This window comes from Leclercia sp. Colony189, assembly GCF_009740165.1.
Classification (GTDB): Bacteria; Pseudomonadota; Gammaproteobacteria; order Enterobacterales; family Enterobacteriaceae; genus Enterobacter.
This window is the reverse complement of the sequence record NZ_CP046557.1, coordinates 1,321,107-1,378,777: the sequence shown is the minus strand read 5'-3', so window position 1 is coordinate 1,378,777 and position 57,671 is coordinate 1,321,107. Positions and strand designations below refer to the sequence as shown.

Below are 57,671 nucleotides of genomic sequence, written 5' to 3'. Positions count from 1 at the left end.
GGGTGGGGTACGAGCAGTTCATTCCGATGATGGCGGACTGCTCTCCGCTGCTGCTGGAACTGAACGAGAACGACCCTGGGATCCTGGTTACCCAGTCGGTGCATAAGCAGCAGGCAGGCTTCTCGCAGACCTCGCAGATCCACAAGAAAGACCGGCATATCAAAGGCCAGCCGCGCTATGTTCCGCATAAACGGCTTAACAACGCTTTTATGATGCACGCTTCCACCAGCCCCTTCTATCCGCTGTTTGCCGCGCTGGATATCAACGCCCGTATGCATGAGGGCCAGAGCGGTCGCAATATGTGGATGGATTGCGTGGTGAACGGCATCGAGGCGCGCAAGCTGATCCTGCAAAACTGTCAGTTTATCCGTCCGTTCGTACCGGAAACGGTGGATGGGCGTCCGTGGGAAAGCGCCAGCACCGCCCACATCGCCACCAACCTGCGCTTCTTCCACTTTGTTCCGGGTGAGCAATGGCACGCTTTTGAAGGCTACGCCGAGCACCAGTACTTTATCGATCCGTGCAAGCTGCTGCTAACCACCCCGGGCATCAATGCGCGCACCGGGGAGTATGAGGATTTCGGCGTGCCAGCCACCATTCTGGCTAACTTCCTGCGTGAAAATGGCATCGTCCCGGAAAAATGCGATCTCAACTCAATTCTCTTCCTGCTTACGCCAGCAGAGGACATGGGCAAACTGCAGCAGCTTGTCGCCCAGCTTGTGCGCTTCGAGAGACTGCTCCAGACCGATGCCCCGCTGAAAGAGGTTCTGCCATCCATCTGCAAACAGTACCCGGAACGCTATGCCGGTTACACCCTGCGCCAGATTTGCCTGGAGATGCATGAACTTTATGCCCGCCATAACGTGAAGCAACTGCAGAAAGAGATGTTCCGTAAGGCGTATTTCCCGCGGGTGATGATGAACCCACAAGAGGCGAACATTGCCTATCTGCGTGGCGAAGTCGAACTGGTCTCGCTGCACGACGCGGAAGGCCGGATTGCCGCCGAAGGGGCGCTCCCCTATCCACCGGGGGTGCTGTGCGTGGTCCCGGGCGAAGTATGGGGCGGTTCCGTGCTGCGCTACTTTGCCGCGCTTGAAGAGGGGATCAACCTGCTGCCGGGCTTTGCACCGGAGTTACAGGGGGTGTACGTCGAGGAGTGTGACGGTCGCAAACAGGTGCGCTGCTACGTCATCAAACAACCTGCCGCTCAGCCTGTGCTGCTGAAAGGAGAAAAATTATGAGTAAATCCAACAAAATGGGCGTCGTGCAGCTCACCATTCTCACTATGGTCAACATGATGGGATCGGGCATTATCATGCTGCCGACCAAACTCGCGGAAGTGGGAACGATCTCAATTATCTCCTGGCTGGTGACGGCGGTGGGATCGATGGCGCTGGCGTGGGCTTTTGCCAAGTGCGGGATGTTCAGCCGCAAGTCAGGCGGGATGGGCGGTTACGCCGAGTATGCCTTCGGTAAGTCAGGCAACTTTATGGCCAACTATACCTACGGCGTGTCGCTGCTGATCGCCAACGTCGCGATTGCGATTTCAGCGGTGGGCTACGGCACCGAGCTGTTTGGTGCCACGCTCAGTCCGGTGCAAATTGGGCTGGCGACCATCGGCGTACTGTGGATCTGCACCGTGGCCAACTTTGGCGGGGCGCGCATCACGGGTCAGTTAAGTAGTATCACCGTCTGGGGTGTCATTATCCCGGTTGTCGGGCTGTGCATCATTGGCTGGTTCTGGTTTAGCCCAACGCTGTACGCCAACTCCTGGAATCCCCATCATGTGCCGTTCTTCACCGCGGTGGGCTCCTCCATCGCCATGACGTTATGGGCCTTTCTCGGGTTGGAATCCGCGTGTGCTAACGCTGAAGTGGTGGATAATCCTGAAAAGAACGTCCCCATTGCGGTACTGGGCGGCACCCTGGGTGCGGCGGTGATCTACATTGTCTCCACTAACGTAATTGCCGGAATCGTACCGAACATGGATCTGGCGACCTCCACCGCACCGTTCGGGTTGGCCTTCGCCCAGATGTTCACGCCGGAAGTCGGGAAAGTGATCATGGGTCTGATGGTTATGTCCTGCTGTGGCTCGCTCCTCGGCTGGCAGTTCACCATCGCGCAGGTGTTCAAAACATCAGCGGATGCTGGTTACTTCCCGAAAATCTTCTCCCGCGTAACCAAAGCGGATGCGCCGGTACAGGGCATGCTGGCGATTGTGATTTTCCAGAGCGGTCTGTCGTTGATGACCATTAGTCCATCGCTGAACAGCCAGTTTAACGTGCTGGTCAATCTGGCCGTTGTGACCAACATCATCCCCTACATTCTGTCGATGGCGGCACTGGTGATCATTCAGAAGGTGGCAAAAGTTGACCCGGGCAAGGCGAAAATCGCCAATATCGTGGCGCTGGTGGGAGCGATTTACAGCTTCTATGCGCTTTACTCTTCTGGCGAAGAAGCGATGCTGTACGGTGCTATGGTGACCTTTATGGGCTGGACGCTCTACGGGCTGGTTTCACCGCGCTTTGAACTGAAGAACAAAATGAGCTGACAAAAAAGCCCGGTGGCGCTCGCGCTTACCGGGCCTACAAAATCGAAGCAGTTGTAGGCCGGGCAAACGCAGTGCCGCCCGGCGCACAAACCGCAGTTATGCGTTTTTCAGCACTTCGCTGACAATCTCTACCGCTTCTTTCTCAATCTGCTGGCGGTGTTCCGCACCGAGGAAGCTTTCGCAGTAAATCTTGTAAGCATCTTCCGTACCGGATGGACGCGCCGCGAACCAGCCGTTCTCGGTCATCACCTTCAGACCGCCGATAGAGGCACCATTGCCCGGTGCCGCCGTCAGACGGGCGGTGATCGGGTCGCCTGCCAGGGTGCTGGCACTGACCATGTCAGGTGAGAGCTTAGAGAGCGCCGCTTTCTGAGCGGAGGAGGCAGAGGCCTGGAGACGGTTGTAGCTCGGCGCACCGAAACGGGCGGCCAGCTCATCGTAGTGCTCCTGCGGGTTCTTACCGGTGACGGCAGTGATCTCCGCCGCCAGCAGGCACATGATGATACCGTCTTTGTCGGTAGACCACGGCGTACCGTCGAAGCGCAGGAAGGAGGCACCCGCGCTCTCTTCGCCGCCAAAGCCGAAGCTGCCGTCGAACAGACCGTCTACAAACCACTTAAAGCCCACCGGCACTTCCACCAGCTTACGGCCCAGGTCGTTAACCACACGGTCGATCATTGCGGAGGAGACGAGGGTTTTACCGACGGCAACCTCTGCCCCCCACTGAGGACGATGCTGGAACAGGTAGTTGATCGCCACCGCCAGATAGTGGTTTGGATTCATCAGGCCCGCAGGCGTGACGATACCATGACGGTCGTAATCGGGGTCGTTGGCAAAGGCGAGGTCGAACTTGTCGCGCAGCGCCAGCAGGCCAGCCATCGCACACTCGGAGGAGCAGTCCATACGGATTGCACCATCTTTATCCAGGTGCATAAAGCGGAAGGTCTGATCGACATGATCGTTAACGATGGTCAGATCCAGCTTGTAGTGCTCCGCAATACGCTTCCAGTATTCAATACCGGAACCGCCCAGCGGGTCGACGCCCAGCTTAAGACCCGCTTTCTGGATCGCCGCCATGTCGACGATATCTGCCAGTCCTTCAACGAAAGGCTGCACCAGATCCTGCTCTTTCACGTGGCCGGAGGCCATCGCCTCGTCCAGAGAGATGCGCTTCACGCCTTTCAGGTCATCAGCCAGCAGCGCGTTGGCGCGATCTTCCACCACTTTCGTGACGTTAGTGTCAGCCGGGCCGCCGTTGGGTGGGTTGTATTTGATGCCGCCATCTTCTGGCGGGTTGTGGGACGGCGTGATCACAATGCCGTCAGCCTGCGCGCCGCCCTTCTGGTTATGCACCAGGATGGCGTTAGAAACGGCAGGGGTCGGCGTATAGCCGTTGTTTTCCTGAATGATGACATCCACGCCGTTGGCCGCCAGCACCTCCAGTACGGAGATAAACGCTGGCTCTGACAGGGCGTGTGTATCCTTACCCACGTAACACGGACCGGTGACGCCGTTTTTGGCACGCTCTTCCGCGATGGCCTGAGCAATGGCCAGAATATGCGGCTCGTTAAAGCTATGGCGTACCGCACTGCCGCGGTGCCCGGATGTACCAAACTTAACTGCGTGTTCTGCGTTGCCCACTTCCGGCTTCAGCACGTAATACTGTGCGGTAAGCTGGGCGACGTTAATCAAATCGCTCTGTTGTGCAGGTTGACCCGCACGATTGTGATTTGCCATTGCCTGGTCCTTCTGATGCAAGGGTTAGATAGTTCCGCAAACCTTATCAATCAATTCCACCGGGAACTGCATCGACTGCATGATGTGTTCGATCATGCTGCGTTTACGTCCGGTATTGGTATTGGTGATCACCCAGTACGGTGTACCAGGGAGGTGCTTGGGTTTAGTTTGATTGCCATTCTGTAACAGCGTTTGCTCGTCACCCGCGAAGTAGACACGCGTGCGACCATGCAGTGACTCCGTCGCATCGGCAAACGCGTTGTGATCCAGTGAATAGAGTGTAGTCAGCACCAGCATAAAGCGGTTAACTGCTTTCTTCTGCTCAGCGTATTCGTCAGAAAGCAGCAGTTCGCGCATCGCACGCACTTTGTCTTTTACCTGCGTCAGCGGCTTTTCCTGGGCGACGGCAACGGGCTGGCGCGTCTCTTTGGGGGCTGGAGCGGCAGACTGCGAGGCGGCGGCCATTTTGAGCATGCGCCGTAAAATGTCGGACGCGCTCTCACCGATATGCCGCGTCTGGCTGGCAATATACTGATAGAGTTCGTCATCAACTTCGATTGTTTTCATCTTAATCCAGTGCGATATCTTATCTGAATACAAGTCGTTGGGAGTATAAGGTCAAAACCCAACAGCGGATAGCGTCAAGCCAGGATAGCGGCAAAAGTCAGAATTAACTGTCTCCTTGCAGCCGGACGGCAGAATGGTCAACATGATACCCTAACCTGACATACGTAAAAAAAGAACTTTGCCATGAAATTGAATACCCGAGCGCAATCTGCACAATCGCCGCACAATAATTCTCCCATCGTCCTGGTGCATGGTCTGTTTGGTAGTCTGGATAATCTTGGCGTACTGGCACGGGATCTGGTGCAGGATCACGCGCTGCTGCAGGTAGATATGCGCAACCACGGCCTGTCGCCGCGCTCGCCGCAGATGACCTACGCCGATATGGCCCAGGATCTGCTGGATACGCTGAATGAGCATAATATTGAAAAAGCGACCCTGATTGGTCACTCCATGGGTGGCAAAGCGGTGATGGCGCTGACGGCGCTTGCGCCGGAGCGCATTGCGGGCCTGGTGGTGATCGACGTGGCGCCGGTGGATTACGATGTGCGCCGCCATGATGAGATCTTCGCCGCTATCAACGCCGTCACGGACGCTGGCGTTAGCACCCGCCAGCAGGCTGCCGCGCTGATGCGTGAGCATCTGAACGAAGAAGGCGTGGTGCAGTTTCTGCTGAAATCCTTCGTCGACGGCGAATGGCGCTTTAACGTGCCGGTGCTCTGGGATCAATATGACCAGATCGTCGGCTGGCAGCCGGTGCCGGCGTGGCCGCATCCGACGCTGTTTATTACCGGCGGCAACTCCCCGTATGTAACCGAAGCGTATCGCGATGCGCTACTGACGCAATTCCCTCAGGCGCGTGCGCATGTCATTGCCGGCGCCGGACACTGGGTTCATGCCGAAAAACCGGACGCGGTGCTGCGCGCTATCCGTCGTTACCTCGCTGACACGGCAAATTGATTAAAAAGAGAGCGACTGGTCGCCAGCGGGCCTCCAGTCGTTGGCGTGCCGTTTTCGGTGATGTATGATGGCGCGCTTATCGCCCGGGCATTAGCAGGGTGTCTTGTTTCCCCCGAAGTCTCAAAATCATGGCCAAAGAACACACGGACCGCACGACATTAGATCTGTTCGCGAATGAGCGTCGCCCGGGACGACCGAAAACCAATCCGCTTTCGCGTGATGAACAGCTGCGCATCAATAAGCGCAATCAGCTTAAACGCGATAAAAGCCGCGGGCTTAAACGCGTCGAGCTGAAACTGAACGCTGAAGCCGTCGATGCGCTAAACGAGCTGGCGAATGCCCGTGATATCAGCCGCAGTGAGCTGATTGAAGAGATGCTGATTGCGCAGCTCGAGATATGGCACGGCAAAGCGTAAGTCAGAAAACTCCCCTTCTTATTGCTTTCATGTAGCACAGAGTGCAGTCCTGGGTGATTGCAGTTTCCGCAGGCTTCTCTGTTCTGCTATGATTGCCCTTATCCGTGGCTAAATTGCGCCACCATACCATTAAGTTTCAAGAGGTTATTTTACTCATGGCAATCATCGGCATTTTTTTTGGCAGCGACACGGGTAATACCGAAAATATCGCAAAAAACATTCAAAAACAGCTAGGTAAAGACGTTGCCGATGTGCATGACATTGCGAAAAGCAGCAAAGAAGATATCGAAGGCTACGATATCCTGCTGCTGGGCATCCCTACCTGGTACTACGGTGAAGCGCAGTGTGACTGGGACGATTTCTTCCCGTCTCTGGAAGAGATCGATTTCAACGGCAAACTGGTTGCCCTGTTCGGCTGTGGCGATCAGGAAGATTACGCAGAGTACTTCTGCGACGCTCTCGGCACCATCCGCGATATCATTGAGCCGCGCGGCGCCGTAATCGTTGGCCACTGGCCAACTGCTGGCTACCACTTCGAAGCCTCTAAAGGTCTGGCCGATGATAACCACTTCGTGGGTCTTGCCATCGATGAAGATCGCCAGCCTGAACTGACCGCTGAGCGCGTAGAGAAATGGGTTAAGCAGGTTCGCGAAGAACTGCACCTCGACGATATTCTCAACGCCTGATCATACTGCGGCGCAACGCCATAGTTGCGCCGCATTGATAGGTAATATCAATCAAAATAATTGCTACAAATTTTTAACTTTTCCTGCCATACCTGTACAATGATCCAGGTTCAAACGGGTCACCCTGTAACAAGTTTGTTGGCGGTACCACGTTTTTATAAGCATACTTTACTTGAGACTTGCAGTTTTCATTAGGTCATGGCAGTTCTATAATGAGACGCATTTCCCAGGTGCATTTTCTGTCACTTCTTCTTTAGAAGTGAATCGTTTAGCAACAGGACAGATTCCGCATGACTGACAATAACACCGCATTAAAGAAGGCCGGACTGAAAGTCACGCTTCCACGGTTAAAAATCCTGGAAGTGCTTCAGGGTCCGGATAACCATCATGTCAGTGCGGAAGACTTATACAAGCGTCTGATCGACATGGGCGAAGAGATTGGTCTGGCGACCGTTTACCGTGTACTGAACCAGTTCGACGATGCAGGCATCGTGACGCGTCACAACTTTGAAGGCGGGAAATCCGTATTTGAACTGACGCAGCAGCATCACCACGATCACCTGATTTGCCTGGATTGCGGCAAAGTGATCGAATTCAGCGACGACTCTATCGAATCACGTCAGCGTGAAATTGCCGCCCGTCATGGCATTCGTCTGACCAACCACAGTCTCTACCTCTATGGCCACTGTGCCGAAGGCGACTGCCGCGAAGATGATCACGCGCACGACGCGAAATAATTCATCCGCCTGCTCCGAGCCAACCTGACGGTTGGCTTTTTTATGCCTGTCATAATGTAAAAAGCCCGGTGGCGCTGCGCTTACACGGGCCTACGGGTGATTTCACCCGGTAGACCCGGTGAGCATCGCGCCACCGGGCGTTAAAAACAGCGAATTACTTGCTGTTATTACTGCGAATTTCCTGCCAGATTTTGTCGCAATTTTTGGTCACGTCCTGATTGTTACCCGTTTTGCGCGCCATAATACAGGCCTGGTAATCCGCCACTCGCACGCTTTCCTGGGTGGCAAACTGTTCGTGCTTCTTCTCCTGGCGCAGCACGTTCAGCACGCTCTGGCAGGCTTCGATTTTTTCTGGCGAACCTTCAGCGGTATTGATACAGGCGCTGTAGGCCTCTTTCAGACGGGTGTCTTCTCTCTGGGTCTGGGGTTGTGCGCAGGCGGCCAGTCCTGATGCCAGCAGCGCAACCAGTACGAATTTTTTCAGCATAGCAGTCTCCAGTCGGCGGGGTTATCCCCCGCCGGGTGAGTCATCAGAAGATGGTGAACGGGGCGATAACCATAAACTTCACGTCACGCTCATCCTGGAAGATGTTGCCGTAGCCGCCGCCGTAGCTTGGGATGTCGGAATGGTTGTCATACTGCGTGAAGTGCAGTTTGAACATGGTGCCTTTCGCGCGACCGTCCTGCAGGGTGTAGATCGCATCCAGACTATAGGCAGACTCTTTGATCTTGTTAGAGGCGATATCTTCACGCTGGCCCGCGCTGTTGATCAGCCAGTCTGCTGGTTTTGCATCCCAGGCGTAAACATAAGAAGCACCGACGCTCCAGCCTGCGAGGTTCCAGTTGCTCAGGTCATACATCGCGCCGAAGAAGACCGCTTTTTCGCCATTGGCGTTGAAGTCGGAGCGGTTATCCCACCACACGTCCAGACGACCGTTGGACGAAGCATAGGTTGGGGTCATGCGCTGCAGGAAATAGCCCTGCTGCCCTTCCGCCTTAACGTAAGTCCCTTCCAGACGTAAGTCGACCTGACCGACCTTATAACCCAGGGTCAGCGCCTGCAGCCATGCCGTGCCGTCGTAGATATCGTTCACGGTGCCGCTGTCGGCTTTATCACGCGTGCCGTAGAACTGGTAGCTGGTAGAGAGGGGGCCGCCCACGATATCCAGTTTGTAGCTCGCTTTGGCAAAGTACTGATCGATGAAGCCTTCCGCCTGGCCAAACGCGGCTTCCAGAATCAGGTTATTTTTGAAATCGTACTTCGCGCCAAAGGAGTGGAGATAATCAACGCGGGTTTTTCTGTCATTCTGATAGAACTTGTCCATCTCAAGATGCCACGGCGCTTTGTACTCGTTGGTCCACATATACGAGAAACTCAGCGCCCCGCTGTCGCCGTAGTCAAAGTTTGCCCCGGCTTCGGCACCCTGGTAGGTACCTGGCATAAAGCTCCAGTGTGGCGCTAACAGGGTCTGGCCGGTTGGTTGCAGCCAGCCGCCGCGCGCCCAGACCGGGCCGTATTTAAATTTTGCTGCCGCTTTATACAGGCTGATTCCGCTCTTATCGCCGGACCAGTCCTCTTTGTAGGCTTTGTTGCTGGAGGAGAACGCAATTTCGTTCGGGTGGCCGCTGTCGCCATTTTCCGCCATTTCAATGGCCGTGAACGCAGCAAGATCAAGACCGAACATATCGGCGGCATAGCCGGACTGGAAATCGAGGTTGGCGTTCCAGGTGGAGTGAGCCAGGTTAGTTTTATATTTATCTGCTTCGACATCTTTACGGTCACGTTCACGCTGCCAGTAATAAATACCGCCCGTGAGCGTGGAATCATCAATAAAACCTTCGGCCTGGGCTTTCGGAGAAACCATCCAGCCTGACATTGCTGTTACACCGGCAATAGCCAGCGCTAGCGCACTACGTTTGCCACTGAACGTACGCATAATTAATCCTCTTTGACGTATTTAAAGCGCCTAAAACGGCGAAAAACAAAAAGTAAAAAGTGGAGGTAACCAGAAATACCCGCTTACATCTCCTCTCTGTAGACTATTTTTCGCGACGCGAATTATCAACGCTTTTCAGCGATCAAACGTCAGGATTATGACAAAGCGCACATATTTGATTGCTATTTGTAACAAAGCAAAGGGAGAAGAATATTTTATTAAAATAACGGGAATAATTAGCGAGTTATTTTTAACAGGCAGGCATTAAACAGCCATTCCGATAGCTATTACGATGAATTTGCGAAAAGGAAGAAAAAGCGAACAGTTTTAAGAAAGGGAATTAATTCGCAACGCGAACATATCGTTAAATTCAGCCCCGATTGTCTGGCAAAAAAAACGCCGCAATGCGCGGCGTTTATCAGAAAATGATCGCTTATTCGCCGACTTTCGTCCAGGTATCACGCAGACCGACGGTACGGTTAAACACCAGTTTATCGGCTGTGGCGTAGCGGCTGTCGAGGCAGAAGTAACCTTCGCGCTCAAACTGATACGCATTGCCGGCAACAGCCCCTTTCAGGGATGGCTCCGCAAAGCCCTGCTTGATCACCAGCGACTCCGGGTTAATGACCTCCAGGAAGTCCTCTGCGGCACCCGGGTTTGGCACGCTGAAGAGGCGATCGTACAGACGGATCTCAACCAGCAGCGCATGTGCCGCGCTGACCCAGTGGATAACGCCTTTCACCTTGCGGCCATCGGCAGGATCTTTGCTCAGAGTCTCGGCATCGTAGCTGCAGAAGATCGTGGTGATAGTGCCTTCAGCATCTTTTTCAACACGCTCAGCTTTGATCACGTAGGCATTACGCAGGCGCACTTCTTTGCCCAGCACCAGGCGTTTGTACTGCTTGTTCGCTTCTTCGCGGAAGTCGGCGCGATCGATCCAGATCTCTGCGCTGAACGGCACTTCACGGCTACCCATCTCCGGCTTGCTCGGATGGTTCGGCATGGTCACCAGCTCGCTTTCGCCCTGAGGATAGTTTTCGATAACCAGCTTAACCGGATCGATAACAGCCATCGCGCGCGGCGCATTGTCGTTCAGATCTTCGCGAATGCAGGATTCCAGCGACGCCATCTCGATGGTGTTGTCCTGCTTGGTCACGCCGATGCGTTTGCAAAACTCGCGGATAGATGCGGCGGTATAGCCACGACGACGCAGACCGGAGATGGTTGGCATACGCGGGTCATCCCAGCCTTCAACGTGCTTGTCGGTAACCAGCAGGTTCAGCTTACGCTTGGACATCACGGTGTATTCGAGATTCAGACGAGAGAATTCGTACTGACGCGGATGCACCGGAATGGAGATGTTATCCAGCACCCAGTCATACAGACGACGGTTGTCCTGGAACTCCAGCGTACATAAGGAGTGAGTAATGCCTTCCAGCGCATCGCTGATGCAGTGGGTGAAGTCGTACATTGGGTAGATGCACCACTTGCTGCCGGTCTGATGGTGATCGGCAAACTTAATGCGGTACAGCACCGGGTCACGCATCACGATAAATGGCGAGGCCATATCGATTTTAGCGCGCAGGCAGGCTTTACCCTCTTCGAAGCCACCGGCACGCATTTTTTCAAACAGCGCCAGGTTCTCTTCCACGCTGCGATCGCGGTACGGGCTGTTTTTGCCCGGCGCGGTCAGCGTGCCGCGGTATTCGCGGATTTCGTCAGCGGAAAGCTCGTCAACGTAGGCCAGACCTTTGTTGATCAGCTCTACGGCGTAAGCATACAGCTGGTCAAAATAGTCGGAGGAGTAGCAGATGTCGCCAGACCAGTTGAAGCCCAACCATTGCACGTCGTTCTTAATGGACTCTACGTATTCGATATCTTCTTTCACCGGGTTGGTGTCATCGAAACGCAGGTTGCATTGACCCTGGTAGTCCTGCGCGATGCCGAAGTTCAGGCAGATCGATTTCGCATGACCAATATGCAGGTAGCCATTCGGCTCCGGCGGGAAACGGGTATGAACTGTGGTGTGCTTACCAGTGGCCAGATCTTCATCAATGATCTGACGGATAAAGTTGCTCGGGCGGGCTTCAGCCTCACTCATCGTGGATTCCTCAAAGCGTAAACGACGTATAACGGCATATGATCTTATAAGCCGGGCGTAGTGACAACCTTTAGTTACGCAAAAAACGGTCCCGGAAGAGAATTATGAGGGCGATTGCTGCAAAAAAAAGCGGCGGGGATATCCCCGCCGCTCAGGCACTAACGCTTACTCAGGAGCACTTATTTGCCTTTAATTTCATACAGAGGTGTCTGACCGGCCACAACCTGACCCTGCGCCTTAATGACCAGGCCGCTGAAGTCATCGATATTGCTGCAGACAACCGGGCTAATCATCGAGCGCGCGTTGGCGTTCAGGTAGTCGAGATCCATCTCCAGAACCGGCTGACCCGCCACCACTTCCGCACCCTCTTCGACCAGGCGTTTGAAGCCCTGGCCACCCAGCGCTACGGTATCGATGCCCATGTGGACAACGATCTCCGCCCCTTTGTCGGTTTCCAGGCAGAACGCGTGGTTGGTATTGAAGATTTTAACGATGGTGCCCGCCGCAGGCGACACAACGGTTTTCTCCGTTGGTTTAACCGCGACACCGTCACCCACGGCTTTACTGGCGAAGGCTTCATCAGGAACCTGCTCCAGAGCCACCACCTCACCGGTGACTGGCGAAACCAGTGCGGCAATGGTTACCGCATTTGGCACCGCCTGCGGTTTCGCAACCGGCGCGTCAGCCACGGGTGCGCTATCCGTTGAGGCAGCAGCAACCGGCCCACGGGCAACCACTTTTTTCATTTCGTCGCCGATAGATTCGGCCTTCGCACCCACGATAACCTGGATGGTTTGTTTGTTCAGTTTCACCACACCAGACGCGCCCAGGCGTTTGCACATGGCATCGCTCACGCGCGCAGAGTCGCCAACGGTCAGACGCAGGCGGGTAATACAGGCATCAATGGCTTTCAGGTTATCGGTACCGCCTACAGCGGCAATGTAGCTGGTTGCCAGCTGAGTTAAACCTTCTTCGGTATTGCTGTTTGCTTCACTGGTTACGACGTCATCTTTTGTCTCTTCACGGCCCGGCGTTTTGAGGTTAAACATACGAATAACCGCGCTGAACAGGAGGAAGTAGATAACGAAGAACACCAGGCCCATCACCATCAGCATCCAGACATTGCTGCTTGCCGCCGGCAGGTTGTACATCAACACGTAGTCGATAGCGCCTGCGGAGAAGGAGAAGCCAGCATGGATACCCAGAAGAGTGGCCACAAACAGGCTGATACCGGTCAGGATGGCGTGCATGAGATACAGCAGCGGCGCCAGGAACATGAACAGGAATTCCAGTGGCTCGGTCACGCCGGTCAGGAAGGCCGTGATCGCAACGGACAGCAGCATACCGCCAACCATTGGGCGACGCTCTTTCGGCGCAGCCAGGTACATTGCCAGCGCAGCGCCAGGCAGACCAAACATCATGATTGGGAAGAAGCCGGACATGAACATGCCCGCGGTGCCGTCGCCTGCGTAGAAACGGTTGATATCACCGTGGAACACGGCACCCGCCGCGTTGGTGAACTCACCAATCTGGAACCAGGCGATGGTGTTCAGCACCTGATGCAGACCCGTTGGGATCAGCAGACGGTTGATGAAACCGAAGATACCCGCACCCATTGCGCCCGCGGAAACGATCCACTCGCCACCCGCATGGATAGCGTGCTGCACCGGTGGCCACACGTAGCCAAAGATGGCGGCAAGGATCAGACAGAAAAAGCCCGTCGCGATCGGCACGAAACGTTTTCCGCCGAAGAAGCTCAGGAAGTCAGGGAGTTTGATACCTGCCCAGCGGTTGTAGACGGCACCACCGACGAGGCCGGTAATGATACCCGCCAGTACGCCCATGTTGATTTCAGGGTTGATGGTCACCATCGCTTTCGTGAGGATGAAGTAACCCACGGCCCCGGCCAGTGCCGCAGCACCAGCGCTGTCTTTTGACCAGCTTGACGCCACACCGATGGCAAAAATCAGCGCCAGGTTGTCAAAAATTGCGCCGCCAGCCTGAGCAATAAACGGCACGTTAAGAAGATCGGGTTGCCCGAATCGCAGCAGGAGCGCTGCAACCGGTAGCACGGCGATAGGGAGCTGCAAAGCCCTACCGAGGCGCTGGAAAAAACCTAAAATATTCATCCTATTCCCCCTACGAGACCCTTTGTTAAGGCTCGCGCATAAACTATGTTTTTTATTGTGTAACGAACGATAAATACAGTTGATGATTCACTGGCTTTGAGAGTGTCTGAAAAATTAATTCGTATCGCAAATTAAACGCGTACTTTTTGTGAGTTTTGTCACCAAATATTGTTTCTTCCCCTCCCCTGTACTGGCAAACAGTGAAAACTTATTTTATGATACGAAAAATCAGGACGGATTGACCCCTCTCGGTGTGAAACAGGTTAGGCTTATATCATACCCCGACAAGCAATCCGCCAACTTTTACTAAAACTTCAGAGGTGAATAATGAGACTGATCCCCCTGGCAACCGCAGAACAAGTCGGCAAATGGGCTGCTCGCCATATCGTACAACGTATCAACGCGTTCAAACCGACAGCCGATCGTCCTTTTGTACTGGGTCTGCCTACCGGTGGCACACCTCTTACCGCCTATAAAGCACTGGTTGAGATGCATAAAGCGGGCCAGGTTAGCTTTGAACATGTTGTCACCTTCAACATGGACGAGTATGTAGGCCTGCCAAAAGAGCACCCGGAGAGCTACCATAGCTTCATGCACCGGAACTTCTTTGATCACATTGATATTAAACCGGAAAATATTAATCTGCTGGACGGAAATGCCCCGGATATTGATGCAGAATGCCGTCATTACGAAGAAAAAATCCGTGCTTACGGTAAAATCCACCTGTTCATGGGTGGCGTCGGTAACGACGGTCATATCGCCTTCAACGAACCTGCTTCTTCTCTGGCCTCCCGTACCCGTATCAAAACCCTGACACATGACACCCGTGTGGCAAACTCCCGTTTCTTTGATGGCGACGTTAACCAGGTACCAAAATATGCCCTGACCGTTGGCGTGGGTACCCTGCTGGATGCGGAAGAAGTGATGATTCTGGTGCTGGGCAGCGTAAAAGCGCAGGCGCTGCAGGCGGCGGTAGAAGGCAACGTCAACCACATGTGGACCATCAGCTGTCTGCAGCTGCATCCGAAAGCAGTTGTGGTATGCGATGAACCGTCTACCATGGAACTGAAAGTGAAGACGTTGAAGTATTTCAACGAATTAGAAGCAGAAAATATTAAAGGTCTGTAATGTGACGCCGTCTCTGCCTGCAGAGACGGCATGCTATTTTTAAACCGGGGGTCGTTATGTACGCTTTAACCCACGGTCGGATTTATACCGGCCATGAAATTCTGGATGACCATGCGATCGTTATCGCCAATGGCCTGATTGAACGTGTCTGCCCACTGGCCGAACTGCCAGCGGACATTGAACAACGCTCGCTCAATGGAGCAATCATCTCCCCCGGTTTTATCGACGTACAGCTTAACGGCTGTGGCGGCGTGCAGTTCAACGATACCGCCGAAGCCGTCACCGTTGAAACGCTGGAAATTATGCAGCGCGCCAATGAAAAATCGGGCTGCACCAGCTACCTGCCGACGCTTATCACCACCAGCGACGACCTGATGAAGCAAGGCGTTCGCGTGATGCGTGAATATCTGGCGAAATATCCACACCAGGCGCTGGGTCTGCACCTTGAGGGGCCGTGGCTGAATATCGTCAAGAAAGGCACCCATAATCCTGATTACGTCCGTAAACCTGACGGTGAACTGGTTGATTTTCTCTGTGCCAACGCGGATGTGATCACCAAAGTGACCCTGGCGCCAGAAATGGTCGATCCTGAGGTGATCCGCAAGCTGGCGGGCGCAGGTATTGTGGTCTCTGCAGGGCATTCCAACGCCACGCTAAAAGAGGCCAAAGTGGGCTTCCGCGCCGGTATCACCTTCGCGACCCATCTTTATAATGCTATGCCTTATATTACCGGACGCGAACCCGGTCTCGCCGGGGCGATCTTCGACGAACCAGATGTCTATTGCGGCATTATTGTTGACGGTTTACATGTCGATTACGCCAACGTGCGTAACGCTAAGCGCCTGAAAGGTGACAAACTGTGTCTGGTAACAGACGCCACGGCACCAGCTGGGGCAAATATTGAACAGTTCATTTTTGCTGGTAAAACAATATACTACCGGAATGGACTCTGTGTGGATGAGAACGGAACGTTAAGCGGCTCGGCTCTGACCATGATCGAAGGCGTGCGCAATCTGGTTGAACATTGCAGCATTGCCCTCGATGAAGTGCTGCGTATGGCAACGCTCTATCCGGCACGCGCGATAGGCGTAGATAAACAGCTGGGCAGTATTGCACCGGGGATGGTCGCTAACCTCACCGCATTCACACACGATTATAAAATCATCAAGACCATCGTTAATGGTAACGAGGTCGTTACAGAGTAAGCGAAAGTATGACACCTGGCGGACAAGCTCAAATTGGCAACGTTGATCTGGTAAAACAGCTGAACAGTGCGGCGGTTTATCGACTGATTGACCAGCACGGACCCATCTCGCGGATTCAGATTGCAGAACAGAGCCAGCTTGCCCCCGCCAGCGTGACGAAAATTACCCGTCAGCTTATTGAGCGCGGGCTGATTAAAGAAGTGGATCAGCAGGCCTCCACCGGAGGCCGTCGCGCTATCTCAATTGTTACCGAAACCCGTCATTTCCACGCCATTGGCGTGCGCCTTGGACGTCATGACGCCACCCTGACGCTCTACGATCTCAGCAGTAAGGCCATTGCTGAAGAGCACTATGCCCTGCCGGAACGCACTCAGGAGACCCTCGAACATGCGCTGCTTAACGCCATCGAGCTGTTTATCGAATCCTGCCAGCGCAAAATCCGCGAGCTGATTGCCATTTCGGTGATCCTGCCCGGGCTCGTCGATCCCGAAAGCGGCGTGATCCGCTATATGCCGCATATTCAGGTCGAAAACTGGGCGCTGATCGACGCGCTGGAAAAGCGTTTCGCCGTAACCTGCTTTGTGGGTCACGATATCCGCAGCCTGGCGCTGGCCGAGCACTACTTTGGTGCAAGTCAGGATTGTGAAGACTCAATTCTGGTGCGCGTTCACCGCGGGACGGGTGCCGGTATTATCTCTAATGGCCGCATTTTTATTGGCCGTAACGGTAACGTGGGCGAGATTGGCCACATTCAGGTTGACCCGCTGGGTGAGCGCTGCCACTGCGGCAACTTTGGCTGTCTGGAAACCGTCGCTGCCAACGCCGCCATTGAGCAGCGGGTGCGCCATCTGCTGGAGCAGGGTTATCAGAGCCGCGTCACGCTCGATGACTGTAAAATCAGCGCCATCTGCCGGGCGGCCAATAAGGGCGACGCGTTAGCCAGTGAAGTGATTGAGCAGGTTGGCCGTCATCTGGGCAAAACCATTGCCATCGCCATCAACCTGTTTAACCCACAAAAAGTGGTGATCGCCGGTGAAATTACCGAGGCCGAAAAAGTGCTGCTGCCTGCCATCGAAGGGTGCATCAATACCCAGGCGCTGAAGGCGTTTCGCCAGAACCTGCCGGTGGTTCGCTCCGCGCTGAACGACCGTTCCGCGATTGGCGCTTTTGCCCTGGTAAAACGCGCCATGCTTAACGGTATCCTGTTGCAGCGTTTGCTGGAAAGCTGACAGCGCTTTATAGTGACGCCTTCTTTTTTTGATGTCGGGAAGTTCATGACCATTAAGAATGTTATTTGTGATATCGACGGCGTGCTGATGCACGACAACGTTGCCGTGCCGGGCGCTGCAGAGTTTCTTAACGGCATCATGGAAAAGGGTATGCCGCTGGTGCTGCTCACTAACTTCCCGTCGCAGACCGGACAGGATCTGGCGAACCGTTTTGCCACCGCCGGTATCGATGTGCCCGCCAGCGTGTTCTATACCTCGGCAATGGCCACCGCAGATTTCCTGAAGCGTCAGGAAGGCAAAAAAGCGTATGTAGTCGGTGAAGGCGCACTGATCCATGAACTGTACAAAGCGGGCTTTACCATCACCGACGTCAACCCCGACTTTGTTATCGTTGGCGAAACGCGCTCCTATAACTGGGAGATGATGCACAAGGCGGCCTTCTTTGTCGCCAACGGAGCCCGCTTTATCGCCACCAACCCGGATACCCATGGCCGCGGCTTTTACCCGGCCTGCGGCGCACTCTGTGCCGGTATTGAGAAGATGACCGGCCGCATGCCGTTTTATGTTGGTAAGCCCAGCCCGTGGATCATTCGTGCAGCACTCAACACAATGCAGGCCCACTCGGAAGATACGGTGATTGTGGGCGATAACCTGCGCACCGATATTCTGGCCGGCTTCCAGGCCGGGCTGGAAACCATCCTGGTCCTGTCGGGGGTATCCACCCTGGACGATATCGATTCGATGCCGTTCCGACCAAGCTGGATTTACCCCTCGGTCGCGGAAATTGATGTCCTGTAACCCAAAACCACGTCCCCGGACGTGGTTTTTTCATTTTGCCGCGTCAAAAATAGAAATTCACCTAATAAAAAACGCCTTTTACTGAATAAACATCAATAATCCAGCTTAAGGCGTACGCTTTTTTCAACATTCATCAACAGGTATTGCACTTTTTTCTTTTTACCCGGCAAATCGCTTGCCGCCCCTCCGCTTTTGCGGCATTTTCATAAGCAAGCAACATCACACTGCAACAGGGTTAATGGAGAAGGTTATGTGTTCAATTTTCGGCGTACTGGATATCAAAACTGACGCAGGCGAACTGCGTAAAAAAGCACTGGAACTGTCCCGTCTGATGCGCCATCGCGGCCCGGACTGGTCCGGTGTCTACGCCAGCGATAAAGCCATCCTGGCGCACGAGCGTCTGTCGATTGTGGATGTCAATGCCGGTGCCCAGCCGTTATATAACGAGAAAAAAACCCATGCGCTGGCGGTCAACGGTGAAATCTACAACCACCAGGCGCTGCGCGCGGAGTACGGCGATCGCTACACCTTCCAGACCGGTTCTGACTGCGAAGTGATCCTGGCCCTCTACCAGGAGAAAGGGCCCGAGTTCCTCGACGATCTGCAGGGTATGTTTGCCTTTGCGCTGTACGATAGCGAAAAAGATGCGTACCTGATTGGCCGCGACCACATCGGGATTATCCCGCTCTATATGGGCCATGATGAGCACGGCAACTTCTATGTTGCCTCTGAAATGAAAGCCCTGGTGCCGGTTTGCCGCACCATCAAAGAGTTCCCGGCAGGCAGCTATCTGTGGAGCCAGGATGGCGAAATTCGCCAGTACTATCAGCGCGACTGGTTCGATTACGATGCCGTTAAAGACAACGTCACCGATAAAAACGAGCTGCGCCAGGCGCTGGAAGATTCAGTGAAAAGCCACCTGATGTCGGACGTGCCTTACGGCGTGCTGCTCTCAGGCGGTCTGGACTCGTCCGTTATCTCGGCGATCACCAAAAAGTATGCCGCACGTCGCGTGGAAGATCAGGAGCGCTCCGAAGCCTGGTGGCCGCAGCTGCACTCCTTCGCCGTCGGCCTGGAAGGATCCCCGGACCTGAAAGCCGCGCAGGAGGTGGCAAATCACCTGGGCACCGTGCACCATGAGATCCACTTTACGGTGCAGGAAGGGCTGGATGCGATCCGCGACGTTATCTATCACATTGAAACCTATGATGTGACCACCATCCGCGCCTCTACGCCGATGTACCTGATGTCCCGTAAAATCAAAGCGATGGGCATTAAAATGGTGCTTTCCGGCGAAGGTTCTGACGAAGTGTTCGGCGGCTACCTCTACTTCCATAAAGCGCCGGATGCCAAAGAGCTGCACGAAGAGACCGTGCGTAAACTGCAGGCCCTGCACATGTTTGACTGCGCCCGTGCCAACAAAGCGATGTCTGCATGGGGTGTTGAAGCGCGCGTCCCCTTCCTGGATAAAAAATTCCTCGACGTGGCCATGCGTATCAACCCGCAGGACAAAATGTGCGGCAACGGCAAGATGGAGAAACACGTTCTGCGCGAATGCTTCGAATCTTACCTGCCTGCAAGCGTGGCATGGCGTCAGAAAGAGCAGTTCTCTGACGGCGTAGGTTACAGCTGGATCGACACCCTGAAAGAGGTGGCAGCGAAGCAGATTTCCGATCAGCAACTGGAAACCGCCAGCTTCCGCTTCCCGTACAACACGCCGGGTTCGAAAGAAGCCTATCTGTACCGTGAGATCTTCGAAGAGCTGTTCCCGCTGCCAAGCGCAGCAGAGTGTGTTCCTGGCGGTCCTTCCGTCGCCTGCTCCTCGGCGAAAGCCATTGAGTGGGATGAAGCTTTCAAAACCATGAACGATCCATCAGGTCGTGCCGTGGGTGTGCATCAGTCCGCCTATAAGTAATCAGTCAGATCGCCATGAGGCCCTTCGGGGCCTCTTTTTTTGCCTCGCGTTTCGCTGGACAAAAACGATTAATAACCAATAATTGCCGAATATTCGGTCACGCTGTTCGCAACCTAACCAAACAGTCACATTCCAGACATTTTCGTTGAAAAAGGTGTTGACGCTGCAAGGGTCTATACGCATAATGCGCCCCGCAACGCCGATAAGGTAACGCGAAAAAAAGATGGCTACGTAGCTCAGTTGGTTAGAGCACATCACTCATAATGATGGGGTCACAGGTTCGAATCCCGTCGTAGCCACCATCTTTTTTGCGGGAGTGGCGAAATTGGTAGACGCACCAGATTTAGGTTCTGGCGCCGCAAGGTGTGCGAGTTCAAGTCTCGCCTCCCGCACCATTCCCAGGTAAGCGTTGCACGGATGGGGTATCGCCAAGCGGTAAGGCACCGGTTTTTGATACCGGCATTCCCTGGTTCGAATCCAGGTACCCCAGCCATATTTCTTCGATTTTGCGGTTCTCCGCGGTTATTGGGGTATCGCCAAGCGGTAAGGCACCGGTTTTTGATACCGGCATTCCCTGGTTCGAATCCAGGTACCCCAGCCATCGAAGAAAGCAGTCTGGCTACGTAGCTCAGTTGGTTAGAGCACATCACTCATAATGATGGGGTCACAGGTTCGAATCCCGTCGTAGCCACCATATCAGCTTGTATCGATTGCGGTCGGTAAAGCAAAAAAATTGTTGGGGTATCGCCAAGCGGTAAGGCACCGGATTCTGATTCCGGCATTCCGAGGTTCGAATCCTCGTACCCCAGCCAATTTAAAAAGTCGTTAAGCTATTTGTTTAACGCAATTGGGGTGTCGCCAAGCGGTAAGGCTCTGGTTTCTGATACCAGCATTCCGGGGTTCGAATCCCTGCACCCCAGCCACATAAAAAAAGCTCGCTTCGGCGAGCTTTTTGCTTTTCTACGTTTCCAGACTGAACAAGCCGGGTGGCGGCTTCGCCTTACCCGGCCCAGGGAATGTCTAGAGTCCTAAGGCGTACTTCAGCGCCTGACGTTTCAGTCCACCGGCGCGCTGTGCCGCCATCAATCCCACATTACGCAGGATGCGCAGCGGCCCGAGATCGTTGCTGAACCCGGCGTAAAAGAGATCCATCCCGGACTGCATAATGAAGTTATCGGCCATTCGTCGCATCTGATAACGCTTAAGCACCTGATGGCTGGCCCAGGCTTCGCCGTGGCTGCGGGCATTACTGAGTACATCTATCAGCGCTTCGACGTCGCGATAGCCCAGGTTAACCCCCTGCCCCGCCAGCGGATGAATGGTATGCGCCGCATCGCCGACCAGCGCCAGCCCTTCGCGGGCATACTTCAGCGCATGACGACGCGTCAGGGGGAATGCCCCTGCGGCGACCGGCGTGACCTTACCCAGACGCGGCGGGAAATGGTGGGCGATTTCGCGCTGCAGCTGTTCCATAGAGAGCCCCTGCAGCTGGCGGATCCGCGCGGGGGTGTCATACCACACCAGGGATGCCCAACGGTCAAACAGCGGTAAAAACGCGTGCGGACCGTTCGGGGTGAAATGCTGCCAGGTGCTGTCACCCGGATCGTTCTCACAGGCGACGGTGATCAGCATGCAGGATTGCTGATATTGCCAGGCGTGAATGCCGATCCCGGCCAGCTCGCGCACCCGGGAATTTGCGCCGTCGGCCCCAACCAGCAGTTTCACCGCCAGCTGCTCGCCATTATCCAGCTCAATCAAATGCTGATCGTTGTGGCGGTGGAGCGCCTTCACCGACGCAGGAACGCGCAGCGTCACCTGCGGATGCGCCTCCAGCGCCTGCCAGAGCGCCTGTTGCAGCACCCTATTTTCAACCATGTAACCCAGCAGCGGAAGTTTCAGCTCCGCGGCGTCAAACACCACGTGGGCGTTTTCCCACTCCCAGGTCTCCAGGCGACGATACGGATGCGCGCGCATGGCCAGCACCGCGTCCCATACCCCCAGCCCACGAAGCAGATCAACTGACGCGGCGCTGATCGCCGAAATGCGTACATCCGGCTGCTGTGACGCGTCAAAAGCAGCAGGTGGTGCCTGTTCGATAACGGTGACGTCGAACCCGTGTTGCGCCAGCCCCAGCGCCAGCGCCCCGCCGACCATACCGCCGCCGACGACGGCGATCCCGGCTTGTTGGATAGTCATGGTCATTTGTCCTTATTTGATAATCTCCTAAGTTTACCGGATTTTTTTGGCCTTGAGGCTGACAACCTTCATACTGGTCACAACCGCACCAAAGCATTACAATACGCGCCCTGCAATCCTGAGCATGAGCAAGTCGATGACAAAAAAACTCCATATTAAAACCTGGGGCTGTCAGATGAACGAATACGATTCATCCAAGATGGCCGATCTGCTGGATGCCACCCATGGGTATCAACTCACCGACGTGGCGGAAGAGGCAGATGTGCTGCTGCTGAATACCTGCTCAATCCGTGAGAAGGCGCAGGAAAAAGTCTTTCACCAGTTAGGTCGCTGGAAGCTCCTCAAGCAGAAAAACCCGGATATCATCATCGGCGTTGGCGGCTGTGTTGCCTCGCAAGAAGGGAAGCTGATTCGTCAGCGCGCCCACTACGTCGACATTATTTTTGGTCCGCAGACCCTGCACCGTCTGCCGGAGATGATCAACGCCGTACGCGGAAGCGGTAATCGCAAAGCGATTATTGACGTCAGCTTCCCGGAAATCGAAAAATTTGACCGTCTGCCGGAACCGCGCGCAGATGGCCCGACCGCCTTCGTCTCCATCATGGAAGGCTGCAATAAATACTGTACTTACTGCGTGGTGCCTTATACCCGCGGCGAAGAAGTCAGCCGTCCTTGCGACGACATCCTGTTTGAGATCGCCCAACTGGCGGCACAGGGTGTGCGCGAAGTGAACCTGCTCGGGCAGAACGTTAACGCCTGGCGCGGCGAGAACTATGACGGCAGCACCGGCTCGTTTGCTGAACTGCTGCGTCTGGTGGCGGCGATTGACGGTATCGACCGCATCCGCTTTACCACCAGCCACCCGATCGAATTTACCGATGACATCATCGAGGTTTACCGCGATACGCCAGAGCTGGTGAGCTTCCTGCATCTGCCGATCCAGTGTGGTTCTGACCGCGTACTGAACCTGATGGGCCGCACCCACACCGTGCTGGAATATAAAGCGATTATCCGCAAGCTGCGTGAAGCGCGCCCGGATATTCAGATAAGCTCTGACTTCATCGTCGGCTTCCCGGGGGAAACGGACGACGATTTTGAACGCACCATGAAGGTGATTGGTGATGTGAACTTCGACGTGAGTTACAGCTTCATCTTCTCGGCGCGTCCAGGGACGCCTGCCGCCGATATGGTTGACGACGTGCCGGAAGAGGTGAAAAAGCAGCGTCTCTATATTCTGCAGGATCGCATTAACCAGCAGGCCAACGCATGGAGCCGCCGGATGCTCGGCACCGTGCAGCGTGTACTGGTAGAAGGCACTTCACGTAAGAGCATCATGGAGCTCTCTGGCCGTACAGAGAACAACCGCGTGGTGAACTTCGAAGGTACGCCGGATCTGGTGGGCAAGTTCGTCGATATTGAGATCCTCGAGGTGCTGACCAACTCCCTGCGTGGCAAACTGGTGCGCACCGAAGATGAAATGGGCCTGCGCGTCGCCCAGTCGCCGGAATCGGTGATTGCCCGTACCCGTAAAGAAAACGATCTCGGCGTCAGCGTTTATCAGCCGTGATCCTTCGGCCTGTCGTTTCTGACAGGCCTTGTATTTCCCCCTGCTCTCCCCCATATCCTTCGCAATGCTTGCGCCTTTATTCCGTGGCGTGAATACTTTCATAAGACAGACCCACTGCCCTATGACACCCGAGACATTAAGAGGAACGGTTTGAATATAGACACACGTGAAATTACCCTTGAGCCAGCAGACAACGCTCGCCTGCTGAGCCTGTGCGGGCCGTTTGATGACAACATCAAACATCTGGAGCGACGTCTGGGTATCGAGATTAATCGTCGCGATAACCAGTTCAAACTCACCGGACGCGCCATTTGCGTCAATGCCGCTGCGGATATTCTCCGTAGTCTGTACGTTGATACCGCGCCGATGCGCGGTGAAACTCAGGATATTGAGCCGGAACAGATCCATCTGGCGATCAAAGAATCGCGAGTGCTGGAGCAGAGCGCGGAGAGCGTGCCGGAATTCGGCAAGGCTATCCACATTCAGACCAAGCGTGGCGTCATTAAGCCGCGCACGCCAAACCAGGCGCAGTACATCGCCAATATCCTCGATCATGACATCACCTTCGGTGTCGGCCCGGCAGGTACTGGTAAAACCTACCTTGCGGTGGCTGCTGCCGTGGATGCCCTTGAGCGCCAGGAGATCCGCCGCATTCTGCTCACCCGTCCGGCCGTTGAAGCGGGCGAGAAGCTGGGCTTCCTGCCTGGCGATCTGAGCCAGAAGGTCGATCCTTACCTGCGCCCGCTGTACGATGCGCTGTTTGAGATGCTTGGCTTTGAGAAGGTCGAAAAACTGATTGAACGTAACGTCATCGAAGTGGCTCCGCTGGCCTATATGCGTGGCCGTACCCTGAACGATGCGTTCATCATCCTGGATGAGAGCCAGAACACCACCATCGAACAGATGAAGATGTTCCTGACCCGTATTGGCTTTAACTCCAAAGCGGTGATCACCGGCGATATCACCCAGGTTGACCTGCCACGCAGCACCAAGTCGGGTCTGCGTCACGCTATTGAAGTCCTGTCCGAAGTGGACGAAATCAGCTTCAACTTCTTCCACAGTGAAGACGTGGTGCGCCACCCGGTGGTTGCCCGCATCGTCACGGCGTATGAAGCATGGGAAGCCGCAGATCAAAAACGTAAAGCAGAACAGGCCGCGGAACGTAAACGCGAAGCCCAGGAGCAAGAGCAGAAATGAGTCAGGTGATCCTCGATTTACAGCTGGCCTGTGAAGATAACGCCGGCCTGCCGGAAGAGAGCCAGTTCCAGGCGTGGCTGAATGCCGTCATCCCGCAGTTTCAGGAGGAGTCAGAAGTCACGATTCGCCTGGTGGATGAAGCAGAAAGCCACGACCTGAACCTGACCTACCGCGGGAAAGATAAGCCGACCAACGTGCTCTCTTTCCCGTTCGAAGCCCCACCGGGTATCGAAATGCCGCTGCTTGGCGATCTGATCATCTGCCGCCAGGTGGTTGAGCAGGAAGCGAAGGAGCAGCAGAAGCCCCTCGAGGCCCACTGGGCGCACATGGTGGTGCACGGCAGCCTGCATCTGCTGGGCTACGACCACATTGAAGATGACGAAGCGGAAGAGATGGAATCCCTTGAGACAGAGATAATGCTTGCTCTGGGCTATGAGGATCCGTACATTGCCGAGAAAGAGTAGTCTGTAGGGCGCGTTTGCGCCTTACTGGCATAATGTGCCGTTGCGTATGACAAAAGTCCGCGACGGCAGTCAACAGACCAACATGAGAACCCTTAACAAACGCCATGAGCGACGACAATTCACACAGTAGCGACACACCAAACAGCAAAAAAGGATTTTTCTCCCTCCTTCTGAGCCAGCTGTTCCACGGTGAACCTAAAAACCGTGATGACCTTCTGGAGCTTATCCGTGACTCCGGGCAGAACGAGCTTATCGATGAAGATACGCGCGAGATGCTTGAAGGGGTAATGGACATCGCCGACCAGCGCGTTCGCGATATCATGATCCCCCGTTCGCAGATGATTACCCTGAAACGCAACCAGACCCTGGATGAGTGCCTCGATGTCATTATCGAATCCGCTCACTCACGTTTCCCGGTGATCAGCGAAGACAAAGACCACATTGAAGGAATTTTGATGGCCAAGGATCTGCTGCCGTTTATGCGCAGCGATGCCGAAGCCTTCAGCATGGAAAAAGTGTTACGTCAGGCGGTAGTGGTCCCGGAAAGTAAGCGGGTCGATCGCATGCTGAAAGAGTTCCGCTCTCAGCGCTACCACATGGCGATTGTTATCGATGAATTTGGCGGTGTTTCGGGCCTGGTCACCATCGAAGATATTCTTGAGCTGATTGTTGGCGAAATTGAAGATGAATATGACGAAGAAGAGGATATCGACTTCCGTCAGTTGAGCCGCCACACCTGGACCGTGCGTGCGCTCGCCCCAATCGAAGATTTCAATGACACCTTCGGCACGCATTTCAGCGACGAAGAGGTAGATACCATCGGCGGGCTGGTGATGCAGGCGTTTGGTCACCTGCCGGCGCGTGGCGAAACCGTGGAAATTGACGGCTATCAGTTCAAGGTGGCGATGGCCGACAGTCGACGTATTATTCAGGTTCATGTCAGAATGCCGGACAATGCTCCGCAACCCACACTGGATGATTGATTTAAATGGCATTTGCCCCCTTGCTTGAACGCCAGCGCACGCGTCTGCTGCTGGCGCTGATCCTCGGAGCCAGCGGTACGCTGGCTTTTTCCCCTTATGACTTCTGGCCAGCGGCCCTCCTTTCTCTGATGGGACTCCAGGGGCTGACCCTTAACCGACGCCCTGTTCAGGCGGCGGCGATTGGCTATTTCTGGGGGCTGGGCCTGTTTGGCTCCGGTATTAACTGGGTTTACGTCAGTATTGCCCAGTTTGGCGGCATGCCAGGCCCGGTGAATGTTTTCCTCGTGGTGCTGCTGGCGGCGTACCTCTCGCTCTACACGGGTCTGTTTGCCGGGATCCTCTCCCGCTTGTGGCCAAAAACCAGCTGGCTGCGGGTGGCGATTGCCGCCCCGGTGGTCTGGCAAATTACCGAGTTCCTGCGCGGCTGGGTGCTAACCGGCTTTCCGTGGCTGCAGTTCGGCTACAGCCAGATAGATGGCCCGCTAAAGGGCCTGGCGCCGGTGATGGGCGTCGAGGCGATCAACTTCCTGCTGATGGTGGTAAGCGGCCTGCTGGTGCTGGCGTTGGTGCAGCGCAACGGGCGAGCGCTGGTCATGGCTGTGGTGCTTTTTGCCCTGCCTTTCCCGCTGCGTTATATCCAGTGGTTTACCCTTGAGCCGGAACGCGCCACCCAGGTGTCGATGGTGCAGGGTAATATTCCCCAGTCGCTGAAATGGGATGAAGGTCAGTTGATCAACACCCTGAAAATTTATCTGGATGCCACCCAGAAAGAGATGGGCAAATCCCAGCTGATTATCTGGCCTGAGTCGGCAATCCCGGATCTGGAGATCAACCAGCGGCGTTTTCTGACCATGATGGACGATCTGTTGCGGGCGCGAAACTCCACGCTGATCACCGGGATCGTTGACGCGCGGCTGAACAAGCAGAACCGTTACGACACTTACAACACCATTATCACGCTGGGAAAAGACAATCCCTACAGCTATGAGTCGACGAACCGCTACAACAAGAATCACCTGGTGCCTTTTGGTGAGTTTGTGCCGCTGGAGTCGATTCTGCGTCCGCTGGCACCGTTTTTCGATCTGCCGATGTCCTCCTTTAGCCGGGGCGCCTACGTTCAGCCTCAGCTGAGCGCCCACGGCTTTTTACTGACCGCCGCCATTTGCTACGAGATCATCCTCGGTGAGCAGGTGCGGGATAATTTCCGCCCGAACACCGACTATCTGCTGACCATCTCCAACGATGCCTGGTTCGGTAAGTCGATCGGCCCATGGCAGCATTTCCAGATGGCGCGGATGCGCTCCCTGGAGCTGGCGCGCCCTCTGCTGCGCAGCACCAACAACGGCATTACCGCCGTGATTGGTCCGCAGGGTGAAATTCAGGCCATGCTGCCGCAGTTCACCCGCGACGTGCTGACCACAAAAGTCACGCCGACGACCGGGCTGACGCCTTACGCCCGCACCGGCAACTGGCCCCTGTGGATCCTCACCACGCTGTTCGGTTTTGGCGCCGTGCTGATGAGCCTGCGCCAGCGCCGTAAGTAGTCCCCTTCCCCTCTTTGCCCGGCGGCGCTACGCTTGCCGGGCCTACGATCTTGCAGGCCGGGTAAGGCGAAGCCGCCATCCGGCAATTCTCACTGCGACACAACTCTGGCACGGCGATTGCTTTATCTATTTACGTAAACGCGATTTGGCTTACTGTGCAACCCGGTCGCACCAGGGTAGCTCACCGGTAGCACCGAAACGGTGCAACGAAAGATTTATGCCTCTGAATGGTGCGGCGCGCTTCGCAAAAATAAACAATAACGCAGCAAAATCTTTACATTAAGCCAAACTAAATGTTAACAAACAGGTATAACACTGCACTCGTATCGCGCGAGCTATAACAACATCACACCGAATATCAATGCGTCTCTGGCGCTGATAATAAAGGAGTTGGATATGCAATTACGTAAACTGGCCACAGCAATGCTGGTGATGGGATTGTCCGCAGGCGTCGTTCACGCTGAAGATGCTGCTCCGGCAGCAGGCGGTACCCTGGAAAAAATCGCGAAAAACGGCGTGATTGTGGTCGGCCACCGTGAATCGTCTGTTCCGTTCTCATACTACGACAACACGCAAAAAGTCGTGGGCTACTCACAGGCTTACTCCAACGCGATCGTCGACGCGGTGAAGAAAAAGCTCAACAAACCGGATCTGGAAGTGAAGCTGATCCCAATCACTTCACAAAACCGTATTCCACTGCTGCAAAACGGCACCTTTGATTTTGAGTGTGGCTCCACCACGAACAACCTTGAGCGTCAGAAACAGGCTGCCTTCTCCGACACCATCTTCGTGGTGGGTACCCGTCTGCTGACCAAAAAAGGCGGCGATATTAAAGATTTCGCCGATCTGAAAGGCAAAGCGGTGGTTGTGACCTCCGGGACGACCTCTGAAGTTCTGCTGCACAAGCTGAATGAAGAGAAGAAAATGGACATGCGTATCATCAGCGCCAAAGACCACGGTGACTCTTTCCGTACTCTGGAAAGCGGCCGCGCCGTCGCGTTTATGATGGATGATGCTCTGCTGGCCGGTGAACGCGCTAAAGCGAAGAAACCGGATAACTGGGAAATCGTTGGCACGGCGCAATCAAAAGAGGCCTACGGCTGCATGATGCGTAAAGACGACGCGGAGTTTAAGAAACTCGTCGACGACACCATCGCTCAGGTTCAGACCTCCGGTGAAGCAGAGAAATGGTTCGATAAGTGGTTTAAAAACCCAATCCCACCAAAAAATCTCAACATGAACTTTGAACTGTCTGACGATATGAAAGCACTGTTTAAAGAACCGAATGACAAGGCACTTAACTAATTAGAACCACTAAGGGGCGGGTTCTCCTGCCCTCTCGATTGTCGGGAAGCGCGGACAGACTAAACGCTGAGTGGTCGTTCCCCACTCAGCGCGAATATTAAAGCTTCTCACCAATCTTCGAGGGTAGCGCTGCTACCCTTTTTTTTCTGGAGTTTACTATGTCAATTGACTGGAACTGGGGCATTTTCCTGCAGCAAGCCCCGTTCGGCAACACCACCTATCTTGGCTGGCTGTGGAGCGGTTTTCAGGTCACGGTCGCGCTGTCGATCACCGCCTGGATTATTGCGTTTCTTGTCGGCTCGTTGTTCGGTATTTTGCGTACCGTGCCTAACCGTTTTCTCTCTTCCATTGGCACCTGCTACGTCGAACTGTTCCGTAACGTTCCGTTAATCGTGCAGTTCTTTACCTGGTATCTGGTCATCCCGGAACTGCTGCCGGAAGATATCGGCATGTGGTTCAAATCGGAACTGGATCCAAACGTGCAGTTCTTCGTCTCCTCGATGCTCTGTCTGGGCCTGTTCACCGCCGCCCGCGTCTGCGAGCAGGTGCGTGCGGCGATCCAGTCTCTGCCACGTGGACAAAAAAATGCGGCGCTGGCGATGGGTCTTACCCTGCCGCAGGCTTACCGCTACGTCCTGCTGCCAAATGCCTACCGCGTGATTGTGCCGCCGATGACGTCGGAGATGATGAACCTGGTGAAAAACTCGGCCATCGCCTCGACCATCGGTCTGGTGGATATGGCCGCGCAGGCGGGCAAACTGCTGGATTATTCCGCCCATGCGTGGGAATCCTTCACCGCCATTACCCTGGCCTATGTATTGATTAATGCTGTCATTATGCTGGTGATGAACCTGGTTGAACGTAAAGTTCGCCTGCCGGGCAACCTGGGGGGCAAATAATGTACGAATTTGACTGGAGCTCTATTGTTCCCTCCATGCCCTACCTGATCGATGGCCTGATCATCACGCTGAAGATCACCCTGACGGCGGTGATTGTCGGGATTGTCTGGGGTACCCTGCTGGCGGTAATGCGTCTGTCGAGCTTTAAGCCTGTGGCCTGGTTTGCGACCGCTTACGTGAACGTTTTCCGTTCTATCCCGCTGGTGATGGTGCTGCTGTGGTTCTATCTGATCGTTCCTGGGTTCCTGCAGAACGTTTTAGGCCTGTCGCCGAAATCCGATATCCGTTTAATCTCGGCAATGGTGGCCTTCTCCATGTTTGAGGCGGCCTACTATTCAGAAATTATTCGTGCCGGGATCCAGAGTATCTCCCGCGGGCAGTCCAGCGCTGCGCTGGCGTTAGGCATGACCCACTGGCAGTCGATGAAGCTCATCATTCTGCCGCAGGCGTTCCGCGCCATGGTTCCGCTGCTGCTCACCCAGGGTATCGTGCTGTTCCAGGATACCTCGCTGGTTTATGTATTGAGCCTGGCAGACTTCTTCCGTACCGCCTCTACCATCGGCGAGCGCGATGGTACCCAGGTTGAGATGATCCTGTTCGCAGGTACGGTCTATTTTGCAATTAGTTTAAGCGCGTCGCTGTTGGTCAGCTGGCTGAAGAAAAGGACAGTGTAATGATTTCCCTGAAAAATGTTTCTAAATGGTATGGGCACTTTCAGGTGCTGACCGACTGCTCCACGGAAGTGAAAAAGGGCGAAGTGGTAGTGGTGTGCGGGCCATCCGGCTCGGGTAAATCCACGCTGATTAAAACCGTGAACGGTCTTGAGCCGGTGCAGCAGGGTGAGATCATCGTCAACGGCACCAGGGTGAATGACAAGAAGACCAATCTGGCGAAGCTGCGTTCCAACGTCGGGATGGTGTTCCAGCACTTTGAACTCTTCCCGCATCTGTCGATCATTGAGAACCTGACCCTGGCGCAGGTCAAAGTCCTCAAGCGCGATAAGGCGGCCGCACGTGAGAAAGGGCTGAAACTGCTGGAGCGCGTGGGCCTCTCCGCCCATGCCGATAAATTCCCGGCGCAGCTGTCCGGCGGCCAGCAGCAGCGCGTGGCGATTGCCCGTGCGCTCTGTATGGATCCCGTCGCGATGCTCTTTGATGAGCCGACCTCCGCCCTTGATCCGGAGATGATCAATGAAGTGCTGGATGTTATGGTGCAACTGGCGCAGGAAGGAATGACCATGATGGTGGTCACGCACGAAATGGGCTTTGCGCGTAAAGTCGCAAACCGCGTGATCTTTATGGATGAGGGGAAAATCGTCGAGGACTCCGCGAAAGAGGAGTTCTTTAATAACCCGCAGTCTGAACGCGCTAAAGACTTCCTCGCCAAGATCCTGCATTAATCTCCCCGGTGCGCAATCGCTCAGATTGCGCACCGCTTCACGCTTTTTATCTCTTTATCTCGTCTGCCTCTGCCTTCAGCGTTAGCCTTGTCGCCAAACAACACTGAGAAATGGAGATTTCTATGGCACTGCCCATTATCCTCGATTGCGATCCGGGTCATGATGACGCGATAGCACTCGTCCTTGCCCTCGCCTCACCCGAGCTTGAGCTCAAGGCTGTAACCTCTTCTGCCGGTAACCAGACCCCTGACAAAACCCTGCGCAATGTGCTGCGCATGCTGACCCTGCTGAAACGCGGCGATATTCCGGTGGCAGGCGGCGCGATTAAGCCCCTGATGCGCGATCTGATCATTGCCGACAATGTACACGGGGAAAGTGGGCTTGACGGCCCTGCCCTCCCCGAGCCAGATTTTGCGCCGCAGGATTGTACGGCAGTGGAGCTGATGGCAAACGTACTGCGCGAAAGCACAGAACCGGTGACGCTGGTCTCTACCGGTCCGCAAACCAACGTCGCCCTGCTGCTGAATGGCCACCCTGAACTGCATGCGAAAATCGCCCGGATTGTGATCATGGGTGGTGCGATGGGGCTGGGTAACTGGACGCCTGCGGCGGAATTCAACATCTTTGTTGACCCCGAGGCGGCCGAGATCGTCTTTCAGTCCGGCATTCCGGTGGTCATGGCCGGGCTGGATGTGACGCATCAGGCGCAAATTATGGCGGAGGATATCGAACGTTTTCGTCAGATCGGTAACCCGGTGGCCACTACAGTAGCGGAGCTGCTCGATTTCTTTATGGAGTATCACAGGACCGAGAAGTGGGGATTTCAGGGCGCACCGCTGCACGACCCCTGCACTATCGCCTGGCTGTTAAAACCTGAGATTTTTAGCACGGTTAAACGCTGGGTTGGTGTTGAAACCCAGGGCAAGTATACCCAGGGAATGACCGTGGTCGATTACTACTTCCTCAGCGGCAATACGCCTAATACCGACATTATGCTGGATATCGATCGCCAGGCGTTTGTTGATTTACTGGCAGAGAAACTGACATTTTATTCACGTTAATTGACCGGCGCCCGACCCCGGGCGGGCGCTTTTTCCATTTATCCTGCAAATAATTCTCCGTAAAATATATAAAAGCAAAGCTGAAAATAATGAATTCATGCTTTCTTGAGATAGTTGAGAGTGGTGGAAAAGACAAATTCTGGATATTATCCAGCCCTTTTCAGAAAAAACCAGCCCTGCTCATTTAAAATAAATAAAAAGGATTAGCTTTGCTAAAAATATACATAATTTGCATTCGCGGCATTCGGCACTGAAACTATGCATGCCGCAGATAAATCCTGAGAATGATTCTCACATTTATGGACTGGCGCCCCAACAGATTAAATGAAACAAAATGGATGTTGCTTCATGCTAATTAATAAAAACAGGCTGCTTTCCAGCCTGTTAATTTTACTCGCAGTCTGCCCGCTCGCTGAAGCCAGTGTTTCAAGCGGCACCGCTAACCAAATTGAGCAGGATAAAGCCCGTTATTCCGCGCTGACGCCGCAGGAACAGGAACATTCCTCCACGCGTGAAAATAGTCGCCCGGGGATTATCAATTTTCCAAACGAAGCAATCTGCAAAAATATAAATAAAATCATTATTGAATCTGACGATGAAAAATTAACCAGCAGGCTGCTGGGTAAAATCACCAGGCAGGGGGTGAATAAATGCCTCGGTATTAAAGGCATCCGCCTGCTCTCTAATACCATGCAGAACGAGTTGTTGGTAAAGGGATATATCACCTCGTTAATCAACGTACCGCAGCAATCCCTGGAAGGGGGTGTCCTGCACCTGATTCTGACCTACGGGACAATCGGGAAAATTGCTTTTCAGCCCAGGACAAAAGCGACGACGGCACTCTGGAACACGTTGCCTTTCTCTTCCGGCGATACCCTGCGCTTATCCGATCTGGAGCAAGGCATGGCCAACCTGCAACGCCTTCCAGGTTCCTCAGCCCATATGCAGCTTATACCGGGGGAGCACCACGCGGAAACCGACATTTCATTAACCCGTCAACTGGGTAAAAAGTGGCAGGCAGGTGCATGGCTGGACGACTCAGGCAGCCGCGCCAGCGGCCGCTATCTGGGCGGCGCGGCCCTCTATCTGTATGACATCACCCGTCTGAACGACATTTTCTATCTCTCGGCTGGCGGTGATGTTGAATTCAACCAGCGCAAAGATGGCAACCACAACGGCAGCCTTTACTATTCCGTCCCCTTTGGCTACTGGGCGTTAGCGCTCTACGGCGCATACAGCGAATATCGCCAGCTTTTCAAAGGATACTGGACTACAAGCGAGTACATCTCGAAAAATCGCTATTACAGCGCCACGCTCTCTCGTCTGCTTTCCCACACACGCCAGCAGAAAACGACCCTTGAGGGCCGGATATTTAAAAGCCGGTCGAGCTACTTTTTAGGCGGCACCGAAATCGAGGTCATGCGCAAACAGAATCCGGGATGGGAAATGACCCTGCGTCATCAGCGTTATTTCGACCGCAAAGTGGTCGATGCCAGCCTGGGCATTCAGCGCAGCCTGGCGTGGCTACGCTCCACGCCGACCCCCGAGGAGAAAGCTAACCTTTACAGCAAGTTCTCACGCGTACTCCATGCCGAGATCCAGGCATTACTGAAATTCGATCTGACAGGGGATAAATTTAGCTATGCCCCGCAGATTCGCGCGCAATTTTCACCGGATATCCTCTCTTCCGACAATCAGTTCAATATCGGCAACCGCTGGACGGTACGCGGTTTCGACGGTGAAAACACCCTTTCCGGCCATCAGGGATGGTACTGGCGTAACGACTTCATCTGGGATCTTCCCGACCCGAACCAGCAGCTTTACCTGGGTTTAGATATTGGCCGAATGATTGGCAGCCCGAATTATTATAATGGAAAAGTATTATCAGGCGCGGTAATCGGGCTCCGGGGTGAAAAATATCTGACGCAATACGATCTCTTCGTCGCGACCCCACTGGTCAAGCCGGATAATTTCCATAGCGACGCACTGAATTTAGGTATGTCATTAAAATGGAGGTTTTAATCGCCACATATACAGCAATCTCGCGTTAATTCTACAGAGTACTTCTATTTAAAGGAATAAATAATATGTTCAAAATGAAAATCATCTACGTAGCGCTTGCCGCCGCGCTGAGTTCATCCGTGGTCATGGCTGAGCCAAACACCTATAAATTGGGGAATGGGCCTAAAGTCATCGATATTGAAAAGCCCAACAAGGCGGGTGTGTCTCATAATATTTATAATGAATTTAACGTCGACAGCAAAGGCGTTATCTTCAATAACAACCTGGCAGATGCTACGCACAGCAAATATGGCGACATCGCAAAAAACAGTAACCTGGATGGCGCTGCGGCATCGGTGATCCTCAATGAAGTGGCCTCGAACAAAGCCAGTCTCCTCGCTGGTTTTATGGAAGTGTCGGGCCAAAAAGCCGATGTCATTGTCGCTAACCCGAACGGTATTACCTGTTCAGGCTGTAGCTTCATTAACACTAATAAAGCCATTCTGACCACCGGTAAAGTGAATCTGGCTGAAAGTGGCGCCATTGGCAGCTATGACGTGACGAAAGGCAACATCACTATCAACGGCAACGGCATGAACGCCGAAAACAGTTACGTCATGCTGCTGGCGGACGCCATTAAGCTCACCGGCACCCTGGAAGCCAGCAACGCCTATCTGAGCGCGGGTAGTTTCACCATGGATGGGAAAACCGATGTGGTGACCTCCCATAAGAAACAGGCAACCGAAGAAGAGCTAAATAATCCGGTCTACAGCATTGATATCGCTAACTTCGGCGGGGTCCGCGCCAACTCCATTACCATGATGGGTAATAACCTGGGTTTTGGCGTGCGTAACAAGGGCACTATCGTTGCGAATACCAGCCTGGCAATGGCCAGCAACGGCGCGCTGGTGAACGAAGGCGCTATCAACAGCAATGGCTTTGCCACTCAGGTGGTTTCAGCTGGCGTTCTGTATAATACGGGGAACATTAGCACCAAAAACAATACGCTGATTCGCGGGATGAATCATCTGATTAACGAGGGCAATATCACCTCGACCAAACAGTTGATATTGTCCAACTATGGAAGCGTGGAGAATAAGGGTAACATCAAAGGCCAGGAAGGGCTGGAGTTAACGACCTACGGCGACCTCATTACCCGCTATGGTTCTACTCTCACTTCCAACGGTAATACTAACGTTAACGTCCTGAATAACGTTCTTAACGGCGGATCCATTAGCGGCCAAAATGTACGCGTGAATTTCTCTGGCAGCGCGATGCAGATTACCGGCAACCTGTACGGTTATGATAATGTGATCATTCAGTCAGCTAATCAGGAACATAACGCCATCAGCAATGGCTCAATCATCAACGAAGGCCAGTTGGTTTCACAGGGCGATCTCATTGTGCAGACCAATGGCATGTTCGGGCAGACGGCGACAGCCAATACTGAGGTATGGAAGAAGTTCACGGCTAACGTTAACAACCTCACCAACCTTGGCGATATCACCGCCCCGTCAATTGAAATAAATAATCAGACCCTCAAGAACGCGGGCACCCTTTACGCCAACGACATCACACTCAACTCGGGGCAGGAATTATGGAATGAGGGGTCCATTCACGCGTTAAAAAACATGACCTTAAACACGAAAAACGCCCGGTTTACCAACCGCGGCACGATTAGCGCCGACGATACGCTCAATATCACGGCAAATAAAGTTGAGAATGGCGGCTATCGCTGCGGTTTATTTAAACTGCAAACCTGTGATAAAGGCACCCTGTCCGCATCCAGACTGGTGCTGACTTCATCGCATAACAGCACCAGTGAAATGGGCGGCCTGCAACACTTTAACTCTGTTGAGATCAAGCGCGCGCAATAAGTGCCAAAACGCAACGATGCGCGCCTCGCGCATCGTTGCGTTTACCTCAGGGTTCAAATGGCCGACGCTGGAACTGATCGTGGCCGCATTTAGGACAGACCGGCAGCATCTCCGGCGTATAAATCGCCATGTGGAAATGGCAGTTCTCGCATACCAGATTCCCCAGCCCGACAACCTCACCGCTGTGATACACCCCGTGGTGGTTCAGATCCTGAAAGACCTCACGCCACTCCAGCTGGGTTTTATCGGTAATGTCCGCCAGCTCCTGCCAGAGGCTCTCTTTGATCACCCGCATAAATACGCTGTCGGTGGCCTCGTCCTGACTCTCGCCATAGCTACGGGCGAACTCTTCCAGATCGCGGCGAACCGCGCGGGTCACCTCTTCCACTTCGGTGCGCGTTAACTCACCCGTCTGCATCACCTTAACGCGTGCATGCTCGACGAGCGCATCAATATCACGCTCACCATTCCGCAGACGTTCTGTCAATGTGGCGACCAGTTCACGGTAAAATTGAGCAACCTTGTTCATCATTTTGCCTCCCGGGTAAGTAAACCTCTCTAATGATAGACCTTATTTGCGCCCCGCTTTGTCAGGTCATCCACACTCTACGTAAATTCCTGCAAGGCGCTTTTAGTGGTAAAGGCTGTTTTGACGCGGGCGTTTGGGCTATGCTATGCGGATCTGAATTACCACATCCATTGGCTACGTTTGTAGCTGTATTGAACACAGGACCACTGGCTGCCATGCAAGAGCAATACCGCCCGGAAGAGATAGAATCGAAAGTCCAGCAACACTGGGACGAGAAGCGCACTTTTGAAGTCACCGAAGACGAGAGCAAAGAGAAGTATTACTGCCTGTCGATGCTTCCCTATCCTTCTGGCCGACTACACATGGGCCACGTGCGTAACTACACCATCGGTGATGTGATCGCCCGCTATCAGCGTATGCTGGGTAAAAACGTGCTGCAGCCTATCGGCTGGGATGCGTTTGGTCTGCCTGCTGAAGGGGCTGCGGTAAAAAACAACACCGCGCCGGCGCCATGGACCTACGACAATATCGCCTATATGAAAAACCAGCTCAAAATGCTGGGCTTTGGCTATGACTGGAGCCGCGAGCTGGCGACCTGCACCCCGGAATACTACCGCTGGGAGCAGAAGTTCTTCACCGAGCTCTACAAAAAAGGGCTGGTCTACAAGAAAACGTCCGCCGTTAACTGGTGCCCGAACGATCAGACCGTTCTGGCGAACGAACAGGTTATTGACGGCTGCTGCTGGCGCTGCGACACCAAGGTTGAGCGTAAAGAGATCCCACAGTGGTTCATCAAAATCACCGCTTATGCCGACGAACTGCTGAACGATCTGGATAATCTGGACCACTGGCCAGATACCGTGAAAACCATGCAGCGTAACTGGATCGGGCGTTCTGAAGGGGTGGAAATCACCTTTAACGTTGAAAACTACGATCGGAAACTGACCGTTTACACCACCCGTCCGGACACCTTCATGGGCGCGACCTACCTGGCCGTGGCCGCAGGTCACCCGCTGGCGCAGAAAGCGGCAGAGAACAATCCGGAACTGGCGACCTTCATCGACGAATGCCGCAACACTAAAGTGGCCGAAGCTGACATGGCGACGATGGAGAAAAAAGGCGTTGCCACCGGTTTCTACGCCAAACACCCGCTGACCGGCGAAGCAATCCCGGTCTGGGTCGCCAACTTCGTGCTGATGGAATACGGTACGGGCGCTGTCATGGCGGTTCCGGGTCACGATCAGCGCGACTATGAGTTTGCCACCAAATACAACCTGGCGATCAAGCCGGTTATCCTGGCAGCAGATGGCAGCGAGCCTGACCTGTCTGAACAGGCATTGACCGAAAAAGGCACCCTGTTTAACTCCGGTGAATTTAGCGGCCTGAGCTTTGAAGAGGGCTTTAACGCCATTGCTGACAAACTGGCCGCGCTGGGCGTCGGCGAGCGTAAAGTTAACTACCGTCTGCGCGACTGGGGCGTTTCCCGTCAGCGTTACTGGGGCGCGCCAATTCCAATGGTCACCCTGGAAGATGGCACCGTTATGCCAACGCCAGAAGATCAACTCCCGGTGATCCTGCCGGAAGATGTGGTCATGGACGGCATCACCAGCCCAATCAAAGCCGACCCTGAGTGGGCGAAGACTACCGTAAACGGTATGCCTGCGCTGCGTGAAACCGACACCTTCGACACCTTCATGGAGTCCTCCTGGTACTATGCGCGTTATACCTGCCCGCAGCATCAGGAAGGCATGCTGGATTCCAAAGCCGCAAACTACTGGCTGCCGGTAGATATCTACATTGGCGGTATCGAACACGCCATCATGCACCTGCTCTACTTCCGCTTCTTCCACAAGCTGATGCGCGACGCGGGCCTGGTGAACTCTGACGAGCCAGCCAAACAGCTGCTGTGTCAGGGCATGGTGCTGGCCGACGCCTTCTACTACGTGGGCGCAAACGGCGAGCGTAACTGGGTCTCCCCGGTAGATGCCATCGTTGAGCGCGACGAAAAAGGCCGTATCGTGAAGGCGAAAGATGCCGCGGGCCACGAGCTGGTTTATACCGGCATGAGCAAAATGTCGAAGTCCAAAAACAACGGCATTGACCCGCAGGTGATGGTTGAGCGCTACGGTGCCGATACCGTGCGCCTGTTCATGATGTTCGCCTCGCCGGCGGATATGACTCTGGAATGGCAGGAGTCCGGCGTGGAAGGGGCTAACCGCTTCCTGAAACGTGTCTGGAAACTGGTTTACGAGCACACCGCTCAGGGTGACGCACCGGCACTGAATACCGCGGCGCTGACGGAAGATCAGCAGGCGCTGCGTCGCGATGTGCATAAAACGATTGCCAAAGTGACCGATGATATTGGTCGCCGTCAGACCTTCAATACCGCAATTGCGGCTATTATGGAATTGATGAACAAGCTGGCGAAAGCCCCGCAGGAGGGCGAGCAGGATCGCGCCATCATGCGTGAAGCGCTGCTGGCAGTGGTACGTATGTTGAACCCGTTCACCCCGCACGTCAGCTTCACCCTGTGGCAGGAGCTGAACGGCGAAGGCGATATCGACAATGCGCCGTGGCCGATGGCTGATGAATCCGCAATGGTGGAAAACACCACGCTGGTCGTCGTGCAGGTCAACGGTAAAGTTCGCGGTAAGATTACTGTTCCGGTTGATGCAACCGAAGAGCAGGTCCGCGAGCGTGCTGGCCAGGAAACTCTGGTGGCGAAGTATCTTGATGGCGTTACCGTACGTAAAGTGATCTACGTGCCTGGTAAACTGCTGAACCTGGTCGTTGGCTAAGCGCGGGAGGAAGCGTGCGACAACTGGCAACATTACTGTTATCGCTGGCGGTGCTGGTCACCGCCGGATGTGGCTGGCATCTGCGTAACACCACACAGGTGCCGGAGCAGATGAAAACGATGATTTTCGATTCGGGCGATCCAAATGGTCCGCTTAGCCGTGCCATTCGTAACCAGCTGCGTCTTAACGGCGTTGAACTGATCGAAAAAGGTACGCTGCGCCAGGACATCCCATCGTTCCGCATCCTGAACTCTACCCTGAGCCAGGATACCGCCTCCATCTTCCAGGATGGTCGTACTGCGGAATACCAGATGGTGATGGAAGTGCACGCTGCGGTACTGATCCCGGGTAGCGACATTTACCCTATCAGCACCAAGGTCTACCGTTCGTTCTTCGATAACCCGCAGACGGCACTGGCGAAAGACGCAGAGCAGACCATTATCATCAACGAAATGTACGACAAGGCGGCGGAACAGCTGATCCGTAAGCTGCCGAGCGTCCAGACTGCTGAAAAAGAGAATGACCTGAAAGCTCAGCCTGCTGCTCAGCCAACGGCATCCTCCTCGCGCGTCTCCACGACGCTGGGTCAGTAATGCTCAGATTGTACCCTGAACAACTCCGCGCGCAGCTCAATGAAGGGCTGCGCGCGGCGTATCTGCTTCTCGGAAACGATCCGCTGCTGCTCCAGGAAAGCCAGGACGCCGTGCGTCAGTTTGCGGCCACTCAGGGCTTTGAGGAGCACCACAGTTTCACCCTGGATAACAGCACCGACTGGCAGGAGATTTTCTCCCTTTGCCAGGCCATGAGCCTGTTTGCTGCCCGGCAAACGCTGCTTATCCAGCTCCCGGAAAATGGCCCTAACGCGGCGATCAACGAACAGCTTGCCACGCTGGTTAGCCTGCTGCACAGCGATCTGCTGCTGATCGTTCGCGGTAATAAACTGACCAAAGCCCAGGAAAATGCCGCCTGGTTTACGGCGCTGGCAAACCATTCGGTGCTGGTGACCTGCCAGACACCGGAGCAGGCGCATCTGCCAAAATGGGTGGCAGCCCGGGCAAAGCAGCGCAATCTGCAGCTGGATGACGCGGCCAATCAGCTCCTTTGTTACTGTTACGAAGGTAATCTGCTGGCGCTGGCCCAGGCTCTGGAGCGGCTGGCGCTGCTCTGGCCCGATGGCAAACTGACCTTACCGCGCGTTGAGCAGGCAGTTAACGACGCGGCGCACTTTACCCCTTTCCACTGGGTCGATGCCCTGCTGTCCGCTAAGAGCAAACGCGCTCTGCATATCCTGCAGCAGCTGCGTCTCGAAGGCAGCGAGCCGGTGATTCTGCTGCGAACCTTACAGCGGGAACTGCTGCTGCTGGTGACGCTTAAACGCCAGTCAGCGCATACGCCTTTGCGCGCGCTGTTTGATAAACACCGGGTCTGGCAGAACCGCCGCGTCATGACCACCGAAGCCCTGAACCGGCTGAGCCCGGAACAGCTGCGCCAGGCCGTTCAGCTTCTGACACGCACCGAACTGACTCTGAAGCAGGATTACGGTCAGTCGATCTGGTCTGAGCTGGAGAGTCTCTCGCTGCTGCTGTGCCACAAGGCGCTGGCAGACATTTTTATAGAAGGGTAAGAGATGCACTCTCTACAGGCACTCTATGGCGGCACCTTTGACCCGGTACATTACGGGCATCTGAAACCGGTCGAGATCCTGGCCAACCAGATTGGCCTGCAATGCGTCACTATTATGCCGAACAACGTGCCGCCGCATCGCCCGCAGCCCGAGGCTACCCCCGCCCAGCGCAAACAGATGCTGGAGCTGGCGATCGCCGATAAACCGCTGTTTGTTCTTGATGAGCGCGAGCTGCGCCGGAACAGCCCCTCCTATACGGCGCAGACGCTAGAGGAGTGGCGACGCGAACAAGGGCCGGAGAAGCCGCTGGCCTTTATTATCGGCCAGGACTCGCTGCTCAATTTCCCGAGCTGGTATCAGTACGAAACAATCCTCGATAACAGCCATTTAATCGTCTGCCGTCGGCCAGGCTATCCCCTGGCGATGAAAGAGGAGCGGCATCAGCTGTGGCTGGAGCAGCACCTGACTTATCAATCTGAAGATCTGCACAACCAGCCTGCCGGCAAAATTTACCTCGCGGAGACGCCCTGGTTTGATATCTCAGCCACACTTATCCGCCAGCGCCTGCAGCAGGGGCTCCCCTGTGATGAGATGTTACCGATGCCGGTGTTGCGTTATATTCAACAGCAGGGGTTGTATCAGAAAAGCAGCAACTGACTGGCGCCCGGGAGAAAAAGCGCGCCATTCGCGCTCTCGCCATTGACACCCCCGACCAGGCTGATATCCTCCGCTGCCAGACTTCCCGCCAGCACTGTTTTACAAAAACTGTTTTACAAAAATGGCGATGCAATCTTCGGCTGAGGGTGGGATGATACCCGCCTTCTCATGCCCGTCCGGTGACATTTGTCCCGACACTGCAGCCAGTTCAGGTATACTGTCTGGCTACGAATTTATAGTTGTTCAATCTCACTCTCCCAGGGGGAAAACTTGCAGGGTAAAGCACTCCAGGATTTTGTTATCGACAAAATTGATGATCTGAAAGGTCAGGACATCATTGCTATCGACGTTCAGGGCAAATCAAGCATCACCGATTGCATGATTATCTGCACCGGCACTTCTACGCGCCATGTTGCCTCCATCGCCGATCATGTGGTTCAGGAGTCTCGCGCTGCCGGCATGATGCCGCTCGGCGTTGAAGGCGAAGCGACCGCTGACTGGGTCGTCGTTGACCTTGGCGATGTGATTGTCCACGTCATGCAGGAAGAGAGCCGTCGCCTGTATGAACTGGAAAAACTCTGGGGTTAATGCGTGAAGCTGCAACTGGTAGCCGTCGGTACAAAAATGCCCGACTGGGTACAAACGGGGTTTACTGAATATCTGCGTCGTTTTCCAAAAGACATGCCGTTCGAGCTGGTGGAGATCCCCGCTGGCAAGCGCGGTAAAAACGCGGATATCAAACGTATTCTCGATAAAGAGGGTGAACTGATGCTGGCTGCTGCCGGTAAAAACCGCATCGTCACTCTCGATATTCCGGGCAAACCCTGGGATACGCCGCAACTGGCGGTTGAGCTGGAACGCTGGAAGCAGGACGGTCGCGACGTCAGCCTGTTAATTGGCGGACCGGAGGGGTTATCCCCCGCCTGCAAAGCGGCAGCAGAACAGAGTTGGTCTCTCTCCGCGCTGACGCTCCCCCACCCGCTGGTTCGGGTTCTGGTTGCTGAAAGCCTCTACCGCGCGTGGAGCATCACGACCAACCACCCTTATCACCGTGAGTAATGATTAAGTCCTGGATAAATTAAGCAGCGGATGAAACTACAGAATTCTTTTCGCGACTATACGGCTGAGTCCGCGCTGTTTGTGCGCCGGGCGCTGGTCGCCTTTTTGGGGATTTTGCTGCTGACTGGCGTGCTGATCGCCAACCTCTATAATCTGCAGATTGTCCGTTTTACCGATTACCAGACCCGCTCCAACGAAAACCGCATCAAACTTGTTCCCATCGCCCCCAGTCGCGGCATCATCTATGACCGCAACGGTACGCCGCTGGCGCTGAACCGCACCATCTACCAGATTGAAATGATGCCGGAGAAGGTCGATAACGTGCAGCAGACGCTTGATGCGCTGCGCAATGTGGTCGATCTTACTGATGACGATATCGCCGCCTTCAAAAAAGAGCGCTCACGCTCGCACCGCTTTACCTCGATCCCGGTAAAAACCAACCTCACCGAAGTGCAGGTTGCCCGCTTCGCCGTGAACCAGTACCGCTTCCCCGGCGTGGAAGTTAAAGGCTACAAACGTCGCTTCTATCCGTACGGCTCTGCGCTAACCCACGTTATCGGCTATGTCTCGAAAATCAACGATAAAGATGTCGACAGGCTGGATAAAGATGGCAAGCTCGCCAACTACGCGGCAACGCACGATATCGGCAAGCTGGGTATTGAGCGTTATTACGAAGACGTTCTCCACGGCCAGACCGGTTATGAAGAAGTTGAGGTTAACAACCGGGGAAGGGTGATCCGTCAGTTAAAAGAGGTGCCGCCGCAGGCCGGACATGACATCTATCTGACCCTGGATCTTAAGCTCCAGCAGTATATCGAAACCCTGCTGGCAGGCAGTCGTGCGGCGGTGATTGTCACCGATCCGCGCACCGGCAGCATTCTGTCGCTGGTTTCAACCCCGAGCTATGACCCGAACCTGTTTGTGGATGGCATCTCCAGCAAAGACTATTCTGGCCTGCTCAACGACCCGAATACGCCGCTGGTCAACCGCGCGACCCAGGGGGTCTATCCGCCTGCGTCAACGGTGAAACCGTACGTGGCGGTCTCTGCCCTGAGCGCCGGGGTCATCACCCGCAACACCGGTCTCTTCGACCCGGGCTGGTGGCAGCTGCCGGGATCTGAAAAACGCTACCGCGACTGGAAAAAGTGGGGGCACGGTCATCTGAACGTCACCAAATCGCTGGAGGAGTCGGCGGATACCTTCTTCTACCAGGTGGCCTACGATATGGGCATCGACCGACTCTCGGAATGGATGGGCAAATTTGGCTATGGCCATTACACCGGTATCGACCTGGCCGAAGAGCGTTCCGGTAACATGCCAACCCGCGAATGGAAGCTGAAACGCTTTAAAAAGCCGTGGTATCAGGGTGACACCATTCCGGTAGGCATCGGCCAGGGCTACTGGACCGCGACCCCGATCCAGATGAACAAAGCGCTGATGATCCTTATCAACGACGGGGTGGTGAAAGTGCCGCACCTGCTAATGAGCACCGTCGAAGATGGCAAAAAAGTGCCGTGGGCGCAGCCCCATGAACCGCCGGTGGGAGACATCCACTCCGGTTACTGGGAAATTGCCAAAGACGGGATGTACGGCGTTGCTAACCGCGCGAACGGTACGGCCCATAAGTACTTTGCCGGCGCACCGTACAAAATTGCTGCCAAATCCGGTACTGCGCAGGTCTTCGGCCTGAAGGCGAACGAAACCTATAACGCACACAAAATTGCTGAACGTCTGCGTGACCATAAGCTGATGATTGCGTTTGCCCCTTATGAGAACCCGCAGGTTGCTGTGTCGATCATTCTGGAAAACGGCGGTGCCGGCCCGGCGGTCGGCACCATTATGCGCCAGATCCTTGACCACATTATGCTGGGTGACAACAACACTGACCTGCCGAGCGAGAGCCCGGCTGCCGCCGGCGCGGAGGACCAATAATCGTGACGGATAATCCGAATAAAAAATCGCTGTGGGACAAGATCCACATCGACCCGGCCATGCTGCTGATCCTGCTGGCGCTGCTGGTTTATAGCGCCCTGGTCATCTGGAGCGCCAGCGGCCAGGACCTCGGGATGACCGAACGCAAGATCGGCCAGATCACCATGGGTCTGATCATCATGGTGGTGATGGCGCAGATCCCGCCGCGCGTCTACGAAGGCTGGGCCCCCTATCTCTACATCTTCTGTATTATTCTGCTGGTGGCGGTCGATGCGTTCGGGGCGATTTCGAAAGGCGCGCAGCGCTGGCTCGACCTGGGTATCGTGCGTTTTCAGCCTTCAGAGATTGCGAAAATCGCCGTCCCCCTCATGGTGGCGCGCTTTATCAACCGTGATGTGTGTCCGCCGTCGCTGAAAAATACGGCTATCGCGCTGGTGCTGATCTTCCTGCCGACGCTGCTGGTGGCGGCGCAGCCAGACCTCGGCACCTCAATCCTGATCGCCCTCTCCGGCCTGTTCGTACTGTTCCTCTCTGGCCTGAGCTGGCGGCTTATCGGCATTGCGGTGGTGCTGGTCGCAGCCTTTGTACCGATTCTGTGGTTCTTCCTGATGCATGATTACCAGCGTCAGCGTGTGATGATGCTGCTGGATCCGGAGAGCGACCCGCTGGGAGCAGGCTATCATATTATACAGTCGAAGATTGCAATCGGCTCTGGCGGCCTGCGCGGTAAAGGCTGGCTGCACGGAACACAGTCGCAGCTTGAGTTCCTGCCCGAACGCCACACCGACTTTATCTTCGCGGTACTGGCCGAAGAGTTAGGTCTGGTGGGGATTTTGATCCTGCTGGCGCTCTACCTGCTGTTGATCATGCGTGGATTGTGGATAGCCGCCCGGGCGCAAACCACCTTTGGCCGCGTGATGGCCGGTGGCTTGATGTTGATTTTATTCGTTTATGTTTTCGTAAATATTGGTATGGTGAGCGGTATTCTGCCGGTGGTAGGCGTACCGCTTCCCCTGGTGAGTTACGGAGGCTCGGCCCTGATTGTTCTGATGGCCGGGTTCGGGATCGTCATGTCGATCCACACACACAGAAAAATGTTGTCAAAAAGCGTATAAGGGGCACGCAATGCGTAAGCAGTGGTCTGGGATCTGCATCGCAGTGAGTTTACTGGCAGCCTGTACAAGTGACGATGGTCAGCAGCAAGCGACCGTCGCACCGCCGCAGCCGGCAGTATGTAATGGTCCGGTGGTTGAGATCAGCGGAGCCGATCCGCGCTTTGAACCGCTCAGCGCTACCGCGAACCAGGATTACGAGCGAGACGGTAAGAGCTACAAAATCGTCCAGGATCTTTCCCGCTTCAGTCAGGCAGGCCTGGCGGCTATTTATGATGCCGAGCCGGGAAGCAACCTGACCGCATCCGGTGAAGTGTTTGATCCAATGCAGCTTACGGCTGCGCATCCGACCCTGCCGATCCCGAGCTATGCGCGTATCACCAACCTGGCGAATGGCCGGATGATCGTGGTACGTATTAATGACCGGGGCCCTTACGGCAACGATCGCGTCATCTCGCTTTCGCGCGCCGCGGCAGACCGCCTGAACACGTCAAACAATACCAAAGTGCGGATCGACCCGATTATTGTCGCCCAGGACGGCTCGCTCTCCGGCCCGGGTATGGCCTGTACTACCGTGGCAAAACAGACTTATGCCCTGCCCGCGCGTCCCGATCTGAGCGGCGGTATGGGTAGCGCGTCGTCCGTTTCCGAACCTGCGCCGCAGGGTGACGTGCGCCCCATCAGTAACGACACGCTGAAAAGCGAAGACAGCATGGGCGCACCGGTCAGCAGCAGCGGTTTCCTCGGCGCACCCACCACGCTTGCGCCAGGTGTACTGGAAGGCAGCGAACCGCCAGCGCCGCAGCCGGTCGTCACCGCGCCGGTGAACCAGACAGCTCCGGTCACTGCGCCAGTTTCCGCTCCGACTCAGGCGCCGGTTACGGCCCCCGTTTCCGCCCCTGCCCAGGCCGGTGGCTATGTCGTGCAGGTTGGCGCAGTCAGCGATCGGGCACGTGCGCAGCAGTATCAGCAGCGCCTCGGCCAGCAGTTTGGTGTTCCGGGTCGTGTTGAGCAAAATGGTGCAGTCTGGCGTATCCAGTTAGGCCCGTTTGCCAGCAAATCTGAGGCCGCCGCGTTGCAGCAGCGCCTGCAGAATGAAGCGCAGTTACAGTCATTTATCGCTGTTGCAAAATGATAATCGGCGGTATCCGAATTGTCAGTTTTTGTCATGATGATTCACATTCTCATGCTGAAAGTCGGATGCCTGCCTGTATAGCATTTGCTATAGTAAGGCACTTTTTTTAATTCCATCACGGATGTCGTTGTTCTGACCATGAAGACCACTTTCTCCGCTCGTTTTATGCAGCGCATGGCGCTCACTACGGCGCTTTGCGCTGCCACGCTCTCTGTTGCTCACGCCGATGACCTGAATATCAAGACCATGATCCCTGGCGTTCCGCAGATCGACGCGGAATCCTACATCCTGATCGACTACAACTCCGGCAAAGTGTTGGCTGAACAGAACGCTGATGCACGACGCGATCCGGCCAGTCTGACCAAAATGATGACCAGCTATGTCATCGGTCAGGCCATGAAAGCAGGTAAATTCAAAGAGACCGACCTGGTCACCATCGGTAACGATGCATGGGCTACCGGCAACCCGGTATTTAAGGGCTCATCTTTGATGTTCCTGAAACCGGGTATGCAGGTGCCTGTCTCTCAGCTGATCCGCGGCATCAACCTGCAGTCCGGTAACGATGCCTGCGTGGCGATGGCAGACTTTGCGGCTGGCAGCCAGGATGCCTTTGTCGGCCTGATGAACAGCTACGTGAGCGCGCTGGGTCTGAAAAACAGCCACTTCCAGACGGTTCACGGCCTGGATGCTGAAGGTCAGTACAGCTCTGCGCGCGATATGGCGCTGATTGGTCAGGCGCTGATCCGTGACGTACCGAACGAATACACCATCTACAAAGAGAAAGAGTTCACCTTTAACGGTATTCGTCAGACCAACCGTAACGGCCTGCTGTGGGACAACAGCCTGAACGTTGACGGCATCAAAACCGGCCACACTGAAAAAGCGGGTTACAACCTGGTCGCCTCGGCGACGGAAGGCCAGATGCGTCTTATCTCTGCCGTGATGGGCGGTCGTACCTTTAAAGGACGCGAGACTGAGAGCAAGAAGCTGCTGACCTGGGGCTTCCGCTTCTTCGAAACCGTTAACCCGCTTAAAGCAGGGAAAGAGTTTGCTTCTGAGCCGGTCTGGTTCGGTAATAACGATCGTGCCTCCCTGGGTGTAGATAAAGATCTCTACCTGACCATTCCTCGTGGACGCATGAAAGATCTGAAGGCCAGCTATGTGCTGAACGCCAGCGAGCTGCACGCCCCGCTGAAGAAAAACCAGGTTGTCGGCACCATCAACTTCCAGCTCGATGGTAAAACCATCGATCAGCGCCCACTGGTGGTGCTGGATGAAATCCCTGAAGGCAATTTCTTCGGCAAAATCATTGATTACATTAAATTGATGTTCCATCACTGGTTTGGTTAAGAATTGAACACTTGAAAGTGTGATTTCTGTCCCCATATACTATGTAACCTGATAACTCCCACCTGATGTGGGAGTTATTATTTTTTTGACGTACTGCCGGAGCTCCCATGAAAACCAAACTTAATGAACTGCTTGAATTCCCTACTCCTTTTACTTACAAAGTAATGGGACAGGCGTTGCCTGAGCTGGTTGATCAGGTGGTTGAGGTGGTACAGCGCCATGCACCAGGAGACTACTCTCCGACGGTGAAACCAAGCAGCAAAGGTAACTACCACTCTGTGTCGATCACCATCACGGCCACGCATATTGAACAAGTCGAGACCCTGTACGAAGAGCTCGGCAATATCGATATCGTTCGTATGGTGCTTTAACGCCTTTCGGTTACCCGCATCGCCGGGTAACCTGCTTCCCCTCTGTGATATACTCCCCGCTACAGTTTGTTCCTTCGTTCGGAGAGATCGTTTTGTATCAGGACACCCTTCTCGTTCGCCAGCTTGGGCTGCAGCCCTATGAGCCTGTCTCCCAGGCTATGCATGAATTTACTGACACACGCGACGAGAACACGCCGGATGAGATCTGGCTGGTAGAGCATCCCCCCGTCTTTACCCAGGGCCAGGCAGGCAAAGCTGAGCATCTGTTGATGCCTGGCGATATACCGGTTATCCAGAGCGATCGTGGCGGACAGATTACCTATCACGGGCCGGGCCAGCAGGTGATGTATGTTCTGCTTAACCTGAAACGCAGAAAGCTCGGCGTGCGCGAGCTGGTGACGCTGCTGGAACAGACAGTGGTTAACACGCTGGCTGAATTTGATATTGATGCGCACCCGCGGGCGGACGCTCCCGGCGTCTATGTCGGTGAAAGAAAGATATGCTCCCTTGGTCTGCGAATTCGTAAAGGGTGCTCTTTTCACGGTCTGGCATTAAACATCAATATGGATCTTTCGCCTTTTCAGCGCATTAACCCTTGCGGTTATGCCGGGATGGAGATGGCGCAAATGTGTGAGTGGGTCAAGGACATTACGCCCGAGGTGGCGCGCCCACATTTGGTTAACTCTATTTTAGCACTGCTAAATAATCCACCTCATAAATATATTGCTGCTTAATTCTCTTTCCCGACTGGCTCATTTATTTGATGAGCCAGTCTTATTTGAACCATTTATCCTTTACAACACCCCCTGATTTCTATATTTTCAAAACGCCTGCAACACGTCTGCACATTCGCGTTTCACCTGTTTTTCCGCGTCGGCATGGCATGCCGACTGGCGCAGTCACGCCTGATCGAAAACAATGTAATTCAAAGAGTTAATGTAAAGAACCTCAATTAACAGAACCTGTTTACCCATCTCAATAAGCACATTATTTAAATTCAACTATTATTTATATCGTGAATATATATGGAGGGATAGCGTGGATAATAATAAACTTCCAGAAAAGCGCTTGAGTGAAATCGGCAGTGATGCAAAACCGCAAATTTTTCGGACTTTACGTAATATCGATCTCAACTTATTGACGATTTTTGAGGCGGTATATGTTCATAAAGGGATCGTTAATGCTGCGAAAATTCTGAATCTCACTCCCTCGGCAATTAGTCAGTCCATTCAAAAATTACGGACAATTTTTCCCGATCCGCTCTTTATTCGTAAAGGCCAGGGGGTGACCCCCACCGCCTACGCCACACATCTGCACGAATATATCAGCCAGGGGCTGGAATCGATTCTCGGGGCGCTGGATCTCACCGGCAGCTACGATAAGCAGCGCACTATCACCATTGGCACGACCCCGACCGTAGGCGCTCTGGTTCTGCCGCCAATCTACCAGGCCGTGAAGATCCATGCGCCACACCTGATGCTGCGTAATATTTCGATCGTTGACGCCGAGACGCAGTTAGGGCAGTTCCAGTCCGATCTGATTGTGGACAGCAATTCCCTGAATGCCCGCGCCCTGAGCCACCACGTACTTTTCGCCGACAGACTGCTGCTAATCTGCCGTAAAGACCATCCGGCGCTGAGCCAGGCCGCAACGGTAGACAATTTGCAGCACTATGAGCAAACGCTGCTCACGCTGGAAGGCCAAAACCTGAATGGGCTGCGACAACGCATTAACGACATTTTCCCGGAAAAGCAGGTCAACTTCAGCAGTTACAATCTTTTTACGATTGCCGCCCTGATCGGCAACAGCGATCTGATTGGTATCATCCCGGAGCGCCTGTTTAACCTGGTACGCCATTGCTGGCCGCTGGAGCAGATCCCCTTCGCCCCGCTCAATGCTGAATGCGTAGAAATCTCGCTGTATTACAACAAGCTGAGCCTGCGCGACCCGGTGCTGGAAAATCTCATCAACGTCATCCGCCAGGCCTTTTAAGCCTTATCCTCATCCATAAAAGCGGGTTATTCCGCATAAAAGGCTCAAAACAACAACTATTTTACAATTTGGCGACCGGGCAGGCTGCTTTATCGTCCGTATCAATGATATACTGCCTGTCGTTCGTTCAAAAATAGTTGATAAATACAACATTCCCTTGAATTGAAACGCTTTCCTTCGATATTCGCAACTGGAAGACGCACGCTATGAGTAAACCCATTGTGATGGAACGCGGTGTTAAATACCGCGATGCCGATAAAATGGCCCTAATCCCGGTTAAAAACGTGGCTACGGAGCGCGAAGCGCTGTTAAGAAAACCGGCATGGATGAAAATTAAACTTCCGGCGGACTCTTCGCGTATTCAGGGAATTAAAGCGGCGATGCGCAAAAACGGCCTTCACTCCGTTTGTGAAGAAGCCTCCTGCCCGAACCTCGCTGAATGTTTCAACCACGGCACCGCGACCTTCATGATCCTCGGCGCAATCTGTACCCGCCGTTGCCCATTCTGTGACGTTGCCCACGGACGTCCTGTCGCCCCGGACGCCAATGAACCCCAGAAACTGGCGCAGACCATTGCTGATATGGCGTTGCGCTATGTGGTTATCACCTCCGTCGACCGTGACGATCTGCGCGACGGCGGCGCTCAGCACTTTGCTGACTGCATCACTGCCATCCGTGAGAAAAGCCCGTCCATTAAGATCGAGACGCTGGTTCCGGACTTCCGTGGCCGTATGGATCGCGCGCTGGAGATTCTCAATGCCAACCCGCCAGATGTCTTTAACCACAACCTGGAAAACGTACCGCGCCTCTATCGTCAGGTGCGCCCGGGTGCAGATTACAACTGGTCACTGAAGCTGCTGGAGCGCTTTAAAGAAGCCCATCCGGATATCCCGACGAAATCGGGTCTGATGGTCGGGCTGGGTGAAACCAACGAAGAGATCGTTGAAGTGATGCGCGATCTGCGTCGTCATGGCGTCACCATGCTGACGCTGGGCCAGTATTTGCAGCCAAGCCGTCACCACCTGCCAGTGCAGCGCTACGTGAGCCCGGAAGAGTTTGACGAGATGAAAGCCGAAGCGATGGCAATGGGCTTCACCCACGCTGCCTGTGGTCCGTTTGTGCGTTCGTCTTATCACGCCGATATGCAGGCGAAAGGCGAAGAGGTGAAGTAAACCCGTCACAAAAGTTTACAGTTCACCCATAAAAAAACCGGCTTACAGGCCGGTTTTTTTTATCAAACGCTTTAACGCGTTGCCGTTACTCTTTGTGAGAGAGCTTCTCGGCAGTGATATCCGCGTCGGCACTTCTTTTCGCCGTTGCGTCATCCTCGTTCATCGCCTTTTTAAAGCCTTTGATGGCAGCACCCAGGTCTCCGCCCAGCGTACGTAATTTTTTGGTACCAAACAGCAGGACAACCAGTGCGGCTACCACCAGCAGTTTGGTAATACTAATCTCACCCATAGATACCTTCTTGACGTAAACAGGCTGCATTTCGCGCCTTAAAAACCCGACCTTATTAACGGTCATTTGGCGCCCGCACACAATAGCAATCTGTAACAAGGTGAATCAAGCGTTGTTTAAAAAACTCACAATAATTGCGGTGGCGCGAAACGTCGGTTGCGCAGGACCGGCAACTGCTGGCGCGCCTTGATGATGCGCTCCCGGTCGATCTCAGCCAGCAACAGTGCCGGGCCTTCAGCCGCGGCTGCAATGGTCACGCCCAGGGGATCGATAATGCGGCTCTGACCGATATTCTTATTGCCGCACTCGCCTGCTGCGATCACATAGCAGGTTGTGTCCAGCGCCCGGGCCGCCAGAAGCATTGACCAGTGGTGCTCCTTGAGCGGCCCTCTGACCCATGCCGCAGGTAAAACCAATACCTCTGCTCCCGCCAGCGCCAGATTCAATGCCATCTCCGGGAAGCGCAAATCGTAGCAGGTCATTAGCCCCAGATGGATGCCGTCGATCTCAATCAGCGGCGGTACAACCGAGCCCGCATCAACCAGACGGGACTCCTGAATACTGAACGCATCATAAAGATGGAGTTTGGCGTACTGCGCAACGATCCTGCCGTCGCGTAGGGCGACAAGGGTGTTAATGGCTCTGCCTCTGCTTGAAGGAACATGTACGGTCAGTACCGTAGTCAGGTGATTACGTGCGCTCTCCTCCAGCAACCGCGTCAGAAAGCCTCCGTCGAGCTGCTGGGCAGACTTTACAGAGAGGTCGGGATCGTTATCATCACGTGCCAGCAGCGCTTCGGGTAGGACCAGCAGCGATGCCCCCTGCTCTGCCGCCTGCGCCATCAGCGACACGCAGGTTTCGGCATTTTTTTGCCACTCCGCTGTTACTGCAAATTGTCCAACCGCCACGTACATATTTTCCCCCTGCCCCAAACGGCGTTACACTCATAGCCCTTACACATCAAACAGCAGGTATTGTTCGTGTTTCAACTACTTTTAGCCGTTTTTATCGGTGGGGGCACAGGAAGCGTGGCGCGCTGGCTGTTGAGCATGCGATTTAATCCGCTGCATCAGCAAATCCCGTTCGGCACGCTGGCAGCGAATCTCACGGGTGCCTTTATTATTGGCCTGGGGCTGGCGTGGTTCAACAGGATGACCCACATCGATCCGGTGTGGAAATTATTGATCACCACCGGCTTCTGCGGCGGGCTGACCACGTTCTCAACCTTCTCGGCGGAAGTGGTGTTCCTGTTACAGGATGGCCGCGCCGCCTGGGCGCTGCTGAACGTCGCGGTCAATCTGCTGGGCTCGCTAATGATGACCGCGCTCGCATTTTGGTTAGTTTCTGCAATTAACGCGCACTAAAACCACGGCCCTTAATGTTGGCTTAATTTTTCTCAGGCACCCTTGAGGCAGTTGACTGAGAGGGCGTGGGAATGAAAGAGAAAATGGCAAGCGCAGGGGCGGTGATGCTGGGCATACTGATTATCGCCAGCTTTCTGAAACTGTACATGTTTAGCTGAGCTGAAAACGAAAAAAACCCGCTCGGTGAGCGGGTTTTGAAATTCTTGCTGTCTCGTCTGAATTACAGAGCGATTACGTTAGCAGCAGAAGGGCCTTTGGCACCGTTAGTGATTTCAAACTCAACGCGCTGACCTTCAGCCAGAGTTTTGAAACCATTGCTCTGGATTGCAGAGAAGTGTACGAACACGTCTTTGCTGCCATCTTCCGGAGTAATGAAACCGAATCCTTTGGACTCATTAAACCACTTAACGTTACCTTTAATCTTAGACATCAAAATTACCTTTACATGAAAATTGGACACAAATGCTGTGTCGGGTATCAGTACAACAATTGTTAGCGGTTTTGTCCAGTGGCTTTTTGAAGAAAAGTGACAAAAGTCGCGTTAATTTTTCCTGCCCAATTTTTATCCTTTACTATTCAATAACTGGCTATTAAATCACCAGCGTGTAAAGTTTTTTCAGTTAAAACTGAAACCGCATCCAGGCGAAGTAAACGTTGCCGTTGTTATAGGTACCGGGGATGTAGGTCATCTGGAAGGTTGCCGGACCATATCCCACAGAAGCCAGCGGTAAGAGCACCGGAACGGGGATGTAATTCCAGTTATCGCGCGCCGTCACTGCAGCAGTAAACCCGAGCCCCAGATGGAGGTTGTCATCGGCCAGCGGCCGCCAGGTTTTCTCCCAGCCGTAGCCCGCAATCGGCTCCCATTTATTGTAAGAGTCTTTAAACGCCATGGCATAAAGTCCATGCCAGTTACCTTTTTCATCCCAGCGCGACTGGCCCGCTCCCGCGCCCCACGGACGTTCGTTATAGCGATCGGTCTTCTCTTTATCGTAGGCAAAGCGGGCATGCCAGGTGATGGCGGGGACATAGAGATCGTAATGCTGGGACGCCTCCCAGGTTTCAACCATATCGTTGTGGATCGTTTTGACCCAGTCCCTGAGAGTAGGCACATCTTTAGCCATTGCCGCAGTTGAAAAAGGTAACTGAGCAAAAATAAAAGAAAAAATAAGGAAAGATTTATTAAAAAACGTCACAATCAAATTACCATTTTCATATTCACCGCGTCTTCTCGCACAGAATAGCGGAATGGAAACATGACGACATTGGCGTTTATCTTAATTATTCAGCGCAGCAGATAAGAATTGTCCTGATAAAAAATGGCTTACCGCAAAATATTAAGATGCTTTTAAGAAAAATTAATGATGATGCAATAGCTTATATAGCACACGAATAGCTTACCCCCTATCGCAGCGGTGTTGCGGGGCTCCTATACCGTCGAGAAACCCGCCAACCACCCACTCCTCAGGCTGGCAACACGCATCGCGCCAGGACGCCTTTGCCGGATATTTATCCGCATTGAAATAACGGCTAAAAAGGTAATATTTTTATCCGCATAAGCCCATCTTAAATATATTTTAAGAGCGATCCGAGCGGTAAAATATTATCCGCGAAGTGACGGTTAAAGCGTATTGAAATTTGATTATCTGAATGTATCGGGTTTCTTTCTACAGCAGAGAGACGCCAGAGGCGGGTTTAAGGAGTGTGGTGATCGCGCGTCGACACGCGAACCAGGACCAACCAGCGAAGATACATAGCGCTGCAGCAGAAAATCGGCAACAACGACGCTTTAGTCGCCGATTTATTGATTTTAGTCAGCGAGACCGGGCCATTATTTCGGCACATTTTGTCACCTTATTTTCATTGCTACTTTATCCTTCGCTCTGGGGGCGTCGGGAAACAGAGGAAACCATGCTAACGTTTATCGAGCTCCTGATCGGGGTGGTTGTCATTGTCGGCGTCGCACGCTACATCATTAAAGGTTACTCCGCTACCGGGGTGCTCTTTGTCGGCGGTCTGGCTCTGTTGATTGTCAGTGCCCTGATGGGTCACCAGGTGCTGCCGTCCAGTGCCACCAGCACCGGTTACACCGCAACCGACATCATTGAATATTTCAAAATCCTGCTGATGAGCCGCGGTGGCGATCTGGGGATGATGATCATGATGCTCTGCGGCTTTGCCGCCTATATGACCCACATCGGCGCCAATGATATGGTCGTAAAGCTGGCCTCAAAGCCGCTGAGCTATATCAACTCCCCTTACCTGCTGATGATTGCCGCCTATTTTGTCGCCTGCCTGATGTCACTGGCCGTGTCGTCAGCGACGGGCCTCGGGGTACTGTTGATGGCGACCCTGTTCCCGGTAATGGTCAACGTGGGGATCAGTCGCGGTGCGGCGGCAGCCATCTGTGCCTCCCCGGCAGCGATTATTCTCTCCCCCACCTCCGGTGACGTGGTACTGGCCGCTAAAGCCGCCGAGATGCCGCTGATCGATTTCGCCTTTAAAACCACCCTGCCGATCTCTATTGCCGCCATTATCGGCATGGCAATTGCGCACTTCTTCTGGCAGCGCTACCTCGATAATAAAGAGAACATCTCGCACGAACGCCTCGACGTCAGCGAAATCACCACCACCGCCCCCTCCTTCTATGCGATTCTGCCGTTTACGCCCATCGTCGGCGTGCTGATTTTCGACGGCAAATGGGGTCCGGAACTGCATATCATCACCATTCTGGTGCTCTGCATGCTGATTGCCGCGCTGCTGGAATTTGTTCGCGGCTTCAATACTCAGAAGGTCTTTAGCGGCCTGGAAGTGGCCTATCGCGGCATGGCGGATGCTTTCGCCGGGGTAGTGATGCTACTGGTGGCGGCCGGGGTCTTTGCCCAGGGGCTGAGCACTATCGGCTTTATCCAGAGCCTGATCTCCATCGCCACCTCGTTTGGTTCGGCGAGTATCATCCTGATGATGGTGCTGGTTGTCCTGACCATGCTGGCGGCGATGACCACCGGCTCCGGTAATGCGCCCTTTTACGCCTTCGTGGAGATGATCCCGAAACTGGCGCACTCGTCCGGTATTAACCCGGCCTATCTCACCATTCCGATGCTGCAGGCCTCCAACCTGGGCCGCACCATCTCCCCGGTTTCCGGTGTGGTGGTCGCCGTTGCCGGGATGGCGAAGATTTCGCCGTTCGAAGTGGTAAAACGCACCTCTGTTCCGGTGCTGGTGGGGCTGGTGATTGTGATTATTGCCACGGAAGTACTCGTGCCTGGCACCGCCGTGGGCTAAGCCACGCCATAGCATAAAGCGCCTGCGGGCGCTTTTTGTGCTTTAATAATCTCCAGCAATATTTTGCCTTCAACCATCAGGAATTGATATGTTCAGAAAGGATTTCGTTTTGCCTGTCAGCGTAACCGCAGTTGCGCTGTGCGCTTTCCCGGCGCAGGCCGCCCCGCTTCAGGCGACGCAATATGCGGATTTCGATCGCTACGTGCTGGCGCTCTCATGGCAATCTGGTTTTTGCCAGAGCCTGCATGACCGCAACCGCGCAGCGCCAGATGAGTGCCGCCTGCAAAAAGAGCGTAACGACAAAACGACGATCCTCACCGTTCACGGCCTGTGGCCGGGCTTGCCGAAATCTATCGCCGCTCGCGGCGTCGACGATCGCCGCTGGATGCGCTATGGCTGCGCCACCCGCCCCATTC

General features: G+C 54.4%; 52 protein-coding genes and 7 tRNA genes (2 of these 59 cut by a window edge). 47 read left to right on the top strand and 12 right to left on the bottom strand.

The genetic code is table 11. From position 1 onward, the window contains the following. Both speF and potE read left to right on the top strand, forming a co-directional pair. Positions 1-1,241, top strand: the 3' portion of a protein-coding gene (speF, locus tag GNG29_RS06475; protein ID WP_156654103.1) for an ornithine decarboxylase SpeF. The gene continues 958 nt to the left of window position 1, outside the view; 1,241 of the gene's 2,199 nt are visible here — the last part of the coding sequence; its start codon lies beyond the left edge, outside the window; its stop codon occupies positions 1,239-1,241. Further along, positions 1,238-2,551, top strand: a complete 1,314-nt coding sequence (gene potE / locus GNG29_RS06470) for a putrescine-ornithine antiporter (protein WP_103178699.1) — start codon at positions 1,238-1,240, stop codon at positions 2,549-2,551. Before speF ends, potE begins: the two co-directional genes overlap by 4 nt. 96 nt (positions 2,552-2,647) lie before the next feature. Here potE and pgm read toward each other — a convergent pair whose 3' ends face one another. Both pgm and seqA read right to left on the bottom strand, forming a co-directional pair. Continuing rightward, positions 2,648-4,288, bottom strand: coding sequence for a phosphoglucomutase (alpha-D-glucose-1,6-bisphosphate-dependent) (gene pgm, locus GNG29_RS06465; protein ID WP_103178698.1), 1,641 nt, complete (start codon positions 4,286-4,288; stop codon positions 2,648-2,650). A 24-nt stretch (positions 4,289-4,312) separates the two neighbouring features. Then, positions 4,313-4,855, bottom strand: coding sequence for a replication initiation negative regulator SeqA (gene seqA, locus GNG29_RS06460; protein WP_103178697.1), 543 nt, complete (start codon positions 4,853-4,855; stop codon positions 4,313-4,315). 183 nt (positions 4,856-5,038) lie between these two features. On the opposite strand from seqA, the gene ybfF reads away from it, so the two are divergent. The 4 genes from ybfF (at position 5,039) to fur (ending at position 7,651) form a co-directional block, all read left to right on the top strand. After that, entirely contained in the window at positions 5,039-5,812 is a 774-nt protein-coding gene (gene ybfF, locus GNG29_RS06455) for an esterase (protein WP_103178696.1), read from the top strand. 128 nt (positions 5,813-5,940) lie between these two features. Continuing rightward, a complete protein-coding gene (gene ybfE, locus GNG29_RS06450) occupies positions 5,941-6,228 on the top strand; it encodes a LexA regulated protein (RefSeq protein WP_103178695.1) in 288 nt (95 codons plus the stop codon). A 155-nt stretch (positions 6,229-6,383) separates the two neighbouring features. Further along, positions 6,384-6,914, top strand: coding sequence for a flavodoxin FldA (gene fldA, locus GNG29_RS06445; protein WP_168192007.1), 531 nt, complete (start codon positions 6,384-6,386; stop codon positions 6,912-6,914). 290 nt (positions 6,915-7,204) lie between these two features. Next, complete coding sequence (gene fur, locus GNG29_RS06440) at positions 7,205-7,651, top strand: ferric iron uptake transcriptional regulator (RefSeq protein ID WP_010428651.1); 447 nt, start codon at positions 7,205-7,207, stop codon at positions 7,649-7,651. A 154-nt stretch (positions 7,652-7,805) separates the two neighbouring features. Here the strand turns inward: fur and chiQ are convergent, their stop codons facing one another. The 4 genes from chiQ to nagE all read right to left on the bottom strand — a co-directional run bounded on the left by chiQ (position 7,806) and on the right by nagE (position 13,818). Beyond that, positions 7,806-8,135: a ChiQ/YbfN family lipoprotein gene (gene chiQ / locus GNG29_RS06435; protein WP_103181045.1), complete on the bottom strand. Its 330-nt coding sequence runs from the start codon at positions 8,133-8,135 to the stop codon at positions 7,806-7,808. 46 nt (positions 8,136-8,181) lie between these two features. Beyond that, on the bottom strand, positions 8,182-9,588 hold the full coding sequence (chiP, locus tag GNG29_RS06430; protein WP_156654102.1) for a chitoporin ChiP: 1,407 nt from the start codon (positions 9,586-9,588) through the stop codon (positions 8,182-8,184). 433 nt (positions 9,589-10,021) lie between these two features. Further along, positions 10,022-11,689 (bottom strand): glutamine--tRNA ligase, encoded by a 1,668-nt coding sequence (gene glnS / locus GNG29_RS06425; RefSeq protein ID WP_156654101.1) that lies wholly within the window; start codon positions 11,687-11,689, stop codon positions 10,022-10,024. A 179-nt stretch (positions 11,690-11,868) separates the two neighbouring features. Beyond that, the gene (gene nagE, locus GNG29_RS06420) at positions 11,869-13,818 is read right to left on the bottom strand and encodes a PTS N-acetyl glucosamine transporter subunit IIABC (protein ID WP_156654100.1); all 1,950 of its coding nucleotides are present in this window, start codon (positions 13,816-13,818) and stop codon (positions 11,869-11,871) included. Between the two features lie 327 nt (positions 13,819-14,145). On the opposite strand from nagE, the gene nagB reads away from it, so the two are divergent. The 12 genes from nagB (at position 14,146) to GNG29_RS06360 (ending at position 21,016) form a co-directional block, all read left to right on the top strand. Next, positions 14,146-14,946 carry a glucosamine-6-phosphate deaminase gene (gene nagB / locus GNG29_RS06415; RefSeq protein WP_103178691.1) on the top strand — a complete coding sequence of 267 codons (801 nt, stop codon included), beginning with the start codon at positions 14,146-14,148 and terminating at the stop codon, positions 14,944-14,946. A 56-nt stretch (positions 14,947-15,002) separates the two neighbouring features. Beyond that, on the top strand, positions 15,003-16,151 hold the full coding sequence (gene nagA / locus GNG29_RS06410; protein ID WP_103178690.1) for an N-acetylglucosamine-6-phosphate deacetylase: 1,149 nt from the start codon (positions 15,003-15,005) through the stop codon (positions 16,149-16,151). A gap of 8 nt (positions 16,152-16,159) precedes the next feature. Next, positions 16,160-17,380 (top strand): N-acetylglucosamine repressor, encoded by a 1,221-nt coding sequence (locus tag GNG29_RS06405; protein WP_103178689.1) that lies wholly within the window; start codon positions 16,160-16,162, stop codon positions 17,378-17,380. Between the two features lie 45 nt (positions 17,381-17,425). Continuing rightward, positions 17,426-18,178: an HAD-IIA family hydrolase gene (locus tag GNG29_RS06400; RefSeq protein ID WP_103181044.1), complete on the top strand. Its 753-nt coding sequence runs from the start codon at positions 17,426-17,428 to the stop codon at positions 18,176-18,178. Between the two features lie 250 nt (positions 18,179-18,428). Beyond that, on the top strand, positions 18,429-20,093 hold the full coding sequence (gene asnB / locus GNG29_RS06395) for an asparagine synthase B (protein ID WP_103178688.1): 1,665 nt from the start codon (positions 18,429-18,431) through the stop codon (positions 20,091-20,093). A gap of 225 nt (positions 20,094-20,318) precedes the next feature. Beyond that, positions 20,319-20,395 (top strand) — tRNA-Met (locus tag GNG29_RS06390). An 8-nt stretch (positions 20,396-20,403) separates the two neighbouring features. After that, a tRNA-Leu gene (locus tag GNG29_RS06385) sits at positions 20,404-20,488 on the top strand. Between the two features lie 23 nt (positions 20,489-20,511). Further along, positions 20,512-20,586 (top strand) — tRNA-Gln (locus GNG29_RS06380). Between the two features lie 33 nt (positions 20,587-20,619). Then, a tRNA-Gln gene (locus GNG29_RS06375) sits at positions 20,620-20,694 on the top strand. 16 nt (positions 20,695-20,710) lie between these two features. Then, a tRNA-Met gene (locus GNG29_RS06370) sits at positions 20,711-20,787 on the top strand. Between the two features lie 43 nt (positions 20,788-20,830). Further along, a tRNA-Gln gene (locus GNG29_RS06365) sits at positions 20,831-20,905 on the top strand. 36 nt (positions 20,906-20,941) lie between these two features. Beyond that, positions 20,942-21,016, top strand: a tRNA-Gln gene (locus GNG29_RS06360). 97 nt (positions 21,017-21,113) lie between these two features. Here GNG29_RS06360 and ubiF read toward each other — a convergent pair. Beyond that, positions 21,114-22,289: a 3-demethoxyubiquinol 3-hydroxylase gene (gene ubiF, locus GNG29_RS06355; protein WP_156654099.1), complete on the bottom strand. Its 1,176-nt coding sequence runs from the start codon at positions 22,287-22,289 to the stop codon at positions 21,114-21,116. A 136-nt stretch (positions 22,290-22,425) separates the two neighbouring features. On the opposite strand from ubiF, the gene miaB reads away from it, so the two are divergent. The 12 genes from miaB to GNG29_RS06295 all read left to right on the top strand — a co-directional run bounded on the left by miaB (position 22,426) and on the right by GNG29_RS06295 (position 36,586). Further along, the gene (miaB, locus tag GNG29_RS06350; RefSeq protein ID WP_103178685.1) at positions 22,426-23,856 is read left to right on the top strand and encodes a tRNA (N6-isopentenyl adenosine(37)-C2)-methylthiotransferase MiaB; all 1,431 of its coding nucleotides are present in this window, start codon (positions 22,426-22,428) and stop codon (positions 23,854-23,856) included. Positions 23,857-24,006: 150 nt separating this feature from the next. After that, on the top strand, positions 24,007-25,053 hold the full coding sequence (locus tag GNG29_RS06345; protein ID WP_103178684.1) for a PhoH family protein: 1,047 nt from the start codon (positions 24,007-24,009) through the stop codon (positions 25,051-25,053). After that, positions 25,050-25,517 (top strand): rRNA maturation RNase YbeY, encoded by a 468-nt coding sequence (gene ybeY, locus GNG29_RS06340; RefSeq protein ID WP_103178683.1) that lies wholly within the window; start codon positions 25,050-25,052, stop codon positions 25,515-25,517. Before GNG29_RS06345 ends, ybeY begins: the two co-directional genes overlap by 4 nt. A gap of 104 nt (positions 25,518-25,621) precedes the next feature. Next, the gene (corC, locus tag GNG29_RS06335; protein ID WP_103178682.1) at positions 25,622-26,500 is read left to right on the top strand and encodes a CNNM family magnesium/cobalt transport protein CorC; all 879 of its coding nucleotides are present in this window, start codon (positions 25,622-25,624) and stop codon (positions 26,498-26,500) included. 5 nt (positions 26,501-26,505) lie between these two features. Beyond that, a complete protein-coding gene (gene lnt / locus GNG29_RS06330) occupies positions 26,506-28,044 on the top strand; it encodes an apolipoprotein N-acyltransferase (protein WP_156654098.1) in 1,539 nt (512 codons plus the stop codon). A 396-nt stretch (positions 28,045-28,440) separates the two neighbouring features. Further along, positions 28,441-29,349 (top strand): amino acid ABC transporter substrate-binding protein, encoded by a 909-nt coding sequence (locus tag GNG29_RS06325; RefSeq protein ID WP_168192006.1) that lies wholly within the window; start codon positions 28,441-28,443, stop codon positions 29,347-29,349. A 158-nt stretch (positions 29,350-29,507) separates the two neighbouring features. Further along, positions 29,508-30,248, top strand: coding sequence for a glutamate/aspartate ABC transporter permease GltJ (gene gltJ / locus GNG29_RS06320; protein ID WP_103178679.1), 741 nt, complete (start codon positions 29,508-29,510; stop codon positions 30,246-30,248). After that, the gene (gene gltK / locus GNG29_RS06315) at positions 30,248-30,922 is read left to right on the top strand and encodes a glutamate/aspartate ABC transporter permease GltK (RefSeq protein ID WP_156654097.1); all 675 of its coding nucleotides are present in this window, start codon (positions 30,248-30,250) and stop codon (positions 30,920-30,922) included. The genes gltJ and gltK overlap by 1 nt, the downstream gene beginning before the upstream one ends. Further along, positions 30,922-31,647, top strand: a complete 726-nt coding sequence (locus GNG29_RS06310; protein ID WP_103178677.1) for an amino acid ABC transporter ATP-binding protein — start codon at positions 30,922-30,924, stop codon at positions 31,645-31,647. The genes gltK and GNG29_RS06310 overlap by 1 nt, the downstream gene beginning before the upstream one ends. A gap of 122 nt (positions 31,648-31,769) precedes the next feature. Next, positions 31,770-32,708 carry a pyrimidine-specific ribonucleoside hydrolase RihA gene (rihA, locus tag GNG29_RS06305; RefSeq protein ID WP_156654096.1) on the top strand — a complete coding sequence of 313 codons (939 nt, stop codon included), beginning with the start codon at positions 31,770-31,772 and terminating at the stop codon, positions 32,706-32,708. A gap of 348 nt (positions 32,709-33,056) precedes the next feature. Next, positions 33,057-34,730: a ShlB/FhaC/HecB family hemolysin secretion/activation protein gene (locus tag GNG29_RS06300; RefSeq protein WP_156654095.1), complete on the top strand. Its 1,674-nt coding sequence runs from the start codon at positions 33,057-33,059 to the stop codon at positions 34,728-34,730. A 65-nt stretch (positions 34,731-34,795) separates the two neighbouring features. Continuing rightward, positions 34,796-36,586: a filamentous hemagglutinin N-terminal domain-containing protein gene (locus GNG29_RS06295; protein WP_156654094.1), complete on the top strand. Its 1,791-nt coding sequence runs from the start codon at positions 34,796-34,798 to the stop codon at positions 36,584-36,586. A gap of 46 nt (positions 36,587-36,632) precedes the next feature. Here the strand turns inward: GNG29_RS06295 and GNG29_RS06290 are convergent, their stop codons facing one another. Continuing rightward, positions 36,633-37,115: a zinc ribbon-containing protein gene (locus tag GNG29_RS06290; protein WP_103823619.1), complete on the bottom strand. Its 483-nt coding sequence runs from the start codon at positions 37,113-37,115 to the stop codon at positions 36,633-36,635. 215 nt (positions 37,116-37,330) lie between these two features. Between GNG29_RS06290 and leuS the strand changes: the two genes are divergently transcribed. The 14 genes from leuS (at position 37,331) to lipA (ending at position 52,317) form a co-directional block, all read left to right on the top strand. Then, positions 37,331-39,913: a leucine--tRNA ligase gene (gene leuS, locus GNG29_RS06285; RefSeq protein ID WP_156654093.1), complete on the top strand. Its 2,583-nt coding sequence runs from the start codon at positions 37,331-37,333 to the stop codon at positions 39,911-39,913. 14 nt (positions 39,914-39,927) lie between these two features. Continuing rightward, positions 39,928-40,506, top strand: coding sequence for an LPS assembly lipoprotein LptE (gene lptE / locus GNG29_RS06280; RefSeq protein WP_103178672.1), 579 nt, complete (start codon positions 39,928-39,930; stop codon positions 40,504-40,506). Then, positions 40,506-41,537: a DNA polymerase III subunit delta gene (gene holA / locus GNG29_RS06275; RefSeq protein WP_156654092.1), complete on the top strand. Its 1,032-nt coding sequence runs from the start codon at positions 40,506-40,508 to the stop codon at positions 41,535-41,537. Before lptE ends, holA begins: the two co-directional genes overlap by 1 nt. A 3-nt stretch (positions 41,538-41,540) precedes the next feature. Continuing rightward, complete coding sequence (gene nadD, locus GNG29_RS06270) at positions 41,541-42,194, top strand: nicotinate-nucleotide adenylyltransferase (protein ID WP_103178670.1); 654 nt, start codon at positions 41,541-41,543, stop codon at positions 42,192-42,194. Between the two features lie 270 nt (positions 42,195-42,464). After that, positions 42,465-42,782: a ribosome silencing factor gene (gene rsfS / locus GNG29_RS06265; RefSeq protein WP_103178668.1), complete on the top strand. Its 318-nt coding sequence runs from the start codon at positions 42,465-42,467 to the stop codon at positions 42,780-42,782. 3 nt (positions 42,783-42,785) lie between these two features. Next, positions 42,786-43,253, top strand: a complete 468-nt coding sequence (gene rlmH / locus GNG29_RS06260; RefSeq protein WP_103178667.1) for a 23S rRNA (pseudouridine(1915)-N(3))-methyltransferase RlmH — start codon at positions 42,786-42,788, stop codon at positions 43,251-43,253. Between the two features lie 30 nt (positions 43,254-43,283). Then, positions 43,284-45,185, top strand: coding sequence for a peptidoglycan DD-transpeptidase MrdA (gene mrdA, locus GNG29_RS06255; RefSeq protein WP_103178666.1), 1,902 nt, complete (start codon positions 43,284-43,286; stop codon positions 45,183-45,185). A 2-nt stretch (positions 45,186-45,187) separates the two neighbouring features. Next, positions 45,188-46,300, top strand: a complete 1,113-nt coding sequence (mrdB, locus tag GNG29_RS06250; RefSeq protein ID WP_103178665.1) for a peptidoglycan glycosyltransferase MrdB — start codon at positions 45,188-45,190, stop codon at positions 46,298-46,300. Positions 46,301-46,310: 10 nt separating this feature from the next. Further along, complete coding sequence (rlpA, locus tag GNG29_RS06245; protein WP_103178664.1) at positions 46,311-47,432, top strand: endolytic peptidoglycan transglycosylase RlpA; 1,122 nt, start codon at positions 46,311-46,313, stop codon at positions 47,430-47,432. 138 nt (positions 47,433-47,570) lie between these two features. After that, on the top strand, positions 47,571-48,782 hold the full coding sequence (gene dacA, locus GNG29_RS06240; RefSeq protein ID WP_103178663.1) for a D-alanyl-D-alanine carboxypeptidase DacA: 1,212 nt from the start codon (positions 47,571-47,573) through the stop codon (positions 48,780-48,782). A gap of 107 nt (positions 48,783-48,889) precedes the next feature. Continuing rightward, complete coding sequence (gene ybeD, locus GNG29_RS06235; protein ID WP_003022706.1) at positions 48,890-49,153, top strand: DUF493 family protein YbeD; 264 nt, start codon at positions 48,890-48,892, stop codon at positions 49,151-49,153. Positions 49,154-49,245: 92 nt separating this feature from the next. Beyond that, positions 49,246-49,887 (top strand): lipoyl(octanoyl) transferase LipB, encoded by a 642-nt coding sequence (gene lipB, locus GNG29_RS06230; RefSeq protein ID WP_103178662.1) that lies wholly within the window; start codon positions 49,246-49,248, stop codon positions 49,885-49,887. Positions 49,888-50,191: 304 nt separating this feature from the next. Beyond that, on the top strand, positions 50,192-51,145 hold the full coding sequence (locus GNG29_RS06225) for a YbeF family transcriptional regulator (protein WP_156654091.1): 954 nt from the start codon (positions 50,192-50,194) through the stop codon (positions 51,143-51,145). Between the two features lie 206 nt (positions 51,146-51,351). Continuing rightward, positions 51,352-52,317, top strand: coding sequence for a lipoyl synthase (gene lipA, locus GNG29_RS06220; RefSeq protein WP_103178660.1), 966 nt, complete (start codon positions 51,352-51,354; stop codon positions 52,315-52,317). An 85-nt stretch (positions 52,318-52,402) separates the two neighbouring features. Here lipA and tatE read toward each other — a convergent pair whose 3' ends face one another. Together tatE and GNG29_RS06210 are read right to left on the bottom strand one after the other, a co-directional pair. Beyond that, positions 52,403-52,606 (bottom strand): twin-arginine translocase subunit TatE, encoded by a 204-nt coding sequence (tatE, locus tag GNG29_RS06215; protein ID WP_103178659.1) that lies wholly within the window; start codon positions 52,604-52,606, stop codon positions 52,403-52,405. Positions 52,607-52,731: 125 nt separating this feature from the next. Then, positions 52,732-53,520, bottom strand: coding sequence for a deaminated glutathione amidase (locus GNG29_RS06210; protein WP_156654090.1), 789 nt, complete (start codon positions 53,518-53,520; stop codon positions 52,732-52,734). Between the two features lie 66 nt (positions 53,521-53,586). Here GNG29_RS06210 and crcB point away from each other — a divergent pair, with 66 nt between their 5' ends. Next, positions 53,587-53,970 (top strand): fluoride efflux transporter CrcB, encoded by a 384-nt coding sequence (crcB, locus tag GNG29_RS06205; protein ID WP_103178657.1) that lies wholly within the window; start codon positions 53,587-53,589, stop codon positions 53,968-53,970. 220 nt (positions 53,971-54,190) lie between these two features. Here crcB and cspE read toward each other — a convergent pair whose 3' ends face one another. Together cspE and pagP are read right to left on the bottom strand one after the other, a co-directional pair. After that, entirely contained in the window at positions 54,191-54,400 is a 210-nt protein-coding gene (gene cspE, locus GNG29_RS06200; RefSeq protein WP_002439184.1) for a transcription antiterminator/RNA stability regulator CspE, read from the bottom strand. Positions 54,401-54,590: 190 nt separating this feature from the next. After that, on the bottom strand, positions 54,591-55,166 hold the full coding sequence (pagP, locus tag GNG29_RS06195; RefSeq protein ID WP_259935565.1) for a lipid IV(A) palmitoyltransferase PagP: 576 nt from the start codon (positions 55,164-55,166) through the stop codon (positions 54,591-54,593). A gap of 715 nt (positions 55,167-55,881) precedes the next feature. On the opposite strand from pagP, the gene dcuC reads away from it, so the two are divergent. Together dcuC and rna are read left to right on the top strand one after the other, a co-directional pair. Then, a complete protein-coding gene (gene dcuC / locus GNG29_RS06190) occupies positions 55,882-57,255 on the top strand; it encodes an anaerobic C4-dicarboxylate transporter DcuC (protein ID WP_156654089.1) in 1,374 nt (457 codons plus the stop codon). Between the two features lie 88 nt (positions 57,256-57,343). Continuing rightward, positions 57,344-57,671: the beginning of a ribonuclease I gene (rna, locus tag GNG29_RS06185; protein WP_156654088.1), read on the top strand. Its footprint extends 482 nt past the window's final position; 328 of the gene's 810 nt are visible here — the first part of the coding sequence; its start codon is at positions 57,344-57,346; its stop codon lies beyond the right edge, outside the window.

What these genes read in the sequence shown, in the direction of transcription:
- asnB (WP_103178688.1), top strand. Translation starts at nt 18,429, where the DNA reads ATGTGTTCAATTTTCGGCGTACTGGATATCAAAACTGACGCAGGCGAA.
- rlpA (WP_103178664.1), top strand. Translation starts at nt 46,311, where the DNA reads ATGCGTAAGCAGTGGTCTGGGATCTGCATCGCAGTGAGTTTACTGGCA.
- GNG29_RS06310 (WP_103178677.1), top strand. Translation starts at nt 30,922, where the DNA reads ATGATTTCCCTGAAAAATGTTTCTAAATGGTATGGGCACTTTCAGGTG.
- miaB (WP_103178685.1), top strand. Translation starts at nt 22,426, where the DNA reads ATGACAAAAAAACTCCATATTAAAACCTGGGGCTGTCAGATGAACGAA.
- GNG29_RS06295 (WP_156654094.1), top strand. Translation starts at nt 34,796, where the DNA reads ATGTTCAAAATGAAAATCATCTACGTAGCGCTTGCCGCCGCGCTGAGT.
- tatE (WP_103178659.1), bottom strand. Translation starts at nt 52,606, where the DNA reads ATGGGTGAGATTAGTATTACCAAACTGCTGGTGGTAGCCGCACTGGTT.
- cspE (WP_002439184.1), bottom strand. Translation starts at nt 54,400, where the DNA reads ATGTCTAAGATTAAAGGTAACGTTAAGTGGTTTAATGAGTCCAAAGGA.
- pgm (WP_103178698.1), bottom strand. Translation starts at nt 4,288, where the DNA reads ATGGCAAATCACAATCGTGCGGGTCAACCTGCACAACAGAGCGATTTG.
- ybeD (WP_003022706.1), top strand. Translation starts at nt 48,890, where the DNA reads ATGAAAACCAAACTTAATGAACTGCTTGAATTCCCTACTCCTTTTACT.
- ybfF (WP_103178696.1), top strand. Translation starts at nt 5,039, where the DNA reads ATGAAATTGAATACCCGAGCGCAATCTGCACAATCGCCGCACAATAAT.
- rihA (WP_156654096.1), top strand. Translation starts at nt 31,770, where the DNA reads ATGGCACTGCCCATTATCCTCGATTGCGATCCGGGTCATGATGACGCG.
- GNG29_RS06400 (WP_103181044.1), top strand. Translation starts at nt 17,426, where the DNA reads ATGACCATTAAGAATGTTATTTGTGATATCGACGGCGTGCTGATGCAC.
- GNG29_RS06210 (WP_156654090.1), bottom strand. Translation starts at nt 53,520, where the DNA reads ATGTACGTGGCGGTTGGACAATTTGCAGTAACAGCGGAGTGGCAAAAA.
- GNG29_RS06290 (WP_103823619.1), bottom strand. Translation starts at nt 37,115, where the DNA reads ATGAACAAGGTTGCTCAATTTTACCGTGAACTGGTCGCCACATTGACA.
- nagE (WP_156654100.1), bottom strand. Translation starts at nt 13,818, where the DNA reads ATGAATATTTTAGGTTTTTTCCAGCGCCTCGGTAGGGCTTTGCAGCTC.
- potE (WP_103178699.1), top strand. Translation starts at nt 1,238, where the DNA reads ATGAGTAAATCCAACAAAATGGGCGTCGTGCAGCTCACCATTCTCACT.
- leuS (WP_156654093.1), top strand. Translation starts at nt 37,331, where the DNA reads ATGCAAGAGCAATACCGCCCGGAAGAGATAGAATCGAAAGTCCAGCAA.
- lipA (WP_103178660.1), top strand. Translation starts at nt 51,352, where the DNA reads ATGAGTAAACCCATTGTGATGGAACGCGGTGTTAAATACCGCGATGCC.
- corC (WP_103178682.1), top strand. Translation starts at nt 25,622, where the DNA reads ATGAGCGACGACAATTCACACAGTAGCGACACACCAAACAGCAAAAAA.
- chiP (WP_156654102.1), bottom strand. Translation starts at nt 9,588, where the DNA reads ATGCGTACGTTCAGTGGCAAACGTAGTGCGCTAGCGCTGGCTATTGCC.
- ubiF (WP_156654099.1), bottom strand. Translation starts at nt 22,289, where the DNA reads ATGACTATCCAACAAGCCGGGATCGCCGTCGTCGGCGGCGGTATGGTC.
- GNG29_RS06300 (WP_156654095.1), top strand. Translation starts at nt 33,057, where the DNA reads ATGCTAATTAATAAAAACAGGCTGCTTTCCAGCCTGTTAATTTTACTC.
- nagB (WP_103178691.1), top strand. Translation starts at nt 14,146, where the DNA reads ATGAGACTGATCCCCCTGGCAACCGCAGAACAAGTCGGCAAATGGGCT.
- dcuC (WP_156654089.1), top strand. Translation starts at nt 55,882, where the DNA reads ATGCTAACGTTTATCGAGCTCCTGATCGGGGTGGTTGTCATTGTCGGC.
- fldA (WP_168192007.1), top strand. Translation starts at nt 6,384, where the DNA reads ATGGCAATCATCGGCATTTTTTTTGGCAGCGACACGGGTAATACCGAA.
- nagA (WP_103178690.1), top strand. Translation starts at nt 15,003, where the DNA reads ATGTACGCTTTAACCCACGGTCGGATTTATACCGGCCATGAAATTCTG.
- holA (WP_156654092.1), top strand. Translation starts at nt 40,506, where the DNA reads ATGCTCAGATTGTACCCTGAACAACTCCGCGCGCAGCTCAATGAAGGG.
- ybfE (WP_103178695.1), top strand. Translation starts at nt 5,941, where the DNA reads ATGGCCAAAGAACACACGGACCGCACGACATTAGATCTGTTCGCGAAT.
- seqA (WP_103178697.1), bottom strand. Translation starts at nt 4,855, where the DNA reads ATGAAAACAATCGAAGTTGATGACGAACTCTATCAGTATATTGCCAGC.
- mrdA (WP_103178666.1), top strand. Translation starts at nt 43,284, where the DNA reads ATGAAACTACAGAATTCTTTTCGCGACTATACGGCTGAGTCCGCGCTG.
- nadD (WP_103178670.1), top strand. Translation starts at nt 41,541, where the DNA reads ATGCACTCTCTACAGGCACTCTATGGCGGCACCTTTGACCCGGTACAT.
- gltJ (WP_103178679.1), top strand. Translation starts at nt 29,508, where the DNA reads ATGTCAATTGACTGGAACTGGGGCATTTTCCTGCAGCAAGCCCCGTTC.
- GNG29_RS06325 (WP_168192006.1), top strand. Translation starts at nt 28,441, where the DNA reads ATGCAATTACGTAAACTGGCCACAGCAATGCTGGTGATGGGATTGTCC.
- lnt (WP_156654098.1), top strand. Translation starts at nt 26,506, where the DNA reads ATGGCATTTGCCCCCTTGCTTGAACGCCAGCGCACGCGTCTGCTGCTG.
- ybeY (WP_103178683.1), top strand. Translation starts at nt 25,050, where the DNA reads ATGAGTCAGGTGATCCTCGATTTACAGCTGGCCTGTGAAGATAACGCC.
- gltK (WP_156654097.1), top strand. Translation starts at nt 30,248, where the DNA reads ATGTACGAATTTGACTGGAGCTCTATTGTTCCCTCCATGCCCTACCTG.
- dacA (WP_103178663.1), top strand. Translation starts at nt 47,571, where the DNA reads ATGAAGACCACTTTCTCCGCTCGTTTTATGCAGCGCATGGCGCTCACT.
- glnS (WP_156654101.1), bottom strand. Translation starts at nt 11,689, where the DNA reads ATGAGTGAGGCTGAAGCCCGCCCGAGCAACTTTATCCGTCAGATCATT.
- GNG29_RS06405 (WP_103178689.1), top strand. Translation starts at nt 16,160, where the DNA reads ATGACACCTGGCGGACAAGCTCAAATTGGCAACGTTGATCTGGTAAAA.
- fur (WP_010428651.1), top strand. Translation starts at nt 7,205, where the DNA reads ATGACTGACAATAACACCGCATTAAAGAAGGCCGGACTGAAAGTCACG.